Raw genomic sequence first — 57,671 nt, 5'->3', positions numbered from 1 at the left:
TATTGCACTTTTTACGGTTGGTTGTCTAATTGCTCCAACAAGATAACCCTTTTGCTCTAACTGTTTTTGTAAGTCTAGAACTTTTTTATTATCTGCAATTTGTACAGGAATAATTAAACTTTGAGAATCCATATTTAAAATATTGTTTACAGTGTTCAGATTAGTAGAGATTTTCTCTTTTATTTGAACCTTGTTTTTTTGTATATATTTTAAAGATTCGTGGCCTGAAACTATATCAAATAAAGATGGAGCAGTTGTGTAGATTATAGCTTTAGCTCTATTTACAAGAAAGTCAATAATTGTCTTTGATGCTAAAATATAAGCTCCATAACTTCCATATGCCTTTCCTAGTGTACCCATTTTTATATGATTTTCTCTAGGAGTTATTTTATAAAGGTCAAATATTCCAAGCAAATTCTCTCCTAATACACCAGAAGAGTGTGCTTCATCAACTATTAGTAAAGCATTTTTTTCGTCTGCAAAATCAAAAATCTCTTTAGGAGCTAAATCACCTTCCATAGAATAAACACCTTCTATGGCAATAATCTTTCTTCCTTTAACATTTTGATTTTCAAACTTTTCTTTTAGGTCTTGGCAATCATTGTGTTTGAAAATAACAACTTGGTTTTTATTTAAAAGTCTAGTTGCTAACATACCACTTGCATGATAATTCTCATCTATAAATAAAACATCACCTTTTCTAACAAGAGCTTCTATCATAGAAATATTTGCTAGAAAACCACTTCCTACAACAACTGCATCTTCAAAACCGTTGTATTTTTTTAAATCATCTTCAAAATCTTTATGTAGTTGAGAATATCCAGTTACAACAATTGAGGCTTTTGGAGAGGTGAATTTTTCATTGTGAAGTTTTTTGTATGTATTTTCAAAAATTTCTTTTTGTGAGGCAAGACCTAAGTAGTCATTTGAGGCTAAGTCAATTAGATTTGTATCGAAAACCTTTCTAGTACGATATCTATTAGCTTTTTTTATTGAGTTCAACTCTTTTTCGTACAATAACTACTCCTAATAATTTCACAATTATATACAAAAATTTTTTAAAAATTGTTAAATTTTTTCATAATGCTACTGTTTTGCTATAGTGAGTAGTTATAATTTCTTCACCTACTAATTAAACGTCCTTCATAGTAGATAAGAAGAGCAGAGATTTATCTCTCGCTCTTTTTTTATTTACTGAAAAATCAAAAGTTAATTATTAATCTCTAAACTTTTTTGAACGATTAAATTTGCAGTCTCTTGTTGAGCATGAATAAAGTTTCTAATACTTAAGTTTTTAAGATATTTTTTTTCACTAACTGAATCAATTTTTACTATTAAGTTTGCATCTTCATCATATTTTAAAAGGGCTTCACAAATTAAAGCTTTTTTTGAAAGATTACTAAGGGTAATTATAATACTTGAAGCATCTTCAATTTGTAGTGACTCAATTACAGGAAGTTTTTCTAAGTGTCCAAAATATGCTAGGTAGCCTTTTTTTCTAGCCAATAAAACGTGTTTTAGATTATCTGAAATTATTACAAACTCTTTATTCTCTTTTTCTAAATCCCTTGCAATAATTCTTCCTAAAGTTTCATATCCACAAATTACAATATGGTTTTTCTTATTAATTGGTGTAATTTTATCTGACTCATAAAACTCTGTAATAATAAATGAAGATAGTTTATAAATATTATTTACTATAAATGGAGTTAAAATCATAGATAAAACTGTAACTAAAATAAGAAAGTTACTTAAGTTCTCTTCTAATAAACCATTTGATGCAGCAAGTGCAAAAACAGCAAAAGAGAACTCTCCAATTTGACAAAGAGCTAGGGCTGATTTTACAGAATCACTCTTATTTGAGTCTTTTCTTACAATTAAATAGATAACTAAGGCTTTAGTAAACATTACTAAAACTAAAACAATAAGTAGATATAAAATATTCTCTACAAAATATGAGATATCTATTTTAGTACCAACAGAAAAGAAAAAAGTACCAAGTAATAAGTCTTTATAACTTGCAATATCTGACTCTACTTTTATATGATATTTTGTTTCTGCAATAATCATACCTGCAATAAAGGCTCCAAGCGAATAAGTAAAACCTAACTCATGGGCTAAGATTGAAGCTCCTAAAACAATAGATAAAACTGAAGCTAAAAATAGTTCTTCTAGTCTTGTATTTGAAGATAATTGTAGTAAATACCCCATTATTTTTTTACCAACAGTAAACATAAAAAGAATAATCAATAGTGCTGAAACAAAAGTTTTTAATAAAATTGCTTCAATTGAACTTCCACTTGTTGATAAAAAAGTAATCAAAAGTAAAATAGGAATAACAGCTAAATCTTGGAAAACCAAAATAGCCGTTGATTTCTCACCATAAGGTGTATAAATATCCTTTGATTGTTTTAAGTAGCTTAATACAATCGCAGTAGATGAAAGTGAAAATGCTAAGGCAATAATCAAAGATGAGGTAGTATCTAAACCAAAAATATATCTAGTGATTAAAAATATTATAACAGCACTAACAGATACTTGTAAAAAACCATTTGCAAAAAGAAGTTTTTTCATTCTTTTGATTTTTTCTAAAGGCATCTCAAGACCAATAGTGAACATTAGAAAAACAATACCAAACTCTGCTATTAACTCTAGAGTATGTAGAGTACTCTCTTCACCTAAGTTAAATATTGTTGCAACAATAGTTCCTGTTAGAATATATCCAATTATATGGGATATTGATAATTTTTTTAATAGTAAATTTAAAACCGTTGCTAGGGCAAGGGATACAAATAATATAAATAGTGTATTTTCCATGGTTAAATTTTATCTTAAAAAAATAACAAATTTAATTAACAGCTGTATATTAAATATTCAAATTGTATTATTCTTAATCAAAATATGATAATTGTATATATTTTTTAGTGAAAAAAGTACTCTAAGTAGCTATAATATTCTTTTATTGAAAGAAGGAAAGAGATGTTAAAAAAATATTTTTCCCATGGAAAAGATCATGTAATAACAGTTATTTTAAAAGGACTTTTTTGGTTAGCTCCAATTGCAGCTATTACTATAATCGTAATTTGGATTTATGAAAAGATAAATCAGTTAACTGGAAGTATGTTTGAATTATTTGGTTTTGAACCTGAAAAATTTCCTTTTTTATGGACAATTGTTGGTGTGATTTTAATGGCTTCTTTTGCATATATTCTAGGAGTATTTGCAGAAACAAAATTAGTTGAAATTATTCAAAAGATATATTCTAAAATACCAGGTTTCTCAACTATAAAAGAGTTAGTAAATATTTTTAATACTTCAAAATCTGGTGAGAAAAAAGTACTTGTTGTTTTAATCTCTGGTTTCTCTAAAGATGATTATAATATCGGATTAATGTATTCAACAAAAGAGTCTGTACTTAAAGACCATTATACGGTTGTTTTATCAATGACGCCTATTCCAAATGGTGGATATATGTTTGAAGTACATAAAGACAAAATTAGAGTTATAGAAGAAGCAACCTTTGATTCAAATTTACAGTATCTTTTATCAATGGGAGTTAAGTCTTTAGCTGATATAGTAAATATTGAACCTAAAAATATAGAAGAGTTTAAAACGTTATCACAGGTTCTAGAAGAAAACAACCAAAAGGAACAGTAGTTTGGATGCAATAAATATAAGACACTATTTTTTTTATTTAGCTACTTTGGTAGTAATAATTGCAGGTTTAAAAGTTGCCAGTGAAATTGTAGTTATACTATTTTTAGCAATATTCATTTCTTCAATTTTTTCTACACTTTTAAGGTTTTTAGAGAAAAAGCATATACCAAGAGTAATCTCATATGTTTTAGTAATTTGTATTTTTGTATTGATATCTTTACTTTTAGGTTATATTGTTAATAACTCTTTGAAAAACTTTATTGAAAATATACCTCAATATGAAAAGCAGTTGCAAGGCTTAGTTGTAAACACAATTGCTTTAGGTGAGAGTTATGGAATAGCAGTAGATAAAAAAATGATTTTAGATGCACTTAATTTTAGTTCATTTTTTGGTTTTACAACGAATATAATTGGAAGTATTGGAACTTTCCTTTCTAAGTTTTTACTTATAGTTATTGGGGTTGCATTTATTCTTGCAGAATCAAAATCCTTTGAAAAAAAGTTAAAAGTTATTTTCAAACAAAAAAGAGAAGAGTTAGAACACTTTAATCAATTTTCACACAATATTCAAAAGTACTTTTTAGTAAAAAGTACAACAAGTTTTTTAACAGGATTTATAATAGCTGTAGGACTTATAATCTTTGGTGTTGATTATCCAGTACTTTGGGGTGTAATTGCAATGCTATTTAACTTTGTTCCAGTAGTAGGTTCTATTATTGCAGCAATTCCAGCAGTACTTTTATCACTTGTTAGTGTAGATTTAAATACAACAATTGCACTAATTGTATTTTATGTTACTATCAATATTTCAATTAGTAATATTATTGAACCTAAACTTATGGGAAAAGAGTTAGGTTTATCTCCTTTAGTTATCTTCTTCTCACTTATTTTATGGGGATGGGTTTTAGGAATAGTTGGAATGTTCTTAGCGGTTCCTATTACAATGACTTTAAAAATAGCCTTTAGTTCAAATACTAGTACTCAATGGATAGCCGTTTTAATGTCAGATATAACAACTAAAAAAGAGAAAAAAGGTTAAAAATGGCAATAGCAATATTAACTTCTGGTGGAGATTGTGCAGGAATGAATCCTGCAATTAAGCAGTTTGTAGATTATTGTTTTACAAAAGGGATTAAACCTTTTTTAGTATTTGATGGACTAGAAGGTTTGATTGATGGAAATATAAAAGAAGCTACCTTTGATGATGTTGCTGGAATTATGCATGAAGGTGGAACTAAAATAAGGTCTTCAAGGTCAAAAAGATTTTTTGAATTAGAGTATAGAAAACAAGCCTATGAAAACTTACAAAAACATGGAGTTGATAAGCTTATTATTTTAGGTGGAGATGGTTCTTTTAGAGCTTTAAATCAATTCTATAAAGACTTTGGTGTAAAGTTTGTAGGAATCCCTGCAACTATTGATAATGATATTTTTGGAACAGAGTACTGCTTAGGTGTTGATACAGCACTGAATATTATTAGAGAAGCAACGGATGCTATAAGAGATACTTCTGCTTCATTTAAAAGAGCTTGTGTAATTGAGACTATGGGAAGAGATTGTGGATATTTAGCTTTAGTTTCAGCAATTACTTGTGGGGCTGAGGTTTGTATGATTCCTGAGCTTGATTATGATTTAGATGTTATAGGAAAAAGATTAAAAGAAGAGCTTAAAAATGGAAGAAAATATATAGTTTGTGTAGTGGCAGAGGGATGTTCTAAAAATAAATGTACAACTACGAATGAACTTGTTAGATGGCTTGAAGAAGATGTAGGAATTGAAACAAGAGCAACTATTTTAGGTCATATACAAAGGGGTGGAAATCCAACAGTATATGACAGACTTATGGCATCAGAGTTTGTGACTTTTGCAATTGATGAAATCTTTAAAGAAGAGTTTACAAGTAGTGTGATTGTTTATAATAAGGGTGAGTTTGAGTTTGTATCAATTGATTATGTGAACTCTTCAAAGTATGAGATAAAAGAAGAGTTGCTTAACCTAGCAAAGAGATTAGTGAACTAGCCTTATAGGGCTTTAATCAATTACTTGATATTATAAATACTAATTAATTAAAAAATAAAAGAGGCTAAAATTTATGATTGCAGTTTTTAATGCCATTACAAATATTGCAGAAGATATAGAAAAAAACGTATTTGTTGATTGTGAAAAGTTTTTATCAAGTGGACTAAATGACCAACAAATGCATGATAGTGTTCATGATTATTGTTCAAAGATTATTGAAAGAGAGTTCAAAAGAGTAAAATCAGTTCATGGTTTTATTGGAAAAGACAATAAAGAGTACACAACAATAAATGAAAATGGAAAATACAAAATCTCTTATGTTGCTATTGATAATGTAGATTTATTAGATGTTGATTTTTCACTAGGAACTATTTTTGGAATTTATGAACATCAAATGGATGCTTTCCACTTAAAAGCAGCTATGTATATTACTTATGGACCAACTTTCCAATTAGTATTTGCTTCAAAATCTGAAGGTGTAGTTTACTTCTCTTATGAAGATGGTGAGTTTATAGAACAAGACCCTTTAACTTTAGAGAAAAAAGGAAAAATCAATTCTACTGGTGGAGTTGCTAGTGAATGGACAAAAGAACATAAAGAGTTAATAGAAAGCTTTTTTAATGAAGGATATAGACTAAGATATTCTGATTCTTTAGCTTTAGATACTCATCAGATTTTATTTAAAAGAGGTGGTTTATATTCATCTCCTGCAACAAAATCTTTCCCTGATGGAAAACTAGAAGTACTATTTGAAGCCTTCCCTATCTCATATATTATTGAGCAAGCAGGTGGAAGAGCAATTAGTCAAAAAGGTCGTATTTTAGATATGACAAATGTAGAACTACATGATAAAACACCAATTTATTTTGGTTCATCTTCTGAAGTACAAAAAGTAGAAGACTCTTTAAGTAACTAGTATGTAGCTTTTAGGCTACATACAAAAATATAAATAATTAGATTCAATATGTATTAAGGTATATAACGCTACGATTTTGATGCATGAATCTTTTTTTTATGCAACGCGTTGTTTACTATAGTATATAAAGAAAAAAGGAATGCCTTGGAAATTTCATCAAATTTGACCCTAGAACTATTAGATCAACCCTTTTTGTTAGAGAAAAGGATTGATCTTCTTTTTGCAATACAAAAATGTGGTTCAATAAGTAAAGCTGCAAAAGAAGTGCCTATGAGTTATAAAAAGGCATGGGAAGCAGTTGATACAATGAACAATCTATCTTTACAAGCTGTAGTTACTACAGAAAAAGGTGGTAAAGGTGGAGGTGGTACTTCATTAACTCCTTATGGTGAGAATTTATTGAAGACATATCTATTGTTAAAACAAGAACAAAAAAGTTTTTTAAATAGATTAAAACAGATGACTGATATAGATACAGGAACACTTAAAACAATAGGGAGACTAGCTATGCAAATTAGTGCCAGAAATCAAATACAAGGTATTGTTGAGTCAATAATACTTTCAGAAGTTAACGCCCAAGTTCTTATTAAGTTAAAAAGTGGAAATACGCTAGTCTCTAGTATAACTAAAGCTGCTGCTCAAGATTTAGATATAAAAAAAGGTGATGAAGTTACTGCATTTTTTAAATCAAGTAATGTACTTATAAGTACAGATACAAATATTGCTTTAAGTGCTAGAAATAAATTTGATGGAAAAGTTTCGGCTATTACTAAAGATGTAATAAACTCTGAACTAGTAGTTGATATAGGAAATGGAGATTCTGTAGTATCTGTAATTACTACAAACTCCATTAAAACATTAGACTTGAAAGAAGAGATGCCTGTGTGTGCAATCATAAAATCAAGTGATATAATGATAGGAAAATAAGATGAAAAAGTTTTTGTTTTTGTTGTTTGTTTTAACTTCAAGTTTAGTAGCAAACACAATAAATATTGCAGTTGCAGCAAATGTAAGTTATGCAATTGATGATTTAATTAAAGAGTTTAATAAACAAAACCCTAATACTAAAGTATTAGTTACTTTAGGAAGTAGTGGTAAGTTAACAGCTCAAATAAAAAATGGAGCTCCATATCAGCTATTTATGGCTGCAAATATGAAGTATCCAATTACTTTAGATAATGATGGGTTAAGTTTAACTAAGCCATTGATTTATGCTCAAGGAAGTCTTGCACTTTTAAGTTCTAAAAAACAAGATTTTTCAAATGGAATAAATATTGTAAGTGAAGAAAATATTGAAAAAATAGCAATAGCAAACCCTAAAACAGCTCCTTATGGAAAAGCTGCGGTTGAAGCTTTAAAAAATGCAAAACTATATGAAAGTATTGAAAAGAAGTTTGTATATGCTGAGTCAATTTCTCAAACTGTTTCTTATGCAATTACAGGAGCGCAACTTGGATTTATTGCTAAGTCATCTTTATATAGTGATAAGATGGCAAAGTATAAAGAAGGAATTAATTGGACCGATGTTGACCCAAAACTATATACACCAATTAATCAAGGGATTATTATTCTAAAAAATGCTGATAAGAATAAAGAAGTAAAAGCTTTTTATGACTTTATTTTAAGCGAGAAAGCAAAAAAAATATTTAAAGAGTTTGGATATTTAGTACCATGAATAAACTAGAGGCAATAGTTACAAAAATAAAAAGTAAACAGAGTTTAAATCTAGTCTCTTTTTCATTTAATACAAACACTCTTACAATGATTAGTTTGGATTTAGATGAGAAGGTGAAAGAAGATAAAAAAGTTCTATTGAGCATAAAACCTACAAACATAACCTTAGCAAAAAACTTTGAAGGACTTTTAAGTTCTTCAAATAAACTCCTTGGAAAGATATCTAATTTAGAAATAGGTGAATTACTAAGTAGCGTTATATGCGATGTAAATGGAACACTAATTGAAGCAGTTATTACAACAAACTCTTTGGAGAAAATGAACTTGTTTTTAAATGAAGATATAGTTTTATTATTTAAAGCGAGTGATTTAGCAATAATGGAGATAAGTAATGATTGAAGCAATTACAAATCTAGATTTAAACCCTTTGCTAATTTCATTTAAATTAGCCCTTATCACTACTATCATACTTTTTATTTTTTCTTTGCCTCTAGCTTGGTATTTATCTCAAACCAAATCTAGGGCAAAACCCTTTATAGAAGCAGTGACAGCTTTACCAATTGTATTACCTCCTTCTGTAATAGGTTTTTATATTCTTTGGTCTTTATCTATTAATTCTCCTGTGGGAAGCTTCTTTGATGAAGTATTAGGAATAAAACTTGTATTTAATTTTACTGGTGTTGTAATTGCTAGTTGTTTTTACTCTTTGCCTTTTATGGTTCAACCTTTACAAAGTGGTTTTGAAAGTATAAATAAAAATATGCTTGAGGCAAGTTATGTAGCAGGAAAAAGTAAATTTGAAACTTTAATTAAAGTAGCTTTACCAAATATCAAACCAGCACTTATGACAGCAACTATAGTAACTTTTGCTCATACAGTTGGAGAGTTTGGAGTTGTTTTAATGGTTGGTGGAAGTATTCCTGGGGAAACAAAAGTTGCAGCAGTTGCTATTTATGAGTTTGTAGAGATTATTGATTATAGTTCTGCTCATATTTATAGTGCAATTATGTTGATAATTAGTTTTATAGTTTTACTTTGTGTATATATTTTCAATCAAAAATATAATAAAAAATTTACTGGATTACATAGATGATAGAAATAGATATAAAAAAAGAACTTCATGGCTCACAAGGGGCTATGAATCTTGATGTAAATTTAAATATTAATAATAAAGATTTTATAGCCTTAACTGGACTTAGTGGAAGTGGAAAAACAACTCTGCTTAGAAGTTTAGCTGGACTTGAAAAGGCAGAAGGAATTATAAAAGTTGATAATGAAATTTGGCAAGATGAAAAAGAGTTTTTGCCAGTACAAAAAAGAAAAATAGGTTTTGTTTTCCAAGACTATGCACTTTTCCCTAATATGACAGTAATAGAGAATCTATTTTTTGTAAATAAAGATAAAGAGTTAGCAAGTCATCTTTTAAAAATAACAGATTTGGAAGCCTTAGCAAATAGATTACCAAATAGTTTAAGTGGTGGACAAAAACAGCGTGTAAGTCTTTGTAGGGCTATGATGAATAGACCAAAACTTCTTTTAATGGATGAACCTTTATCTGCATTAGACCCAAATATGAGAATTAAACTTCAAGATGAGATATTACAACTACATAAAGAGTTTGAAACAACAACTATTTTAGTAAGTCATGACCCAAGTGAAATTTATAAACTTAGCAATAGAGTAATTGTTTTAAAAGACGGAAATGTTGTAGATGATGGAGATGCGAAAAGTGTGCTACTTAAAACAAGTGGAAGTGCAAAGTTCTCTTTTGAGGGAAAAGTTCTTGATATTGTAAAAGTAGATGTGATTTATATTGCAATTATAGCAATAGGGCAACAACTAGTTGAAGTAACAATAACATCAAATGAAGCAAAAGAGTTAAAAGTAGGGCAAGATATTCGAGTAAGTACAAAAGCTTTTGCTCCTACAATAAAAGGTTAAACAATATGCTTACTTTTAGTGATAGTGAATTACAAGAGTATATAAAAGAGGATTTACCATATTTTGATTTAACCACTCATCTTCAAGAGTGTAAAGATAAAAAAGCAAATCTAAAAGTTTTTACAAGGGAGGATATTATTGTATCTTCTTCAAAGGAAGCTGCAAGAATTGCCGAACTTTTATCTTGTAAAGTAAACTTCTTTGTTTCAAATAGAACTAAACTTACAAAGGGTGAAACAATATTAGAGTTTGAAGGGGACTATAATAATGTTCATCAAGCTTATAAATTAGTGCAAGTACTTTTAGAGTATAGTTGTAAAATAGCTACACAAACAAATAAGATGCTAATGCTTATAAAAGAAGTTAATCCTTCTTGTGAACTTCTTACAACTAGAAAGAGTTTTCCATTTTCTAAAAAGTTTTGTATAAACTCAATTTTAAATGGTGGTGCTATGCCTCATCGTTTAGGTCTAAGTGAAACTATACTTTTTTTTAAACAACATAGAGAAATATATAGTTCAAATAAAGAGTTTTATCAACAAATAAATAAGTATAAAAAAATGGCACCAGAAAAAAAGATTATAGTAGAGTCTTCTTGTTTTGATGATATAAAAGCTTTAATGCAATATGGAGTTGATGTTATTCAAATAGATAAAGCAAGTCTTGAGCTTATAGAAGAGGTAATTGAGTATAAAAATAGATACTGTTATGAGAATATAAATATATTAGCAGCAGGTGGAATAAATATCTCAAATGTTCAAGATTATGCTAAAACAGGAGTAAATGGTATAGTAACTAGTTTTTTATATAATTGTGGAATGGCAGACTTAGGAACAAAACTTACTATCATAGAATAACTCTCAAATAATAAAAATTATAAAAAGATAAATTTATTAATACAGTTTAGAAACTTTTTTTATCCTAAAGTTTAAAACTATAAAATCGTGACAATTAAAAGGATAAAAAATGCAAACAAATATTTTAGGAACAAACTTAAGCGTTTGTTGTACTTCTCCAATGACAGGTTTTTATAGAGATGGAGTTTGTCGAACAAGCCCAGAAGACCATGGAACTCATACAGTGTGTGCAATCATGACAAATGAGTTTTTAGAGTTTTCTAAAAAACAAGGTAATGACTTAACAACACCAGTACCACAGTTTGGATTCCCTGGTTTACAAGAGGGTGATAAATGGTGTTTATGTGCTTTAAGATGGAAAGAAGCATACGAAGCAGGGTGTGCTCCTAAAATAGATGCTGAGGCAACATCAAATGCCACAACTAAATTTATAAAAAAAGAGATACTTTTAGAGTATAAAATCTAAAAAGGAAATCTCTTTTTTGAAAAATCTTAAATTAATAACAAATTCCCAAGATAGTAATTTTTATAATCAGTTTGTATCCTTGTTAGACTCATGTAAGAGTTTTTATTTTAATGTTGCATTTATAAACTATTCAGGACTTCAACTTATACTTCAAAACCTAAAAAAGTGTGAACAAAGAGGAATTAAAGGAAAAGTCTTAAGTTCTACATATCTTAACTTTACAGATGAAAAAGCCTTAGAAAAAATAAAAGAGTTTGAAAATATCGAGCTTAAGATATTTGATAGTGCAAATAATCAAATAGGCTTCCATCCAAAAGCTTATATCTTTGAGTTTGAAGATGAGTATAAACTGTTAATTGGTTCTTCAAACTTAACAGCAAGTGCTTTTAAATCAAATATAGAGTGGAATATTAAAACAGTTTTAAAAAAAGAAGATGTTTTTATAAAAGAGCTTTTTTCTGATTTTAATAAACTTTGGGATAATTCAATATATGTAGATAAAGAGTTTTTAGATGAGTATAAAAGTTTTAAGTTAAAACAAGAGCCAATACAAAGTTTTACACGAAAAGAGTTTAGATTAAATCTTATGCAAAAAGAGGCTTTACAAAGGCTAGACTTTTTAAGAAATAGTGGTGAAAATAAAGCCCTTGCAATTGCATCAACAGGAATAGGAAAAACTTTTTTAAGTGTCTTTGATATAAAACAGTTTGATGCAAAGAAAGTATTATTTATAGTTCATAGAGAAGATATCTTAATTAGTGCTAGAAAGAGTTTTGAAGCTGTAATTAAAGACAAAACTATGGGCTTTTTTACGGGAAATAAAAAAGATACAAAATGTGAGTTTATTTTTGCAACAATTCAAACACTAAGTAAATACTACAAAAAGTTTGAAGCCCAAGAGTTTGACTATATAGTAGTTGATGAGGCTCATCATATAGCAAGTAAAAGTTATGAGTGTGTAAAAAGCTACTTTAAACCAAGGTTTTTATTAGGACTTACAGCAACTGCAAATAGAACTGATGAGGTTTCTATTTTTGATTTTTTTGATGATAATTTAGCCTGTGAAGTAACTTTGAATGAAGCTTTAGAAAAAAGCTTAGTAAGTTCTTTTCACTATTTTGGAATTGAAGATATAAAAGAGCTTGATTATGAGAATATTGATTTAACAAATATAAAAAAGCTTTCAAAGTTTTTGATGATAAATAAAAGAGTTGATTTTATCATTGAGAAGATGAACTTTTATGGGTTTAGTGGAGACAAAAGAAGAGCCTTAGGCTTTTGTGCTTCTAAAGAGCATGCAAATTTTATGAGTGAAGAGTTTAATAAAAGAGGAATTAAAGCAACAGCCTTAACAAGTGAAGACTCTATTATAAAAAGAGAAAACTCTATTAAAAAACTGCAAAGTAGTACGAATGAACTTGAAGTTATTTTCACTGTGGATATATTTAATGAAGGTGTTGATATTCCAAATGTAAATACTGTTTTGATGCTTCGACCTACAAACTCTTCAATTGTATTTGTACAACAGCTAGGAAGAGGATTAAGAAAAAATAGTGATAAAGAGTTTTTAACAGTACTTGATTTTATTGGAAATCATAATAGAGCTTATCTTATTGCTTTATCACTTGTAGGTAAAAAACGTTTTGATAAAGATAGTATAAAATTATCACTAAACAATAATTTCTCAAACTTTCCTAATGCTCATATTATCATGGATGAAATTGCTAAAAGAAGAGTTTTAGAACAAATTGAAAACGAAAACTTTAATAGTTTGAAATATTTAAAAGAGCAGTATTTAGAGTTTAAAACTTCGCAAAATCTAAAGACTATTCCTAGACTTAGTGATTATATTCATTATGATGAATATATAGATATCTTAGACTTTATTTCTTACTCTAAATCCTACGAAGAGTTTATTTGTAAAGTTGAGAAAAATAGCCCTTATAAAAAAGCATGCGAAGATGAAAACTTTGTAAAAGCTCTTAGGTTTATTCAAGGCTTGATGCCAATAAAAAGAGTTTATGAATTTGCAATTTTAAAGTATCTAATATCAAATAAAGAGACTTCTATTTCTTTTGCACTTGAGTATTTAAAAAAGTATTTAAAAGAAGTTAGTGAAGAAACACTTATTCATAGTTTTAGATTTTTAGATGAGCAGTTTTTTGATTCTGCTCAGAAGCAAAGGTTTTTGAAACTTGCTACTTTAAAAAGAGATACTTTATCTAGAACTAAAGAGTTTGATGAATTATTAGCAAGTGATTTTAAAAGAGATTTACTTTTAGATTCTATAAATTATGCTTTAATAAAATATGAAAAAGAGTTTGGTGTAAAGAACTATGGTTTACCATTTTTAAAACTTTATGAAAAATACAATATGTTAAATATCGCCCAATTATGCAATTTTGATAAAATTCATAGCTCTTTTAGAGGAAGTGGTTTTTTAAAGTTTAAAGATGATTTCTTCCTTTTTATAACTATTGAAAAAGATAAGTTTACAAAGGGTGCCAAGTATGAAAATGCTTTTCTTTCAAAAGAACTTTTTACTTATTCAAGTAAGCCTTCTATGAGTTACGATAAAGGTGATGGAAAAAGACTTATTGAAAACAAAAAACACGCAGTTAAACTTCATATCTTTGTAAGAAAATTTTCACATGTTGATAAAAAGGTTCAGCCTTTTATTTATTTAGGATTGGCAAATACCAAATCTTATAAAAATGAAAAGCCAATAGATTTAGAACTAAAACTTGAAACTCCTCTTACAAATAATCTTTATGAAGAGTTTACAAAAGTTGTTGAGTAAGTAGTTTACTATAAGGGAATAGTTATAGTAAACTTTGCTCCTTTTTTAGTATTTTCAACTTCAAGCTGACCAAAAAGGTGCTTCTCTACAATAATCTTACTCATATATAAACCTAAGCCTGTTCCATGAAACTGATGTTTTGTAGTGAAGTATGGGTCAAATATTTTAGGTAATACATCTTTTTCAATGCCTTTAGCATTATCTTCGATAGTTATTTTGAAGTTTTTATTTGTTTTTATTAAAGCAAGTGTAATTGTTCCATCTTCTATTTTTCTTTGAAGAATTACATCTTTGGCATTGTTTAAAATGTTGATTAAAACCTGAGCTAACTCTTCTGCAACAAGCTCAACTTTAATAGGGTTTTCATAGTCGATATTATTTATAAGTTTAATATGACTATTTTCTAAACTTGCTCTTACAATTTTTAGTGTCTCATCTATTCTTTCTTGAATCACAATCTCTTTTGTCTCTTTTTCTTCTTTAATAAAGTCTCTAAAAGTATCAATTGTTTCTGAAAGATATTTTGTATTTGTAACTATTGTATCTGTAAATTCTGGGATATCATCTTTTTCTAACATATCAAATTCATGTTTCATTTTTAGACCACTTGCAGCAGTACTAATAGTAGATAAAGGCTGTCTCCATTGGTGGGCAATGTTTCCTATCATCTCACCCATTTGAGCAAGTTTCATCTGCTCTAATAGCTGTTTGTCTTTTTTGATAATTTTATTTAAACTATTTTTTTCAGCAATACTTCTTGATATTAAAAAATATAGAGCTAATAAAATAGACAGGTATAAAAATATTAAAAGTAGAAGTATAAGTTTATAGGTTTTTTCTAAATTACTAAGTCCATCTTCTTTACTTAATATTGCTAAAAAAGCCTCTTGTTTATTTCTAAGTTTATTCATAATTGGAATAGTTGTAACTATGATATTATCTTTGTTTATAAAAATAGAGTTAGCTTTATTTTCCATTGCTTCTTTATATATTTTAATAGACATACTTTTACTTGGTTTTAAAACTAAAATATCTTTTCTTGAAACGTCTCTTAATTCAGTTAAGATATTTGTATTGTGCAAGAAACCATCAAAATGAGCAGCTTTGTACTCTTTAGTAGTTTTTAAATACTCTTTTGAAAAGTTATCATCTTTAATAATAAAGTTTGTAAGAACATAATATTGCTTCATTAGTGAAGAAGTAATTGCTTGTTCACTAAAAGTAATATTTAAAAACCCAACAACTTCATTTTCTACTTTAATTGAATATAAAAAGTTAAAACCTGTATCTTCATCTTTTACTTCAAAGCTATCCATATCTTCTTTATTATTTTTTACAAAATTAAAAGCTCTTTTATTTTCATTCATAGAAGTTTTTGTTAGGGGTTGTTTCATGTCTAAAAAGATTTCACTATTTGGAAGTATAAAAGTAATATTTGTAAGCTTTTTATCATCTAAAGTATTAAATCTATTTAACACTTTGATATATAGTTCTCTTTTTATCTCTTTTTTTTCTTTTTCTGTTTTATTATTTATATATTTAAATTCATTTTGTACATCTGTAAGTTTTAAAAGACCTGTAAAAACAACATAAGAAAGCTCTTTATATTGGTCATAAATAGTATGATAAGCTCTTTCGTATGTCATTGTTTTTTGGTTTAGGTGATACTCTTTTGTTTTTGTAGAAATGTAGTCAAAAATAACTAAACTAAAAGCAGCTAATAAAACAAAGATTATTGTAAAAAGGCTTCTTAAATTTTTTATTTTTTGTTTAGAACTAATTTGAATGGAGTCTTCCTTTAATAATTTTTGTGATTATACTATTTAAATATTTAATTTTCTAAAATTTTTAGTACATCTTCAAAATCACCTACTACTATTGTTTCAACAGAGCATGCAATCATTAAGTTAACAGGGTAGTCAAAGTCTTCTATAACTCTTCCTTGTAAGTCTATAAAACCATCTTTACTAGACATTTTTTCTTCACTTGTGAACTGTTCTTGGTAGCTATTATGTCTATGTAAATAACCATAGACTTTTTTGCCCTTTGCAGTTGCATAACCACACTCCCAAACAGTTCCACTATCACTCTCTTTTCCTCTAAAAGAATTAAGGTTTGCAATTACTATATCACAAGAGTCAATTAAATTTTTGTTTGCTTTGTATATATCTTTTGCAATTTTCTTTTTCTCTTGGTTAAAGTCTACAACATTGTCTAATGGATATAAACCTTCATACCCATACTCTTTACAAAGATTAGAGTATCTTTTTCCTATGTCTTTTGAGTCTTGTTCAAAAACGTCAGGTCCTGCAATATATATCTTTCTCATTTTTTCTTCCCATAATCAATTTTATTTCCATTTTCATCAAGTAAAGGATATTTTTTTTCATTTTTTTTCATTTTTTCAATAATTGCTTCTTCTAAATCAATATCTAATTTCATACACATTCTTATTAAATAAACAGCAATATCTGCAATCTCTTCTTTTGCATGAGTCTTTTTATCAGAATTTAGATTTTGTGCTTGTTCTAGATCTAACCATTGAAAGATTTCAACTAGTTCAGAGGCTTCTACGCTTAAAGCCATAGCTAGATTCTTTGGATTGTGAAACTTTTCCCAATCTCTTTTTGTGGAAAACTCTTTAATAATTGTTTGAATTTTTTCCATATCCATACATTAAACCTTTTAAACAATAAGATTGTTATATAATACCAAAAATTTAAAAAAGAAAAGTAAATGATAAAAAGAGAATTTATACAAAACCATAAAGCAATAAACTTTAAGTTTTATCAAAATCCAGATGATTTTATTGTAGTAGAAAACCCTATAAAGTTCACAAACAAGGGAAACTTTATTATTGCAAAAATAAAGAAAAAGAGTCTTGGAACTTGGGATTTATTAGAGAGTTTATCAAAGGGCTTAAAAATATATGAAAATGAGTTAGGTTATGCAGGACTAAAAGATAAAAATGCAACAACAACTCAGTATATATCTATTCCAAGAAAATATGCAAAAGATTTAAAAAAATTTAGACATCCAAAAATTGAAATCAAAGAGACTTTTTTACATAGTACTAAACTAAATATTGGTGATTTAGAAGGTAATAGTTTTGAGATAAGACTACATGATGTAAAAGAAGAAGATGTTTTTAAAATAGAGAAATTATTAAAAGAGATTTCAAAAATTGGTATGCCAAACTATTTTGGTTTTCAAAGATTTGGTCATGAGGCTAAAGAGAACCTTGATAAAGCAAGAAGATATATTTATGGGGATTTACTTATAAAAGATAGAAAACTAGCAAAAATGCTTGTTTCTGCATATCAAAGTGATTTTTATAATAAGTGGTTAGTAGAAAGAGTTAATAAAAGTGAAAATGAGTTTGAACCTTTAGATGGTGATGTTTTTAGAGAGTATAAAAATGACAAGTTCTTTACACCTAAGAAGTTAAATGAAACTATCATTCAAGACTTTTTAAATAAAAAAATAGTTCCTACAGGTTTACTTCCAGGAAGGCATGCTTTTAGAAGTATTACAAAAGCTAGAAAAATTGAAGAAAACTATGATGATACATATATTCAAGAAAAAGGATACAGAAGAGATGCTATTGTTTATCCTAAAGATGTAAGCGTAAAATATAATAAACAAACATCAAAATGTACATTGAAATTTACTTTGCCTAAGGGTTCTTATGCAACAGTTTTAATTGAGAATATAGCAAACAGAAATCTAAAAGCTTAGGTTTCTTGTTTATTTCTTTTCAATAATTTCGAACTCTTCTTCTGAAGGTTCACTTTTTGAAATAGCAGTGTTTTGTGGTTGAGAGATTATTTTCTGTACGTTAAGTACTTGATTTCTATCTACAAGGCAAGTCATCTCTTTTTCTGATAAAGAGCCTCTTTCTGAGTCTTTTTCTGAGATTTTGAAAGTAACTTCCATATATTTCATCTTTCTAACAAGATGCATAACAATAAGAGAAAGAAGCACAATAATTAAAATTATTGTTGCTCCTAAAATAAGAGTTAAGTTGATTACATTCTTTTCTCCATCTTCTATACCACCTAAAAAAGCAACACGTACAGAAAGTAGTAGTAATCCAATGATTGCTATAAAGATTGCCAGTAAAGTTCTTGCACTTTTTATATCCCATTGCTTCTCTTTAATAAAATCTACATATTTCCATGTAAAAATCATTGAGATAAGAATATAAGAAATAAAAAGTATAACCGTTGACATCTAAAGCCTTGTTCTCTTTTTAATTTATTTTAGAATGATGAATTCATCATCATAATAAATAGTATCTTCTAATGCAATTACTTTTTTCTCTTCGTCAAAGTCTAATTCATAAATTGCATCTGTTTTAAAGTCTTGTGAAATCTTGATTAAATAACCTTGAGATTCTAAGGCATATAAAGATTCACCATACGCTAAAGAGTAAATTTTTGCAAATTTATATTTTCTTCTATCTACAATATTTAAAGAGATATCAGTTTTAATAATTTGTCCATCAATAGTTGCAATGTAAATATTTTTATCTTTTGTAATAATATCTCTAACATTGTAATCTTTAAGATTTACAGTTCCTTGTCCAACAGAGATTACTTTATTTGCAGTTGCTGCAACAAGTGTATCATCTACAACATCTAGGAAAATGATATTGTTAAATTGTCCATTTGGATCAACAACAATATTTCTAACAATTTTATTGTTAGAATCAGATACAACAATAATCTTTCCATCTAAAGTAGGGAAAAGAATAATATTACTCATAAAGTAAGGGTTTGCAATTCTTGTATCATTTACAAAAGAGTGAGTGTAATACTCTTTTAATAAAGTTTTCTCAGTATTCATATCATATAACATGATTGAATTATCAGAGAATAGTAAAGCAAGTTTATTATTGTTTTTAGAAGCTGCTACAACTACTGCATCAACTTTAATCTCTTTTTCTCCAACTAATACAGTATCTTTATAGTTAGAAGCAATAACAGTATCATCTACAATATTTAAGAATTTGTATCCTTCAGGTATTTTAAATTGAGAAACACCTCTTTTTGTAATAATATCTTGGCTATCTAAAGTCGCCCCATCTTTGTTGAAGTAAGAAATACTTCCATTTAAAGCTTTTGACTCAGATAGTTCGTAGTCTCCTGCAGTATTTTCTGGTTCAAAGTACTCTTTTGAAGAACATCCTGCAAATACAAAAAGTAAACTTGCAAATAAAATTAAGTGTTTCATTTATTTTCCTTATTTTGTAACTAGATAGTGTTTTAATGCTGTAACTAAGTTATTAACTTGTGAATCAGCTGGGATAAGATTTAAAGTTGCTTTTGCATCTTCATACTTTCCTTCTTTTGCTTGAATTAATGCTTTATTGAAGATTGCAAACTCTTTTAATAAAAAGTCTTTTTCCATTGAAACTTCATTTAGTTTATCAATATTTTGTTCTTCTAAAGCTTTTTGATAAGCAACAAGTTGTTTAAAGTATCTAAGTTCAGTTTCGTTGAACTGTCCTTTTTCTAATGATTGTGCATAAAGTGCAACTTCATATAGTTGTTGGCTTTTATCTTTTAATGTACTCTTAGCTTCTGCATCATCTGGATTTTCCATTAGTTTATTAAATGCAATATTCGCGTCTAGTTTATTTGAAGCTTGAATAGTTTTTGTTGCATATAGACCAATAACTAAACCAATTATTACGATTAGTGCTAAGATAATAATTATCTTATATTTTTTGTAAAATCTTTCAACTCTAACGAAACCTTCTAGGAATTTCTCTTCGCTATTTAGTTCTTCTTTTACATAGTCAACATTTTCTTTAAGACTCATTTAAAACCTTCATTTAAATTTAGGTTTAAATAATACAAAAAAAATTATAAAACCTTACTTTTATGAAAATTTTTATATAATCGTGTTCTTATTAAAGAATTAAGGTTGATTTATGAATAGGTTTATATTAATTTCATCGATTGTTTTACTACTATCTCAATCAATTTTCGCGAATGAACAAACGGAAGAAGAGAATAACCAAAGTAGGTTTGAGTCTCTTTCAAAACTAACACAAGTTATTGGTACTGTTGAAAAGTATTATGTTGATGATATCAAACTTCAAGAGATTGTTGATAAGGCACTTAAAGGTCTTATGCAAGAACTAGATGCACACTCTACATATTTAGATAAAAAGTCATCAAAAGAGATGAGTATTCAAACTCAAGGTGAGTTTGGGGGTCTTGGTATTACTGTTGGTATGAGAGATGGAGCATTAACTGTTATTTCTCCAATTGATGATACACCAGCTTATAAAGCAGGGGTAAAAGCAGGGGATATTATTTTAAAGATTGATGATAATTCAACTTTAAATATGACACTAGATGAAGCTGTTTCTCTTATGAGAGGAAAAGCTAAAACTCCTATTGTTTTAACAGTTGTTAGAGAAGGTGAAAATAAACCAATTAAGATTGATATTATAAGAGATATTATTAAAATTCAATCAGTATTTTCTAAAACTATTGAAAATGAAGATTTATTATATGTAAGAGTTTCAAGTTTTGATAGAAAAGTTACTACAAACTTAAAAAAAGCTATTAAAAATAACCCAAAAACAAAAGGTATTATTTTAGATTTAAGAAACAACCCAGGTGGATTATTAACACAAGCAATTGGCGTTGTTGATTTATTTGTTGATGAGGGAGTAATTGTTTCTCAAAAGGGAAGAAATAGCGCAGAAGAAGAGAAGTTTAATGCAACAATTGCAGAGACTATGACAGATGTTCCAGTTGTAGTTTTAGTTAATGGTGGTTCAGCATCAGCTTCAGAGATTGTAAGTGGTGCTTTACAAGACCATAAAAGAGCTGTTGTAATTGGTGAAGAGACTTTTGGAAAAGGTTCTGTTCAAGCTATTTTACCAATCACACAAGATAGAAGTGAAAATATTAAAATTACTATTGCAAAATACTATTTACCAAGTGGAAGAACAATTCAAGCTAAGGGAATTACTCCTGATGTAATTTCACATGAGGGTGAAGTTGTTAGTGAAAAAAATGCAGAGTTTAAATTAAAAGAAGCAGATTTAAAGAAACATTTAGAAGTTGAGCTTAATAAAGAGAATGGCGTAAAAAAAGATAAAGAAGAAAAAGAGAATAAGAAAACTTTAACTGAAGAGGATATCACAAAAGATAACCAATTAAATACAGCTATTGGTATTTTAAAAAGTTTAATAATAATGAAATAAAAGGAACAACACAGATGAATAAAACTGAGCTTTTATATGAAGGTAAAGCGAAAAGAATTTGGAAAACAGAAGATGAGAATCTTTTAATTTCTGAATTTAAAGATGATTTAACAGCGTTTAATGGTGAAATGAAGTCTGAAGAGGCTGGTAAGGGTGCATTAAACAATAAAATCTCTACAGAATTATTTAAATTATTAAATGCAAATGGAATTCAAACACACTTTGAAAAAATGCTTGATGACAATAATATGCTTCATAAAAAATGTAAAGTTATTGCAATAGAAGTTATTATTAGAAATATTGCAACTGGTTCTTTAACAAGAACTTTAGGTATTGAAGATGGAACAGTTTTACCATTTACTTTAGTTGAATTTGACTATAAAAATGATGCTTTAGGTGATCCAAAGATTAATGACCAACATGCATTACTTTTAGGACTTGTAAATCATCAAGATGAGTTAGACAAACTAAGAAGAGTAGCTAGAGAAATAAACGATATTTTAAGACCTTATTTCTTTGAAAAGGGATTAAAGTTAGTTGATTTTAAATTAGAGTTTGGTTATGACGCTAATGGAAATATCATTTTAATTGATGAGTTATCTCCTGATAACTGTAGATTTTGGGATGTAGAGTCAGGTGAATCTATGGATAAAGATAGATTTAGAAAAGGTAAGGGTGGACTAAAAGTTGCCTATGAAAACGTATTAAATAGAATTTTAAATAAATAAGAAGGAAAGAGATTAAATGAAAGCAATCGTAAATGTAGCATTAAAACAAGGTGTACTTGATGATCAAGGTAAAGCGACTCATCACGCTTTAGATACTCTTGGGTTTAAAGAAGTAGTAAAAGACGTAAGAATTGGTAAACAAATTATTATGGAATTAAACTCTTCAAATGAAGAAGATGCTAGAAAAGAAGTTACAGAAATGTGTGAAAAGCTTCTTGCTAATACTGTAATTGAAGATTATCAAATCGAAATAATAGGTTAATATTATGAATGTATCTGTATTACAATTTCCTGGTACTAATTGTGAATATGACACAAAATATGCTTTTGAAAAACTAGGTTGTGAAGTTACTATTATTTGGCATAAGGATAAAGAGATTCCAGCTAATACTGATTTATTAGTTATTCCTGGTGGATTCTCTTATGGAGATTACTTAAGGTCTGGTGCAATTGCTAGATTTGCAAATATTATGGAATCAGTTCAAGACTATGCTGCAAATGGTGGTAAAGTTTTAGGTATTTGTAATGGTTTCCAAATTCTTTTAGAAGCTGGATTATTACCTGGTGCTATGAAAAGAAATGATTCTTTACATTTTATTTCAAAATACAACAACTTAAAAGTTATCAATAATGATAATACTTTTTTATCTCTACTTAAAAAAGATGAAGTTGTAAATATTCCAGTTGCTCACCATGATGGTAACTATTTTATTGATGAAGCAGGATTAAAAGAGCTTGAATCAAATAATCAAATTCTTTTAAAGTATTGTGATGAAAATGGTGAAGTTATGAACTTAAATGGTTCTGTAGCTAATATTGCAGGTATCTGTAATAAAGATAAAAATGTATTTGGTCTTATGCCTCACCCAGAAAGAGCAATGGAAGAATTACTAGGTTGTGATGATGGTGTTGCAATGTTAAAAGGGTTCTTAAAATAGTGAAAAAAATAGTAGTATTAGTTTTTGTTTTATTTAGTGTAGTTTTTTCAAATGACTTTGTCAAAGAAGAGAGTTCTGTATTTAATGGTACAAACGATAGAAACATAAATACTATAAATAGATTCACACAAGAAGAAGGCTCTATAACTGAAGGTGCTCAAACAGCACCTTTAGTTGTAAGTAAAAACTTATATCTATCATATAAAAACTATCCAAAACATATCTATAAAAATCAAAGATTTGAAGTTGATGTTAAAGCATTAATTACAAGAAATAATTATGATAGAATTGAGACACACTTTATAGATGGTGTAAATATGCTACCTTTAAATGCTCAAAGTCAATGGCAACTTGAAGGTAACACAAAAAATGTATATGAAAATAAATACTATTTTAAAGCTTATGATTCTAACTTTTTATTACCAACAATAGAAGTTAAACTTTTCGATAATAATGTTTTAGTAGAGAGTAGAAAGCTACTTCCTCCTAAGATAACTTTCTCAGAAGTAGCAAAAGCAGATACAATATTTTCTAATGTAATTGCAAAAGAGTTAACAATTTTAAATACAAAAGCAAAGCAGTATACAAATAAACAAGCTTTAGCAATTATAGATTTAGAAGCTACTTTTTCAAACTTTGAAGATTTTTATATCAAAGGTTTTGAAGAACAAGGTGTAACTTTAATAGAAGACAACTATCCAAATCAACATATGATTTATTATGTTGTTATTCCTATTCATCAAAAAACAATTGCCTTTAACTATTATAATACAGATTTAAAAAGATTAGAGAAAATAACTATACCTATTAAATTTGAAGAAGAGTTAGTTAGTACTCAAACAGATTTAAACCCAAATAACTCTAGTTTTGAGTTTTACAAAAAAGTAGCAATAGGTGCAATCGCTGTAATTTTCCTAATATTATTTGTTTGGAAAAGGTCATATATTTATTTAGTTTTATTCTTAGTGTTTGCAATTGCATTTATGCTATTTGCAATGCCAAATAAAAGTATAAAATTAAAAGAGAATAGTGTAATTTATATTTTACCTACAAAGAACTCTACTATTTTCCAAAAGATGTCAAATCAAGTTTCTGTTGAAGAGATGAAAAGAAAAAATGGCTTTGTAAAAATCATGTTTAAAAGAGGCGAAGATAAATTTATTGGATGGGTAAAGGAAGACGATGTTATCAAGAATTAGAGGAATAATTGTTCTTATTCAATTTTCTATAACAGTTGCAATTGTTGTTGTTGCAATGTATCTGTTTAGAAGTAAAACCCATGAAATAATCAAAATTTGGATGAAGATTCAAATTTATTTATTAGGAATAAAACTTGAAATCGAAGGTGAGATAGATGAATCATGTGATATGGTTGTAATGAATCACCAAAGTCTTTTAGATATTATTATTATGGAACATATTCATGCGAGAAACTTAGCATGGGTTGCTAAAAAAGAGATTTCTGACCTTTTCTTTTTTGGTCATATCATTAAAGCTCCAAGAATGATCTCTATTGATAGAGAGAATAAAGCAGGTATTATTCATCTTTTAAAAGAAGCAAAAGATAGACTTTCAAAAGGACGTCCAATTGCTATGTTCCCTGAAGGAACTAGAAGTGATGGAAAGCAGATGCTTAAGTTTAAAGCAGGGGCTCAAATGCTTGCAAATAAACTAAAACTAAAAGTACAACCTGCAATTATTCTAAATACAAGAGATATCTTAGATTCTCAGTCATTAAAACAAAAACCAGGGGTAGTAAAAGTTAAATTCTTAAAACCTGTTCAGGCTGAAAAAGGAACTACTTGGTTTGAAGATTTAGAAAAAGAGATGAACCAAGTATTCGAGCAAGAGACAAAGTAAAATGACTCTTAGCTGGCATACTCTTTTAGCTGTAGGATTAGGTGGTTTTTTAGGAGCAATTGCGCGTTCTTATGTTGTGCATATGACTAACAAACACTTTCCTATTGATTTGCCAGTTGGAATACTTATTGTAAATATTGTAGGAAGTTTTATTATAGGTTGCCTTTTTGCAATTATTGCTCATAATATGATGTCTGATATTACAAAATCCTTTTTAGTTACTGGTTTTTTAGGTGCACTTACAACTTATTCAACTTTTGCTATTGAGAGTTTTTTCTTACTTCAAAGCTCTTTTTTACTTGGAATTACAAATATGTTTCTAAATCTTTTTGGAACAATTTTAGCTGCTGGAAGTGGCTATAAGCTATTACACTTTCTTATAAAATAAACAACCCAGACTCATTTTTTTTAAGCTTCAAAAAGATATAATATCTCAAAATTATACATTAAGGATTTGTCATGGGTATGCCAGGTGGTATGGAGTGGGTATTAATCGCTCTAGTAGTACTTTTACTTTTTGGTGGAAAGAAAATTCCAGAGCTTGCTAAAGGTTTAGGAAGTGGTATTAAGAACTTCAAAAAAGCTGTTAAAGATGATGAAGAAGTAGCTTCAACTGATAAAAAAGATGAGATTGAAAAAAAAGATGAAGAAGCTAACGTTGAGTCAAAAAAAGACGAAACTAAAACAGTTTAGTGTGAGTGTGTATTGCAAAATATAGTTAAGAATCATATTGAAAATATATTAGAAAAAGAGATTGTTCTAGAGAAACCTAAGGATATGTCTTTAGGTCACTTTGCAACGCCAGTAGCTTTCTCTTTAGCAAAAGAGTATAGAAAATCTCCAATGATTATTGCAGAAGAGCTAGCTGCTAAATTTGCTGAGTCTAGTTTATTTGAAAAGGTAGAGTCTGTAAAAGGATTTATTAACTTTACACTTTCTAAAAGCTTTTTAGAAGAAGAATCAAATAAAGTATTAGCTTCTAAAGAAGAGTTTGCTAAAGGTGAACCTCAAAATGAGAAAATTCTTTTAGAATATGTAAGTGCAAATCCAACTGGTCCTCTTCATATTGGTCATGCAAGAGGTGCAATTGCAGGTGATGCATTAGCAAGGATTGGAAAACACCTTGGATATGATATTACTACTGAGTATTATGTAAATGATGCAGGTGCTCAAATGGATCTACTTGGACTTTCATTAGCTTTAGCTGGTCAAGAGACTATTTTAAAGCAAGAAGTTGAATATCCAGAGAAGTATTATAGAGGTGATTACCTTTTTGATATTGCTAAAGAAGTAGAGCAAGAATTAGGAACTGAAATCTTTAATGATGAATCAAGACAAATGGAATTAGCACTATTTGCTAAAGAAAGAGTTCTTGAATTAATCAAAAAAGATATGGCTGATTTAGGTATTGTATTTGATAACTATGTAAGTGAAAAATCTCTTTATAGCTCTTGGGATAGTACAAGAGATGTACTACAAAATAATGGTTCGCTTTATGAAAAAGACGACAAACTATGGATTAAATCTTCTGAATTAGGAGATGATGTTGATAGAGTTGTTGTAAGAGATAATGGTATTCCAACATATTTAGCTGGTGATATTATTTATCACAAAAACAAGTATGATAGAAATTTTGATAGGTATATTAATATTTGGGGTGCAGACCACCATGGATATATTGCAAGGGTAAAAGCTGCAATTGAATTCTTAGGAAACGACTCTAAAAAACTAGAAGTATTACTTGCTCAAATGGTTCAGTTACTTAAAGGTGGAGAACCATATAAGATGAGTAAGAGAGCAGGAAATGTTATTTTAATGTCTGATATCGTTGAAGAGATTGGTCCAGATGCATTAAGATTTGTTTTCTTAACTAAGAAAAGTGATACTCATTTAGATTTTGATATTGATAAATTAAAAAATCAAGATAGTTCAAATCCTATATTCTATATTAATTATGCGTATGCAAGAATTAACCAAGTTTTCAAAAAAGCTGAAAAAACTTTTGATGATATTTCAAGTATCTCTTATGAAAACTTAAATGATGATGCATTAAACTTAGTTTATGAATCATTATTATTACCAAGTGTATTAAATGAAGCCTTTGCAAAAAGAGATATGCAAAAAGTAACTGATTACTTATACTCTTTAGCTTCATCAATTCATAGATTTTATAACGATAATAAAATTGTTGGTAATGAAAGAGAAGATGAATTCTTAAAAGTATTAAGTCTTTGTTCTCTTACAATTAAAACAACACTGAATTTATTAGGAATAAGGCCTAAGGAGACGATGTAACATGAAATGGTTTATTATTATATTTGTCATAGCAATAGGTATTGCAATCTTAACTGACAATATGGGTGGTGCACGAGATGCAACCTCTAATTATAATAAGCTTTTAACAGGTAGGGGATAAATTAAAGAAGGAAGGGAAACCTTCCTTTTTATTATTTGCTAGTTTTAATTTCTTCTAAGAACTCTTCTAGTGAGTATTTTTCTCTTGCTGCTTCACTCATTAGGTTGATAAACATATCACCTAAATCACAAATTGTCCAATCATCATTTTCATCAACTCTTATAAAATCTTCACCTAATGGTTTTAATTCTGTTTTTAAGTGATTTAATAAAGCAAATGCATGCTTAGCGTTAAGTGTTGTAGCAATTACAACAAAATCAACAATATAGTCTTTTCCTGTAAGATCTATAACTTCTACATTTTCTGCTTTTTTGTCAACTAGTACGTTCTTGATTACATCAATTCTTTTGTTCAAACTTTACCTCTTTTTTTCCAAATTTTTTTTACTTCTTCTCTTATTCTTTTAGGAATATATGAGACTTTAAAAGTATTTCTAAGCTCAGTAGAACTTATTTTAATATTTACTTTTAACCTTTTTACTTCATCATTAATTTCATATTTATAGCCATCTCTTGTCACTACAACTAATGTTACAAGCTCTTTAATCTCTTTGTAACTATCCCAAAGGTGAAATGTTTTATAGTTGTCTGCGCCAATAATCAAATATATTTTTGAAGGATTATACTTCTTTTTTATATATTTAATAGTTTCTATTGAATAAACCGCTCTTTCTTGTTTGATTTCATATTTTGAAACTTTTACATTATCAAATTTTGAAAATAACTTTTTTAAAAGTTTAAATCTTGTTTTTGCATCTAAAAATGATTTTACTTTAAGAGGATTTAAAAAAGCAGGCACAACAATTAAAAGGTCAATGTCAAGTTTTTTAATCGCCTTTTTTACAATGCTTTGGTGGCCTATATGAGGTGGGTCAAAACTACCCCCAAAAATAGCAATTTGCACCTATTTTTTTCCTTTGATTTATGATTAAATATTATTATAGCAACTTTTGGATAAAATATCTACCAAATTAATATTTACAAAAGGGTAACTATGGCTATTAAAGTTGCAATTAATGGATTAGGTAGAATAGGAAGATGTGTAGCTAAAATTGTAGCAGATAGAGATGATGTTGAATTAGTAGCAGTAAACGCAAGTGGATCTGACGAGATGATTCAATATAACTTAAAGTATGATACAGTACATGGAAATAGATCTGATATTGAAGTAAAAGATGGGTTTATAAAAATTGGAAATGATAAAGCAAAATTATTAGCAGAAAGAGACCCTGCTAAGTTAAACTTTGCAGACTTTGGTGCTGATGTTGTATTAGAGTGTACAGGTGCATTTTTAACAAGTGAAGCATGTCAAGCTTATGTTGATAATGGAGTTAAAAAAGTAGTTATGTCTGCTCCTGCAAAAGATGATACACCAACTTTTGTAATGGGTGCAAATGAGAAAACTTATGCAGGTCAAGCTATTGTTTCAAATGCTTCTTGTACAACTAATGGTTTAGCACCAGTAGCAAAAGTATTAGATGATGCATTTGGAATTGAAAAAGGTTTAATGACTACAATTCACTCTTATACTGCTTCTCAACCAATCTTAGACTCTAAACACAAAAGTGATCCAAGAAAAGGTAGAGCAGGGGCAACTAACTTAACTCCAGCAAGTACAGGTGCTGCAAAAGCTATTGGAAAAGTAATGCCACACTTAAATGGAAAATTAAATGGTCAAGCAATTAGAGTTCCAACTCCAAATGTTTCTTTAGTTGATTTAACAGTTACACTTAAAAAAGAGGCTTCATTAGAAGATATTTGTGCTCAATTTAAAACTGCAAGTGAAGGAAGCTTAAAAGGTATTTTAGGTGTTGATGAAGAGTATAGAGTAAGCTCTGATTTCATTGGAGAAGCATTATCTACAGTTGTACCTCTTGATACTATTCAAGTAATTGAGGGTAATATGGTAAAAGTATTATCTTGGTATGACAATGAGTGGGGATATTCAACAAGATTAGTGGACATGGGTGTTCACGTAGCAACAAACTAATTAAGAGGATTTAAAAGCGTATGAAACTACAAGAGATTAGAAATATTGATATAGATGGTAAAAAAGTATTTATTAGATGTGATTTTAATGTTCCAATGGATGAATATAATAACATCACAGATGATAGAAGAATTAGATCTGCTTTAAATACTATTAGATACTGTATTGATAGAGATTGTTCAATTATATTAGCATCACATTTTGGTAGACCAGCTGATGAAAATGATGAAAAATATTCATTAAAGCCAGTAGCAAAAAGACTACATACTCTTTTAAAACAAGAGATTAAAATGGCTAAAAATGTAGTTGAAGATGATACTCTTGAGTTAGCAAAAAATCTAGAAGCTGGTGAAATCTTATTATTAGAAAATTTAAGATATCACCCAGGTGAAAAGAAAAACGATGAAGAGTTTGCTAAAAGACTTGCTTCTATGGCAGATGTTTATGTAAATGATGCTTTTGGTGTATCTCATAGAGCTCATGCTTCAGTTGAAGCTATTACTAAATATTTTGAAATGAATCAAAAAGCAGCAGGATTTTTATTAGCAAAAGAGATTAAATTCTTCCATCACATTGTAAATAATCCAAAGAGACCTTTTGTTTCTGTAGTTGGTGGTTCTAAAGTTTCTGGAAAGTTAGAAGCTTTAAATAACTTAGTTCCAAAAGTAGATAAAATCTTAATTGGTGGAGGAATGGCATTTACATTCCTAAAAGCTTTAGGGCATGAAATTGGTAACTCTTTAGTTGAAGAAGATTTAATTCCAGAAGCACTTGCAATTATGGAAAAAGCTAAAAAACTAGGTGTAAAACTATATCTTCCTGTTGATATTGTTGCGGCAGAAGCTTTTGATTCAGAAGCTATTGCAAAACATGTAACAATTCAAGAGATTCCTAAAAACTGGATGGGACTAGATATTGGACCTGCAACTGCACAAATGTTTAAATTAGCATTATCTGATGCAAATACTATTTTATGGAATGGACCAATGGGTGTTTATGAAATGGAAAAATTTGCTAAAGGAAGTACTAGATTATCTCACACTATTGCACAGTCATTTGCAACAACTGTAGTTGGTGGTGGAGATACAGCAGACTTAGTAAGAGTTACTGGTGATGAAGATGATATGACATTTATCTCAACTGGTGGAGGAGCTTCTTTAGAGTTAATAGAAGGAAAAATTTTACCAGGTGTTAAAGCACTTGTAATCGAAGAGTAAACAAGTACAACTCGTTGTACTCTTTAGAATTTTCCTACTTTTAAAAGGATTTTATATCCTTTGTGAAAAAGTAGACATAAAGATAAGGAATAAACTTGATAATTGCATCAAACTTTAAAACAAACCATACAAGAAAATCAACAGCTACTTTTATTGATGAAGTTAACTCTTTTTTAGAAAAAGAAAATATTTCTAATGATGTTTATGTTTTTCCAACAGCAACATCATTAGATGAGTTCAATACAGTTTCAAATTTAACTGTTGGAGCTCAAAATGCATATGCAACAGCTAAGGGTTCATTTACAGGTGAAATAGGAACTGAACAGCTTGATGAGTTTGGTATTAAAACAATCTTAATTGGTCATAGTGAAAGAAGACATATTTTAGGTGAATCTCAAGAAGAGATTACTAAAAAATTTAACTTTTATAAAGAGTTAGGATATACAATAGTTTATTGTATTGGAGAGCCTTTAGAAGTTAAAGAACAAGGAATTGAGCAAACTTTAGAATACATTTATGAGCAGTTTGTTGGAATTGATACAAATTATGAAAATCTTATTTTAGCGTATGAACCTGTTTGGGCTATTGGGACAGGTGTAACAGCTACAAATGATGATATTAAAGCAGTTCATTCTGCAATTAAACAAAAAATCTCAAAACCATTATTATATGGTGGAAGTGTAAAAGTAGCAAATGTAAGAGAAATTTGTTCTATTGATGGTGTTGATGGAGCACTGATTGGAACAGCTTCTTGGATTGTGGAAGATTTTAAACAAATTATAGAAAATACAAAGGATTTATAATGGTAATGAAGGGGAAGAAAGGTGTAATTTTAGGAGTTGCAAACAATAAGTCTATTGCTTATGGTATTGCTAAAGCTTGTGCAGAACAAGGTGCTGAAATTGCATTTACATATTTAAATGACTCTTTAAAGAAAAGAGTTGAGCCAATTGCAGCAGAGTTTGGAAGCGCTGATTATGTATATCCATGTGATGTATCAAAGCCTGAAGAAATCAAAGCTTTAAAAGAATCAATTGAAAAAGATATGGGTCAAATTGACTTTATTGTTCACTCAATTGCATTTGCTCCAAAAGAGGGACTTTCTGGAAGATTTATGGATGTATCTAAAGAAGCTTTTGATATTGCTATGGATATTTCAGTTTACTCTTTAATTGAAGTTACAAGAGAATTAAAACCTTTATTATCAGATAAATCATCAGTATTAACATTAAGTTATTATGGTGGAGTAAAATATATTCCTAACTATAACTTAATGGGTGTAGCAAAAGCTGCATTAGAAATGACTACAAAATATTTAGCTGAAGATTTAGGAAAAGATGGAATTAGAGTAAATGCTATTTCTGCTGGACCTATTAAAACTTTAGCAGCAGCTGGAATTGGTGATTTTAGATTTATGCTTAAATGGAATGAAGCTCACTCTCCACTTAAAAAGAATGTAACTACTGATGAAGTAGGAAACTCTGGAATGTATCTATTATCTGATTTATCAAGTGCAGTTACAGGTGAAATTCACTATGTTGATTGTGGTTATAATGTAATGGGTATGCCAGCAGTTGAGTTTGATGAGAATGGGAAGCCATCAATTGCATGGAATGGAACTGATAAATAATTCTTCATCTTTTTGAAGAACTCTGCGTTGAAAGAAAAAATTTAGACAGTCACTTACAGCAGTAAGCTCCTGCCTAAATTTTATCTTCCGCCTTGTTTTCTCCTAAAAATATGAAGCTTATTTATCTGTTGTTTGTGGTATAAAAAAGTTTAAAAAGTTTTGTGAACAACCTCTGCAACTTTATGGTCAAAATTTTTAATTTTGGGGACCCAAAGTGAAGCCGTTTGAACAAAGTTTTTTAAAATTTTTAAAAAGTAAATTATTTAGAGTATAGGAAGATTATGAATATAGATTTTAAACAATTAGCAAATAAATATCAAACACCTTATTATGTATATGATTTTGATTATATTACAGGTCAATACAATGAATTAAAAACTGCATTTAAAGCAAGAAAATCTTTACTTGCATATGCAGTAAAAGCAAACTCAAACTTAAGTGTTATTAAACATTTAGCAAGTCTTGGTGCTGGAGCAGACTGTGTTTCTATTGGGGAAGTAAAAAGAGCTTTAAAAGTAGGAATTCAACCTTATAAAATCATTTTTTCAGGTGTTGGAAAAATTGATTCTGAAATCAAAGAGGCTTTAGAACTAGGTATTTTAATGATAAATGTGGAAAGTTCAGCAGAGCTTGATAGAGTTGAAGTTATTGCAAAAGAGTTAGGAAAAATTGCAAGAATTTCTATTAGAGTTAATCCAAATATTGACCCTCAAACTCATCCATATATTTCAACTGGATTACATGAAAACAAATTTGGAGTTGATATTGATACTGCAAAAAGAATGTATATTCAATGTAAAAACTCAGAAAACCTTGACCCAACAGGAATTCATTTACATATTGGTTCTCAGTTAACTCAACTTGAGCCAATTAAAGAGTCTGTAAAAATAGTTGCAGATTTAGTAAGAAACCTTGAAGCGCTAAAAATTGATTTATCATTCTTTGATGTTGGTGGTGGACTTGGAATTGTTTATGATGATGAAAAATTAATTGATACAAATGAGTATGCACAATCTATTTTAGAGTGTTTATTTGGTTTAGATATTACAATAGTATGTGAACCAGGAAGATTCCTAGTTGGAAACTCAGGAGTTTTTGTATCTAAAGTATTATATGAAAAAGTAAATGGTGAAAAAAGATTTGTAATTGTAGATGGAGCTATGAATGACTTAATTAGACCATCTTTATACAACGCATATCATAAAATCGAAGTACTAAATGATAATAAAGAGTTTAGTGATTGTAACTTAGTTGGTCCTGTTTGTGAAAGTGGAGACTTCTTTGCTAAAAATATTGAATTACCAAAAACAGAACATAATGATTTAGTTGCAATCTATTCTGCTGGTGCATACTGCTTTACAATGGCTAGTAACTATAATACAAGAGGAAAAGTTGCTGAAATTGCAGTAGAAAATGGACAAGATAGATTAATTAGAAAAAGAGAGACTTTTGAAGATTTAATTGCTTTAGAAGAGGAATACGTAAAATAAAGGCATAATAATGAGTGAAGCTGGTTTACAAGAACTTAGAGATAAGTTAGATTCTATTGATAATAAACTTTTAGAATTAGTAAATGAAAGAATGGATATTGTTCATCAAGTTGGTCTTTTAAAGGCCCAAAGTGGTGGAGCAATTTACAGACCTGAAAGAGAAAAGGCTATTATAGATAGACTTGAATCTTTAAACAAAGGAAAACTAAATAGAGCTGCAATTGAAGCACTTTTTTTAGAAATTTTTGCAATTTCAAGAAATCTTGAACTTCCTGAAAATGTAGCATATTTAGGACCTGAGGGAAGCTTTACTCATCAAGCTGCAGAAGGAAGATTTGGTGCAATGAGTTCATATGTATCAATCTCTTCTATTAAAGGTATTTTTAGAGAAGTTGATACTGGAAAAGCTAAATTTGGTGTAGTTCCAATTGAGAACTCATCAAATGGAATAGTAACTGATACAATCAACTGTTTAAAACAATATGATTTAAAGATTGTTGCAGAAGTTGTACTTGATATTCATCATACTTTAGCTTCAACATGTGATAAGATTGAAAATATTAAAAGAATTTATTCAAAAGATATTGCCTTTGAACAGTGTAGAAAATTTTTAACAAACTTTGGACTTGATGAAGTAGAATTAATTCCAATTGAATCAACAACAAAAGCAGCAAAACTAGCTGCAAAGGAACCAAATAGTGCAGCTATTTGTCCTCATGTTGGTGCAAAGTTACATAACTTACCAATTTTGTTTGAAAATATTGAAGATAAAGACAATAATAAGACAAGATTTTTTATCATAAGTAACTTTGAAAATGCTCAAAGTGGAAATGACAAAACTTCTATACTTGGTGAACTTCCTGATAGACAAGGTTCTCTTGTAGAGTTTTTAACTGATTTTAATAATTCAGATATTAATTTAACTAAAATTAAATCTCATATTGTTGAGGGTAATTCAATCTTCTTTATAGATTTTGATGGACATCAGCTTGATGATAATGTTAAAAATGTATTAGAAAAACATAAAGATACAATAAAAATACTTGGATCTTATGTTAAAGAAATAAAAGATATTTAATTATAAAATAAAGCCCTAAAAAGGGACTATTTGAGGAATATATAATGAATTTTAATAAACTATTAGATAATTGCAAAATTTATGAAGCTGGAAAACCTATTGAGTTAGTTGTAAGAGATTATGGGGTTGACACAAAAGATATTATCAAACTTGCTTCTAATGAAAACCCATATGGAACATCACCAAAGGTAGTTGAAAAAATTGCCTCTTTATCAAAAAATATGTTTATGTATCCAGATGATTCTATGTATGAACTAAAAGAAGCATTAGCAAATAAGTTTAAAGTACAAAGTGAGAATATTATCATTGGTGCAGGAAGTGATCAAGTTATTGACTTCTTAATCAAAGCAAAGTGTAGTGAAAACTCTAAAATGTTAATGTCTAAAACTACATTTGCAATGTATGAAATCTATGGAAGACAAATTGGTGCACAAATCATTAGAACTGAAGATGATGAACATAACTTAGTCCAATTTGAAGAACTATACAAAAAAGAAGGTGCAGATATTATCTTCTTATGTTTACCAAATAATCCATTAGGTGAGTGCATTGATACACAAGAGGTTTACTCTTTTCTTTCAAAAGTAGATAAAGATACTTTAGTAATAGTAGATGGAGCTTATCAAGAGTATGCTTCTTTCAAAGATAAAAATAAAACTATTAATCCTTCTGAACTAATAGAAAAGTTTCCAAATGTAGTATATCTTGGAACTTTCTCTAAAGCTTATGCTTTAGGTGGTATGAGAGTAGGGTATGGAATCGGTCAAACAAATATCATTAAAACTATGTATAAATTAAGGCCTCCATTTAATATCACTACTTTATCTCTTGCTGCAGCAATTGAAGCTTTAAAAGATGAAGCCTTTGTTAATGAATGTATTGCTTTAAACTTTGAAGAGATGAAAAGATATGAAGAGTATGTAAAAGAAAAAGGTTTTGACTATATTGATAGTTACACAAACTTTATTACAATCAAATTTGATAGTGATTATTTATCTTCTGAAGTTGCACAAAAGCTTCTTGAAAGAGGTATCATTATTAGAGACTTGACAGGATACGGTTTAAATGCTATAAGAATTACAATAGGTAGCAAAGAACAAAATACAAAAGTATTTAAAGTACTTGATGAAGTATTAGAAGATTTAAAAAAAGTAGAGAACTTATAAAATATTATGGAATTAGAAGATAAAAGTTTAGAACAATTAGAACAAGTATGTTCTGATATTAGAGAGCGAATCATCGATGTTGTATCAAGAAAGGGTGGACACTTTTCATCAACTTTAGGTGCAGTAGAGTTAACTGTAGCTATGCATAAGGTTTTTGATGTAAAGAAAGACCCTTTTATTTATGATGTATCACATCAGTGTTATGCTCATAAACTTTTAAATGGAAGATGGGAAGAGTTTGAAACTATTAGGCAATATAACGGTCTAAGTGGTTTTACAAAACCCAAAGAGAATGATGCTGACTATTTTGTAGCAGGACATAGTTCTACTTCTATTTCACTTGCAGTAGGTGCAGCTAAATCTATAAAATTAAAAAATGAAGATAGAACACCAGTTGTTATGATTGGGGATGGTTCTATGACAGCAGGAATGGTTTATGAAGCCTTAAATGAATTAGGCGATTTAAAGCTTCCTGTAGTAATTGTTTTAAATGACAATGAAATGTCAATTGCAAAACCAATTGGGGCTATTTCAAAATATCTTTCAAAAATTCTTGCAGGTAAATATTATCAAAACTTTAAAGGTAAAGTAGATTCATTTATTAGAAATAATATGCCAGAAGGTACAACTTATATTGCTAAAAGAATGGAAGAAGCAATGAAATTAATTACTCCTGGAATTTTATTTGAAGAGATGGGACTAGATTATATTGGACCTATTGATGGTCATAATCTTGAAGAGATAATTGATACTTTAGAAATAGCAAGGGATATGAAAAAACCTGTTATTGTTCATGCAAGAACAGTAAAAGGAAAAGGTTATAAAATTGCAGAAGGTCAGCTTGAACATTGGCATGGAGTAGGTCCATTCAATGTTGAAGATGGAGAGTTTACTAAAAAGTCTTCTGCCAAATCTGCAACTGCAGTTTTTGCTGATGCTTTAGTTGATTTAGCTTCTAAAAATGAAAATGTTGTAGGTGTAACTGCTGCAATGCCAAGTGGAACAGGAATAGATAAGCTTATTGAAAAATTTCCTGATAGATTTTGGGATGTTGCAATTGCAGAACAACATGCAGTAACTTCTATGGCAGCTATGGCAAAGGAAGGATTTAAACCTTTTATCACTATTTATTCAACATTTTTACAAAGAGGATTTGATCAAATCATCCATGATGTATCATTGATGAACCTTCCTGTTGTATTTGCAATAGATAGAGCTGGAATAGTTGGAAATGATGGAGAAACTCATCAAGGTGCATTTGATATCTCATATTTAAGATTTATTCCAAATATGATTCTTTGTGCTCCAAGAGACAATAAGACATTAAATTACTCTTTAGGGTTTGCCTATGAAGCTACATCTCCTTGTGCTATTAGATATCCAAGGGGAGCCTTTGGTGAAGTTGATTTCCCTTCAAGTAAGTTTGAATTAGGAAAGGCTGAATTACTTAAAGAAGGGACTTCTAAAAAACTATTTATTGGTTATGGAGCAGGGGTTTCAAGAGCCTGTCAAACTGAAAAACTACATGAAGAAGATATCGCAATCTTAGATTTAAGATTTGTAAAACCTTTAGATGAAACTTTATTAAAAGAATTATCATCAAAATATGATGACTGGTATGTATTCTCTGACTCTCAAAAACAAGGTGGAGTTGCAAGTGCAATTTTAGAATTCACAAATAAAGAAAAACTTTGTGTAAATATCACTTCATTTGAGTACGAAGATGAATTTATTCAACATGGAGATACAAAACTAGTAGAAGAAGGCTTAGGTCTTCACCCTCATCAATTAGTAGAAAAGATTAAATAGTTTTTCTTTTTTAGACAAGAGGATCTTCTCCTCTTTCCCAAGAACCTAGATACTTTTCAATTAAATGAAAATCTTCTCCTTTGTGTTCTGTAAAAGTTATATATTGATTTTCATTTTCTACATTGAAACTTCTATTTACAATATCCATAAACCTAAGAGCTAACTCTCTTCTTTGTTCTATGGTTCTACCTTCTCTTATATCAAGGTTCATCAAACATATATTATCATCTGGATTTGCACGTCCAATAGTTAAATTATACTTTTCATACTCTCTTATAGATATAGCTATATGCTCTGTTCCTGTATCCATGACTTCACTAAAACAAGTTCTTATTTCTTCTACAAAACTCTTCTTAATATCCTTTGATACTTTTTGATTTATTTCAAATTGTAAATGTGGCATGATAAATCCTTTTTAATCTAGTTTAATCCATAAATTGTAATAGTTTCTCAGCACATAATCCCATAGCTGTACTTTCATATCCCTTTACACTTTTGATATATGGTTTGCAAAAGCCTTCAACCATGATAGCTCCTGCTTTTCCAAAACACTCACCAGAGTTTATATACTCTTGCATATGTTTTTCATCAAACTTTTCAAACTCATATGTTGTAATAGAGATATCAATACACTCTTTGTTTTTTGATTTGTATATCATACATGTTATAACAGATGTTTCACTTCCACTTTGAAGTTCTAACATTCTTTTTGCATCTGCTTCATCTTTTGCTTTTCTAAGTAGCTCACCATTTGAAGTTACAACTGAGTCTGATACAAGTAAAGGCATATCTTCTACTCCGTACTTCTTATATAGTTCATTAAACTTACCCTTTGTAGCTTCATAGCAAAATGACTTAGGATTTGTAGTTAGTATTGTATCTTCATCAAAATCTCCACCGTTTTGGATAAAATCAATTTTGAAGTTTTTTAAAATAAGTGCTCTTGTTGGTGAGTTTGAACCAAGTCTAATCAAAACAGTATTCCTTTTTTAATATGTTTTTATTTGAATTATACTCAATTAGTATATAATACTTGTTTTAAAATAAAATGTAATATTGGGGAAAAGTAATGAATATTGTTGTTATAGGTGCAGGTGGAATAGGAGCTTTTTATGGAATGATTCTACATAATATTGGCTGTAATGTTAGATTTGTAGCAAGAGGTGAGAACTTAGAATATTTAAAAAATAATAAAATCAAATTAACTCATCCTAACTATGTTATTGAAGATAAAATAGAGACTCTTAGTATCGAAGAATTATTAAATGAAAATCCTGAAAACATAGATGCTATTTTTATTGCTACAAAATCAATGAGTACTGAAACTATTTCAAAATCTTTAGCTTCTTGGATTAGTGAAGCTAAAAAGGTACCTTATTATATCTCTTTGCAAAATGGTGTAGAAAATGAAGATATCATGGCTAAGTATTATCCTAAAGAGTATGTAATAGGTGGTCTTACAAGGCTTATTGCAGCTCACACAATATCATTAGGTCATATTGATTCAACAGGTGAAGTTCAAACTTTACTTGGTGCTGTATCTTCTAATAATCAAAATCAAGAGTTTTTAGAAAAGCTAAAAGTGTTATTAGATAAAACAGCAACTCAAACTATACTTTGTGAAGATATCAAATTAGAACTTTGGAATAAACTTATCATAAACAATGGTGTAAATGCAATTTGTGCTTTACTTCAAGAGTATTCAGGTGTTTTAATTAGAGATGAAAAAGTATCAAAGATTATTCATGGACTTATGAGTGAAGCTGCTCTTGCTTCAAATGCAATTGGTGTTAATCTAACTCAAATAGATGCTGATAAAATGTTTGAATTAATGACAAACTTTGAGTCAATCAAACCTTCAATGTGGGTTGATACAGAACACAATAGAGATTTAGAGTTGGATGAGATTTGTGGAGTTGTTATTAGAAACTGCGAAAAACAAGCTTTAGATGCTCCATATACAAGAAGTGTATCAACTATCTTAGAAGTTTTATACAATAAAAAAAGAAGTGAAAAGTAGTGATAACAAAAAGCTCTGGATACTTAATATTTCTCTCTTTTCTTCTTACAATAATTGCATATTTTTTTGATGAGAAGTTAGTATTTATAGCAGGTTTTATAGCTTGGCTAGCATTAATTAGTTTGTTTAAAAGTGTAAATGGAAAATCACTTTTATATAAACTACTTGCGCTAAGTGTAATTGCCTTTGCTTACTCTTTTTATAATAGTTTTGATATAGATTTTATAAAAGCTATTAGTGTAAATCAATACCTTTTAACACTTTTAATAGGTGTTGGTTTTTTAAGGCTTATTGCTACTCCTAAAGTAAAGGCTATAAAGTCTTTACCAAAGGGGGAAAAAAGCTTTTTTAAAACCTATTTAGGGGTTCATCTTTTTGGTTCGGTTATAAACCTTTCTTCTTTGATTATTGTTGCAGATAAGCTATATAAAAAAGCAAAATTAACAAAGCTTCAAATAATAACTCTTACAAGAGCTTTTTCTTCTGATGCTTATTGGTCTCCATTTTTTGTTGCCTTTGCTGCAGCTATTACTTATGCTCCCAATCTTTCTTCATCTGTTATTTTAAGTTTGGGACTGGTCTTAGCTTTTTTAACTTTCTTAGTAACTTTTTTTGAAGTTAAAAATGAACCATTACTTGATGAGTTTAGAGGTTACCCAATGGAGTTTGAAACTCTGTATTTACCTTTTTCTTTAGCATTTTTAGTATTAGTAACTCATCATTTTTTCCCTGAGTTAAAAGTTATTTTGCTGATATCTATTTTTTCACTGCTTCTTGCAATCTTTATTTTACCTCTAAAGTTTGGACTTAAAAACAGTAGTGAAAAGCTAAAAGCTCATATAAGTTGTGAGCTTCCTAAAATGAAAAATGAGATAGCTTTGTTTTTAATAGCAGGAATGTTTGGAGTTAGTATTAGTTCTGTTTTATTAGGTATGAATTTATCTTTGCCCTTTGAGCAATTAAATGGCTTTTATGCATCTCTTATTTTACTTATATTTATTCTTTTATCTTTTGTTGGAATTCATCCTATTATTTCAATAGCTGTTTTAGGAAACTGGGTTGACCAACTAAACCATACTTTATTAGCTGTGTCTTTTTTGATGTCATGGGCAATTGCTGTATCAACATCACCTTTTAGTGGATTAAATCTTACAATGCAAGCAAGGTATGAATTAGAGGCAAAAGAGATTTTTAGAACAAATTTACCTTATGCTATTAAGATGTATTTCATTTGTGTTATAATGCTTTTCCTTTTATCAAACTACTTAGGACTTGAATGAATATATTTTTTATAATCTTAGGAAAAATCGCACCTTTATATTTAAATATTGGAATAGGGTATATATTAGCTAGATATTTTAGAATAAAAAGAGAACAAATTGCCTTTTTATTGGTATATATTTTAGGACCAATTGTTATATTTTTTGCTGTTTTATCTATTGAAATTAATATGCAGTTAGTATTTCTACCCTTATTTATTTTTATCTTTGGAAGTGTTATTGCTTTTTATATTTTGAAAAAGTATAAAAATGAATGGAATGATGCAAGTGTAAATACACTAGCTTTTACTTGTGGTACAGGAAACACTGGGTATTTTGGGATTCCTTTAGCTATGATTTTATTAGAACCAAGTGTTGCAAATATCTTTATTTTTGGTACTTTAGCTTCACTTTTATATGAAAATACAACTGGTTTTTATGTTACTGCAAAGGGAAGTTTCACTGCACGTCAATCTATTATAAAAGTTTTAAAACTACCACTTCTTTATGCTTTCATAGCTGGTCTTTCATTTAACCTTGTTGGTTTTAGAACACCAGAAGTTATTGTTCCATATTTTGAAAACCTAAAATGGGCATACGGAATCTTAGGAATGATGATGCTTGGTATGGGAATGAAAGGCTTTAATCTACATGAAGATTTTGATAAAAAGTATATTAGAATTTCTTACTTCTTTAAATTTATTTTCTGGCCAGCAGTTGTATTAGCAATAATTTTTGTAGATAAAACATTTATTAACTTTTTAAATGAAGAGATTTATAAAGTAATGTTTTTATTCTCAATTGTACCACTTGCAGGGAATACTGTTACACTAGCTGTCTTATTAAAAGCAAAACCAGAGAAAGCATCATTTACGGTACTTTTATCAACAATAGTTTCTGTTATTTATATTCCAGTTATGTTAGCTATTTATGGAGGATTTTAAGAAAGGATTAGTTAAAGATTCTTTGGATTTTCCAAAGCTGTTTTATATAGTAAGGATTATCCAAACTAGAGATTGTGACACCTTTTTTAGTAGAAGCGTGCATAAAGTCTCCTCCTCCAAGGTATATTCCCACATGTCTTGTTTTATAGCCTGTTTTAAAGAAGATTAAATCACCAATTTGTAAATCAGCCATTCCAATTTCTTGTCCAACTTGAGATTGAAGTTTTGTAGTACGTGGAATTCTTATTTTAAAAGCATTTCTATAGGCATTTTGAACAAAAGCAGAGCAATCAACTCCTCTTTTTGTTGTTCCTCCGTATTTATATCTTACACCTTTCCATTGTTTATAGTGTGTAAGTAGTTGATTATAAAGTTTTTGATTGGCTTCATAATCTCTAAATTCTAAATTTGGATTTGGTTTTGGGTTTAGTGTTACAGAGCTGTTTGAAAAACAGCCTGTAAATAAAAAAATAAAAACTATTGAAGTAAGTAATAGCTTTATTGTTTTCATTTTAGAATCCTCTAAGTGTTACACCTAAATAAATAGCGATAAGTCCTAAAACTATATTTAAAGGTATTAGAAAACTAGCAATTGGTTCTAGCTTTTGTTTTGCAAGTGGAAACTCACCTTTATCAAAAGCTTTTTGTGCTTGATTTCTTTTTACATAAATAATAGTAAAAACTACAGTCATTATAATCCATATAGCTTCTTTTGCTATTACTGTTGAATAAAGCTCTGTGCCCTTAAAGCCTAAAGCAATAATCATAATAATAGCAGTTGCTAGTAAAATTATGATTGAAGGAATAACCATAGAGAAAAATCTTTTTAGACTCTCTAAAGTTCTTCCTAATTTGATTTTAGGTTCATCTACTTTTTGCATTGAGTAGTGAACTGCAAATCTCATTACAATCATTCCTCCTAGCCATACTACGGCAGAAAGAACATGTAAAAAAACTATAAGTGAAGAAAAATTGTTAAACAATGATTCCATATTATAAGTTTTCCTTTACAAAATTTATTGCAGCTTCTTTTGCTTCATTTACTTTAGAAACATCTTTTCCACCTGCTTGTGCGAAGTCTGGTCTTCCACCACCTCCACCACCTACAATTGGTGCAACTGCTTTAATCCAGTCACCTGCTTTTACATTAGTGTTTTTGCTTCCTGCAACTAGCATTACTTTTTCACCCTTTGGTTGAATAAGTAAGATAGCTACTTTTTCATTTCCATTTTTATAATCATCAACTAGTTTTTTGATATCACCATTTTCAACAATATCAACTACAACTTTAGTATCACCAATTGTCTCTTCAGAAATAGGAGTTTGAATTGAGTTTTGTGCATCTTCAAGCTCTTTTTTAAGATCTTTAACTTGGTCTTTTAACTTTTTAATTCCAGCAATTGCATCGTTGTTTTTAACTTCAGCTTTAACTTGAGTCATTTCATTGATAATTGCTTTAGTATAGTTAATTGCTGCTAATCCACAAACAGCTTCAATTCTTCTAACACCTGCACTAACACCAGACTCTTTAGTAATATAGAAAGATCCAATATCTAAAGCATTTCTTACGTGTGTTCCTCCACAGAACTCAACTGAAACATCTCCAAAGCTAACTACTCTTACAGTATCACCATATTTTTCACCAAACATAGCAATAGCACCTTTTTTCTTAGCTTCTTCTATAGGTAACTCTTCAACTTCACCTTTTAGTCCTCTAGCTATCATAGAGTTAACTAAATCTTCAACTTCATCAATTTGTTCAGTTGTCATAGCTTTTGGATATGTAAAGTCAAATCTTAATCTTGAAGCATCATTTAAAGAACCAGCTTGTGATACAGTATCACCTAATACCATTTTTAGAGCACTTTGTAAAAGGTGTGTTGCTGAGTGATGTTTCGCAACTTCACCTCTATTTGCAACAATAGCATTAACTTCTTCACCTGCTGAAATATTAGAGTGTTCAACTTTTACTTTAGAAAGATTAATTCCATGGAATTTTTCAGTTGCTTCAATAATAGCAACATGCTCTTCATCTTCTAATGCTCCAATATCACCAGTTTGACCACCAGATGTTGCATAGAATGGAGTTTTGTCAAGCATAACCCAACCAATTGAACCTTTTTCTAAAGAGTTAACTTCTTTAAAGTTTTCATCTAAGATTGCTAAGATTTTGCTTTTTGTAGTAATACTTGTATATCCTACAAACTCATTTTCACCATATTTTTCAATAAGTGATTTAAAGTCTCCATCAGTTGCAGCGTCTCCACTTCCTTTCCAAGAAGCTTTTGCTTTAGCTTTTTGAGCTGCCATTAGTTCATCAAATTTTTCAACATCAACATCAAGGTTTTTATCTCTTAACATGTCTTGTGTTAAATCTAAAGGGAAACCTTTTTCATCATATAGTTTAAATGCAATATCACCAGAAAACTTCTCTTTAGTATTTGCTAACTCTTCATTAAACAGAGTCATACCAGATTCAATAGTTTTAAAGAATCTCTCTTCTTCTAAAGTTAATTGCTCTTTTACATAATCTTTTTGCTCAACTAGTTCTGTGTAATGAGAACCTAAAATATCACATAAAGTGTCATATAGTTTTGACATAAATGGTTTTCTAAATCCTAGTAAATAACCATGTCTTACAGCTCTTCTCATAATTCTTCTATTTACATAAGGTCTTCCTTCATTTCCAAAAAGAATTCCTTGTGAAAGCATAAATGAGTTTGCTCTTAAATGGTCAGCAATAACTCTATATGAACCAATTGTTGATTCATCAATTTTCTTCTCTGCTAAGCTTTCTAGTTTTTTGATAATTGGTTGGAAGTTTGAAGAGTCAAAGTTGTTATAAACACCTTCTTTAATAGCGATAACTCTTTCAAGTCCCATTCCTGTATCAATAGATGGTTTAGGAAGTTCACTTCTTGTAATAGTTCCATCTGCATTTTTAGTTTGCTCATATTGCATAAATACTAAGTTCCAGATTTCTAGGAATCTATCACCTTCTCCACCTAAATAATCTTCTTCTGTATTGAAGTGCTCAGACCCTTGATCATAGAAGATTTCAGAACATGGTCCACAAGGTCCTGTATCTCCCATTGACCAGAAGTTATCTTTGTCACCAAATCTTTTGATTCTTGATGCATCAATATGTTTTTGCCATATTTCAAAAGCTTCATCATCACTATCGTGAATAGTTACCCATAGCTTATCAACTGGCATTGCAAGGTTTTTTGTTACAAATTCCCATGCATAAGCAATAGCATCTTCTTTGAAGTAATCACCAAATGAGAAGTTCCCTAACATCTCAAATAGCGTATGGTGTCTTGCTGTATATCCAACATTTTCTAAGTCATTATGTTTTCCCCCAGCCCTTACACAAAGCTGACAAGACGTTGCTGTTGGGTTACTTGGCTTTGGAACTGCTCCTGTAAAAATGTCTTTAAACTGTACCATTCCTGCATTGGTAAACATTAATGTGGGATCATCAGGTACTAAAGGCATTGAAGAAATTACTTCATGTCCTTTGCTTTTAAAAAACTCTAAATACTCTTTTCTAATATCCATATAATTCATCCATAATAAATTTAGCTTTTATTCTAACGTAAAGTTTATTTAGCCAAGTTTATTTAAAGTTTTTGACTGTATAATTTAGTAATTTTAAGACTAAAAAAGGAATTAAAAATGGGTAAGTATATAGATTTAACTCCAGAGAATTTTGAGTCAACTGTTAACTCAGGTGTTTCATTAGTAGATTTTTGGGCTCCATGGTGTGGACCTTGTAGAATGATTGCTCCTGTAATCGAAGAATTAGCTGAAGAGTTTGAAGGTAAAGCAAATATTTGTAAAGTAAATACTGACGAACAACAAGATTTAGCTGTAAAATATGGAATTAGATCTATTCCAACAATTATTTTCATGAAAGATGGAGAAGTTGTTGATCAAATGGTTGGTGCTACTTCTAAGCAAGCATTAGCAGAAAAAATCAATTCTTTAGCATAAAAAATATTAATATAAATAGAAGGGAAGAGGCAAAAGCCTTTTCCCTTTTTTTATGCTCTTTCTTTAAAGTATCTGTTTGTCTCTTCTGAAACAATTTTAGATAATAGAAGTAGGGCAATTAAGTTTGGAATAGCCATAAGACCATTTGCTAAGTCTGAGAAATTCCATACAAGTTTTAGCTCTATCATTGCTCCAACAACAATAAAACTTACAAAAACTATTCTGTAAAGCTTGATTGATTTATCCCCAAAGATATATTCAAATGCTCTTTCTCCATAATAAGACCATCCAAGAATTGTTGAATAACCAAATAAAACAGTTGCAAGAACAATAACAATTGCTCCAAAATCACCTAAGAAATATTCAAAACTCCTTAATGTAAGTTCTCCTGCGCTTCCACCTGTTTGCCATATAGGAGCCATAAGAATAATAAGTGCTGTCATAGTACAAACAACTAAAGTATCAATAAATGTTTGAGTCATTGATACAAGTGCTTGTTTTGCTGGGTCATTTGTTTTTGCTGCTGCTGCTGCAATTGGAGCAGAACCAAGTCCTGATTCGTTTGAGAAAACACCTCTTGCTATACCATATCTAATAGCTGCTGCAACTGCTGCTCCTGCAAAACCACCACCAGCTGCAATTGGATTAAATGCATAATAGAAAATCATTCCAAAAGCATCGCCAACTTTATCAAAGTTTGTAACGATAATTGCCAAAGAAGTTCCTAAATAAATTACAATCATAAAAGGAATTAATATTGATGTTGTTTTACCAATAGATTTAATTCCTCCAATTACAACAAAAGAAGTAATAGTTAAAAGAACAATTCCCGTAACCCAAGATGGTGTTTCAAACTGTGCAAAAAGTGCATTTGAGATTGCATTTGATTGAGTCATATTTCCAATACCAAATGAGGCAAGGATTGTAAAAAGAGCAAAAAGGAAAGCCAGTTTTGGCATATTTAATCCCTTTGATAGGTAGTACATTGGACCACCTTTGTATCCATTCTCACCTTTTTCTCTATATTTTACAGCTAAGATTGCTTCTGAGTATTTTGTTGCCATACCTACAAGTCCAGTAACCCACATCCAAAAAACTGCACCTGGACCACCAAAAGTAATTGCAGTAGCAACCCCAACTATATTTCCAATTCCTACAGTTGCAGCTAAAGCTGTCATTAAAGCTTGAAAGTGTGAAATATCACCATCTGCATTTTTCTCTTTAGTAAAAATAAGTTTTATTGCATGACCTAAAGCCCAAAACTGCATACCTTTTAATCTGATTGTTAAAAATAAACCTGTACCAACTAATAAAACTAGCATAGGTACACCCCATACAAAATCTGAGGCAGTTGATATAATATTGTCTAAAAATTCCATTTTATACCCCTTAAATTTGAAAGTTTGTATAATACCTTAGAAATAGTTAAATTTTTTTGAATAGTTATTCATTAAAGCAGTTGTTTAGAAAGATTATAGTTAAATACGATAAATTTTACTAAAGGATAAAAATTATCATTTAAGATTTATTAAACTCTTACTTATAATTTTGTATCATTTATTTTCAAAATAGATATAAATGATAATTAACTTAGTATAAAATAACAAATATTTAAAAGGATCATGAATGTTAGATTTAGCAATTATTGGTGGAGGACCAGCTGGTTTAACTGCTGGTTTATATGCAACTAGAGGTGGACTTAATAACGTAACAATGTTTGAAATGGGTATGCCAGGTGGACAAATTACTGGAAGTAGTGAAATTGAAAACTATCCAGGACAAGAAAAAGTTGTAACTGGTATGGAGTTAATGCAAACTTGGCCAGACCAAGCTATGAAATTTGGTCTTAAACATGAGATGCAACAAGTAATGAAAGTAAGAAAAGCTGGAGATAACTTTGAAGTTGAGTTAGGTGATGGTTCTAAACAAGAAGCAAAATCTGTACTTTTAGCAACTGGTTCTGTTCCTAAAAAAGGTGGTTTCAAAGGTGAAGATGAGTTCTTTGGAAGAGGAATTTCAACTTGTGCAACTTGTGATGGATTCTTTTATAAAAATAAAGAAGTAGCTGTTATTGGTGGTGGAGATACTGCTTTAGAGGAAGCTTATTACCTTTCTAAAATTTGTTCTAAAGTTTATTTAGTACATAGAAGAGATTCATATAGAGCTGCTCCAAGTACAATTGAACACATGAAAAAAGCTGAAAATATTGAAGAAGTTACAAATGTTACTGTAGAAGAAGTAATCGGTGACAACATGGGAGTAACTGGACTTATTGTTAAATCAAAAGAGAGTGGTGAAACTAGACAACTAGATGTACCTGGTGTATTTGTATTTGTTGGAAGAAATGTATTAAGTGATGCTTTAAAGCAAGATGATGGTTCATATCTTTGTGATGTAAATGAACAAACAGAAGTTATTGTTGACCTTAAAATGAGAACTAATGTACCAGGATTATATGCAGCTGGTGATGTTAGAATTGAAGCAGCAAAACAAGTTGTATGTGCCGCAGCAGATGGTGCTACAGCAGCTGTAGATATTATTGAATACTTAGGATAAAATCCACACTTGATTAAAAGAAGAAAGAATTGCTCTTTCTTCTTTTTAATTAACCTTACACTTAGTACTTTTTAAGTACTATACCACCTTCATTAAACTTTTTAAAAAAGTAGCTTGTATAATTACAGTTACTAATTAATATTATTATATATAACAAAAGGAAAATCTTATGATAAATGTAGGTATTGTAGGAAGTACAGGGAGAGTTGGTTCTCTTTTAATCGATGATTTACAAGTTGACAACGAAGCAAAACTTTCAGCTTGTCATGTATTTGATAAGTTAACAAAAACTGTGCCAGAAGATACAGTAATTACAAATGAAATGAAAGTATTATTAGATTCAAGTGATGTTATTATTGACTTTAGTGCACCTGTTGCAACTCAAAGCCTACTTGAAGAAATCGTTGAAAACGGTGGTACTAAACCATTAGTTATTGCAACAACTGGTTTTAATAAACATCAACAAAACCTATTAATTGAAGCTAGTAAAAAAGTACCAGTACTTTATGCTACAAATATGAGTTTAGGTGTTGCAGTTTTAAATAAACTTGTTTCACTTGCAAGTAAAGCATTAAAAGATTTTGATTGTGAAATTGTTGAACAACATCACAGATATAAAGTTGATTCTCCATCGGGAACTGCTTTAACACTAGCAGAGCATGCTGCAAAAGCTAGAGATTTAGATTTAGATGCAGTTAGAGTATCTGGTAGAGATGGTGAAATTGGTGCAAGAACAAAAGATGAAATTGGTGTTATGAGTTTAAGAGGTGGTGATATTGTAGGAAGACATACTGTTGGACTATATAATGATGGAGAATTTATTGAATTACATCACACTGCAACTGCTAGAAATACTTTTTCAAAAGGTGCAATTAAAGCTGCAAAATGGCTTGTTGAACAAGAGCCTGGGCTTTACTCAATCAATGACTGTTTAGGTCTATAAAATAAAAAATAAATAAATATTAAAAGTGAAAAGAAATTTCAGCACTCAAGTTCACTTTTCATTTTTTTTTAAAGGTTAAATAAATGTGTGCAATAGTTGGAATCTATGGTAATGAAAATGCCGCTAGACTTGCTTCTTTAGCTCTATTCTCTATGCAACATAGAGGGCAAGAAGCAACAGGAATCTCATCATCTTGTGATGGAAAAATTTATACTAAAAAAGATAGTGGATTAGTTTCTGAAGTATTTACTGATGAAGCATTAAACTATCTAAAAGGTAATATGGCAATTGGTCATAATAGATACTCTACAGCAGGTGGAGACTCTATTTTTGATGCTCAACCAGTTTCTGCAAAGTATAAATTAGGTGAAATGTCTATTGTTCACAATGGAAACCTTATTAATAAAAATGAGGTTAGACAAGAACTAATAGAAGAAGGTGCAATTTTTCAAACAGAAATGGATACTGAAAACTTAATCCATCTGATTGCAAAAAGTAGCCATGAAAGATTAAGAGATAGAATTAAAGAGGGACTTAATAAAACAATAGGTGCATATTGTTTTATTATCCAATCTAGATCTAAACAGTTTGTTATTAGAGATAGATATGGTATTAGACCATTATCTTTAGGAAGAATAAAAACTGGTGGATACATTGTTGCAAGTGAAACTTGTGCTTTTGATTTAGTAGATGCTGAATTTATTAGAGATGTAAAACCAGGGGAAATGTTAATTTTTGCTGATGGTTATGATGAGCCTGAGTCAATCCAGTTATTTGAGCCAGAGTTTAGACCTTGTGCTTTTGAATATGTATATTTTGCAAGACCTGATTCTGTAATAGATGGTAAAAATGTATATAGAACTAGAGAGAACATGGGTAAAGCTTTAGCTAAAAATGATGAAGGAAACTCAATCAAAGTAGATATGGTTGTTCCTGTTCCTGATTCAGGAGTTCCTGCTGCACTTGGATATGCTGCACAAAGTAAAGTTCCATTTGAGTATGGAATTATTAGAAACCACTATGTGGGAAGAACATTTATTGAGCCAACTCAAGAAATGAGAAATATGAAAGTTAAAATGAAACTTTCTCCAATGAGATCTTTAATCGAAGGTAAATCTTTATTGGTAATTGATGATTCTATTGTTAGAGGGACTACTTCTAAAAGAATTGTTAAGATGTTAAAAGAAGCGGGAGCAAAAGAAGTTCACTTTAGAGTGGCATCTCCTGAGATTAAATTCCCTTGTTATTATGGGATTGATACTCCAAACCAAGAGGAGTTAATCTCTCACAGAATGACAAAAGAGGAAATTTGTGAATTTATTGAGGCAGATACATTAGAGTATTTATCAATTGAAGATTTAAAAGAGTCAATTGGTGAAGGTACTAATTATGCCCTAGAAAGCTTTGATGGTGACTATTTCGTTACAAAATAAAAAAAATAAAATTAAATATCAAAATAGAGAAGTATTAACTATTGGAAGATACTTCAAGAAAAAATTTGGACATAAGGTTTATAAAGTACCTATCTCTATAGGTGGTTTTACTTGTCCAAATATTGATGGTACAGTAGCAAAGGGTGGTTGCACCTTTTGTGAAAATGACTCTTTCTCTCCAAATCTTACTGAGAGAAAACCAAAGTTCAAACTAAATCCTAATGTAAAAGAAAACCCTTTTTTAGAAAATCAACTAAAACAGCTTGAATTACAATTTAATGCGACTAGAGATAGGCTAAAAAATAAGTTTGGTGTTAAGAAGTATATTGTTTATTTCCAATCTTTTACTAATACTTATGCTCCACTAGAGACTTTAAAAGCTCTTTATACAAAAGCTTTATCTTTTGATAATGTAATAGGTCTTTCTATTGGTACAAGAACAGATTGTATGACTGATGAAATCCTTGATTTTTTAAAAGAATTAAGTGCTGACAAAGAGATTTGGGTAGAGTATGGTATACAATCTTTTTATGATGAAACTTTAGAGAAAATAAATAGAGGTGATGATGCTTCAAATATGAGGTATTGGATTAATAGAACTAAAGAGAAAGGTCTTAAAGTTTGTGGTCATTTAATTTATGGTTTACCAGATGAAGATAAAAAAATGATGCTAAAAACTTTAGATGAGACTATTGTTTTAGATGTTGATTCTATTAAATTTCACCCTTTGTATGTGGTTAAAAATACTCTTTTAACAAAAGATTTTAAAAGAGGTGACTTTACTCCTATCTCTGAAGAACTATATATAGAAACAGTGGTTGAGTCAATAAAAAGAATGCCTGAAAATATCTCTATTCAAAGAGTAACTGCTGGAATAGATGATAGCAGTTTATTAGCTCCCATGTGGTGCAAAAACAAACATCAACAAATAAGTAAAATAAGAAAAGCTTTAATCAAAGAAGGATTGAAGTATTAGGGAAGGAAAAATACCTAAGATATAAATCTTAGTATTTATCCTTTGATTTTAAGTAAATAGTCAACAACATTTTCTATAAATGCATCATGTTTTCTATCTTTTCTATAAGCAATATATAACTTCCTAGACATTTTATGATTTCCAATTCTTGACTCATATAAAGCACCTGCTTTAAGTAGAGACTCAATTGCATTTCTTGATACAATAGAAACAGTTGGAGTTTCATTTTTATCTGAGTGTAAAACAGTTTGTACAATAGTTGTAGCACTTGTAACTTCACTTGTTACATCAAATGTATCACAGTCTGGATAGTTTGCTTTTTCTAACGACTCTTTGAAAATTAATCTAGTATGAGAATCAGGGTTTCTACATACCCATTTATATGATAATAAATCACTAGCTTTTGCTTTTGCAGGAAGTTTTTGGTTTGAGAAAATTACAATTTCATCATCCATCCACTCTCTATAAATAATATCATCATCTGGAATATAGTTTTCAACTAATGCCATATCAATTTTTTTATCTAATAAGTCTTCAATTGCTTTGTGAGAAACAGAAACATTGATAGAAACATCATTGTTAATATTTTCTTTCAGGTTATTTAAAAATCTTGGAAGAATATAGTTTCCAATAATAAATGAAGCACCGAATAAAAAAGTTACATCTTTATTCATAATCTTTAATAACTCTTTTTCTCCATTGTTTACACATCTCTCGATTTTTTGTGCAATAGAATAAAGCATTTGACCCTCTTTTGTAAGTCTAATACCGTTCTTTTTTCTATCAACTACTTGCACATCAAGATAGTCTTCAATGAACTTCATTTGTTGAGTAACTGCTGGTTGAGAAATACCTAACTTGGCAGATGCCTTTGAAAAAGACTTTTCTCTAACAACTGTTAAAAAAGTTTCGAGTTTCGCAAAATCCGTTAACATTCTTGTTGCCTTTAAAAAATTTAATGATTATAATAACATTTATTTATAAATAAAAATATTAAGAACTGTAATTAATTTAAACAAATTATGCTATAATCTAATATATTACCTTATTAAATTAATAATCAATATTTAAAAACATACTATTTTTTTTAGGTAAATGGAGTAAAAATGTTAGAAAATTCTTTATCATCGTTAAATGAGTCTCAAAGGGAAGCTGCACAGCATATTGACGGTTCTTTATTAATCCTTGCAGGTGCTGGTTCTGGTAAAACAAAAACAATTACAACAAGACTTGCCTACCTTATTTCAATTGGAATTGACCCAAGTTCAATTTTGACTCTAACATTTACAAATAAAGCTGCAACTGAGATGAGAGAAAGAGCTTACTCTATGATAGATACTTCAATTGTAAATACTCCACCTTTACTTTGTACTTTTCACAAATTTGGACTTCTTTTCTTGAAATTTCATATGAGTGAACTAGGAAGAAAAAACAATTTTATAATTATAGATACAGATGATAAAAAAAGAATACTAAAATCAATAGATAAAGAGATAACAACCTCTTTACTTGTAAGTGAAATTTCAAAATATAAAAATACTTTAATAACTCCAACTGAAGCAAAAGCTGCAGCTCAACTGAAAATTTATCAACAAATTGCAGATATATATGAAAAATATGAAGCTTATTTATTAAAAAATAACCTTGTTGACTTTGATGATTTATTATTACTTCCTTATAAGATTTTAAAACAAAATGAAGAACTAGCTAAAGAGACTAGTCAGAAGTATCAATATGTAATGGTAGATGAGTATCAAGATACAAATGAACTACAATATAAACTTCTAAGAAAATTGTGTTCTACCCATGATAATATTTGTGTTGTTGGTGATGATGACCAATCTATTTATGGATGGAGAGGTGCAACTATTAAAAACATCCTTAATTTCCATGAGCATTTTGAAGGTACAAAGATTGTAAAACTTGAGGATAACTATAGGTCAACAAATACAATCCTAAATCATGCAAACCAACTTATTGAACACAATAGAGACAGACTTGGTAAAAAGCTAATTGGAACAAGAAAAGAGGGTGATAGTGTAAAAGTATATGAATCTTCTGATGAAAATGAAGAGACAAGAAAAATCACTGATGACATCAAAAAACTTGTTGCAAGTGGAGAAAGCGCTAGAGATATTGCTATTTTATTTAGAGTAAATGCACTTTCAAGGTCTTTAGAAGAAGGTTTCAATAAAGCAGGACTTAGCTATAGACTTATTGGTGGAATGAAGTTCTATGAAAGAGCAGAGATTAAAGATTTAATTGCTTATTTTAGAGTTCTAACAAATACAACAGACAACTTCTCTTTTAAAAGAATTGTAAATAAACCAAAAAGAGGAATTGGTAAAACTACCATTGATAAGCTTGATGCAAAATCAATAGAACTTAAAAGACCTATTTTTAATATTATTGAAGATTTTGAGCCAGATGAACTTGCAGCTGTTGTGGGTAAAAAGAATTCAAGAACTTTAAAAGTATTTATGGCTTCAATTATGGACTTAAGAGATACTTTAGAAGAGTCTAAAATGAAATTTTTAGATGCCTTTGAAGATACTTTTGATTATAGAGCGTCATATGATAATGTTCCAGATGGTTTTGATAGACAAGCAAATATAGATGAGTTTTATGGATATATTAGAGATTACTTTATTCAAAATCCACATCAGAACTTAGATGACTTTTTAAATGAAATTGCTTTAGAATCAGAACAAAGTGAATTAACAGAGCAGTCTGTTTCTATGATGAGTATTCACTCTTCAAAAGGTTTAGAATATAAGCATTTATTTATCATCGGTATGGAAGAAGGTTTCTTCCCTATTATTGGAGATGGAAGTGATATTGAAGAGGAAAGAAGATTAGGTTATGTTGCTATTACAAGAGCAATGGATACATTAACTATGTCTTTTGTTCATTCTAGATTTTATAAAGGGAAAAGAGCTTCTTTACTTAAAAGTAGATTTTTAAGTGAATCTGGACTTATCAAAGGAAGTTTAACTATTGAAAAAACTTCTTCATATAAAAAAGGTGATTTAGTACAACACAAGATTTTTGGAATGGGAAGAGTTCAAAAAGCAAATAAAGCTGGAAAAGATTATAAACTTACAATTAATTTTGGTGGTACAAGAAGAGATATTTTATCTTCATTTGTAGAAAAGATTTAATATAAATAATGCAAAAAAAACTATACGATAAAGAACCATTAAATAAGTTAGTTGTTGTAAACAAACCTATGTTTAGAACATCAAACTCATACTTAAATGAGATAAAAAGAAAATACAGAAATAAAAAAGCAGGTTTCTCTGGAACCCTTGACCCTTTTGCTTGTGGATGTCTGATTGTAGCTTTTGGTCAATATTCAAAGCTTTTTAACTATCTTAAAAAAACTCCTAAAACTTATCGAGCTGTGATTTGGCTTGGAACTACATCTGAGTCTTTAGATATAGAAAATGTTATCAGTATAAATGATGAAAAAAGACTAGATGTAAATGATATAAAAAGAGAGATTAAAAATCTAGTTGGAATACATGAATATTATCCTCCTAAATTTTCTGCTAAAAAAATAGATGGTAAAAGAGCTTATGATTTAGCCAGAGAAGGAAAAGATGTGAAGATGAAGAAGTCTTCAATGCAGATTTTTGATACGAAATTTATCTCATACAATCATCCTTTTATAACTTTTGAATCTACAGTTAGTGAAGGTTCATATATTAGAAGTTTAGCTCAAATCCTACTTGAAAGTTTAGATGTAAAAGGAACACTTTCATATTTAAATAGATTAAATGAAGGTATGTTCTTTTATGAAAATGAAAAAGATTTAAATCCATTGGATTATCTTGATATTGAACATAATATTTATACAGGTGAAAAAAGCTTTTTTGAAAATGGTAAAAAGATATCTTTAGAGTTTTTAGAAAATAAAGAAGAGGGTACTTATATAGTTAAGTTTGAAGAGTTTTTCAGTATAATCCAAATTATTGATAATGAAGTAAAATATCTTCTAAATAAGGTGAACCTTTGACAGTTACAAAAAAGTCATATGCAAAAGTAAATATCTTTTTAAAGATAGTTGGAAAAAGAGATAACTATCATGAACTAGCTTCTAGATTTGTAAGGGTACACTCACTATATGACATAGTATCTTTTGAAGATGAAGCTTGTGAAGAGTTTACACTGGAAGGTAACTTTGGCTGTGAGCTAAAAAAGAATACTATCTATAAGGCTTATTTACTTTTAAAAGATGTATCTTTTAAAGTTGAAGAATATTTTAAAAATAAAAAAGTTAAAGTTGAAAAGAATATCCCTGAATTTGCAGGTCTTGGTGGTGGAAGTTCAAATGCTGCTACTTTTATGATTATGGTAAATGAAGAGTGTAAACTAGGACTTTCAAAAGACGATTTGTGTGCTCTTGCAGTTCAAATTGGAGCTGATGTTCCATTTTTTGTTTATGAATATGATAGTGCAAATGTCTCTGGTATTGGTGAAAAAATAGAAAAATTTGATGAAGAGATTTTAGATATAAAAGTAGTAACCCCTAAAGTAGAATGTGATACAGCAATGATTTTTAGGGAGTTTAGAGCCAACTTTTATAATGAAGAAAAAAAAGAGAATGTACTTAAGCTTTTTAGTCAAAAATCAACACAAATACTAGAAGATAGTAGCATAAGCACAGCAAATGATTTATATAAGCCTGCTAAATCAATCTATAATGAACTAGAAGAATTTGAGAAAAAAGATTGGTTTTTTAGTGGAAGTGGAAGCTCATTTTTTAAGGTGAACAATGGCAAAAATTAAAGAAAAAAACTTAACATTTAAAAATAAAAAAGCATATCATGATTATGAAATATTAGATACTTTAGAAGCAGGTATTGCTTTAGAAGGAAGTGAAGTTAAGTCTATACGAGATGGTAGAGTAAACTTAAAAGATTCTCATATTAGAATTATTAAGAATGAAGTATATGTTTTAAATATGCATATTACTCACCTAAGTACTGCACACTCGACTTTTAGACCAGACGAAAGAAGAAGTAGAAAGTTACTTTTACATAGAAAAGAGATTGATAAACTACATGCAAAAGTTACTAAAGATGGTGTAACATTAGTACCTACAAGACTCTATTTTAATTCTAAAAATATGGTGAAAATTCAAGTAGCAGTTGCTAGAGGTAAGAAGCTACATGACAAAAGAGAAGATCTAAAACAAAAGACTCTAAAAAAAGAAGCTTTACAAGCATTAAAAAACAGCTTCTAAAACTACACTTATAATCAGTATCATTATGGTACTGATTATTTCAAAAAATTAAACAAAACTTAAAAAAAAAACTAAAATATTAAGCTTAATTTTATAGCCCTTTGGCTAATATTTGATGATAAGTGACAAAATAGTGACTTGTATAAAAAATTAGTAGGAGGAGATTGATGCAAAACGGTGCACAAATCGAGTATGATTACTCAATTGCAAAAGCCTTTACATTTGCAACAATTCTGTTTGGTATCATAGGTATGACTATTGGTGTTATACTAGCGTTTCAACTTGCATTTCCAGGTTTAAATAACCTAGCAGGTGAATATGGTACTTTCAGTAGATTAAGACCTTTACACACAAATGGTGTTGCGTTTGGTTTTACTCTTAGTGGTATCTTTGCGTGTTGGTATTATATCGGGCAAA

Annotated in this window: 60 protein-coding genes (1 of these 60 running past the window's edge); 43 read left to right on the top strand and 17 right to left on the bottom strand. The window is 29.3% G+C overall.

Annotation, left to right across the window (positions count from 1 at the left end):
* Together CRV03_RS09515 and CRV03_RS09510 are read right to left on the bottom strand one after the other, a co-directional pair.
* Positions 1-1,017 carry the 5' portion of a pyridoxal phosphate-dependent aminotransferase family protein gene (locus CRV03_RS09515; protein WP_129084906.1) on the bottom strand. 78 nt of this gene lie to the left of the window's left edge, so only the first 1,017 of its 1,095 coding nucleotides appear in the window; it begins with the start codon at positions 1,015-1,017; its stop codon lies off the left edge, out of view.
* A 192-nt stretch (positions 1,018-1,209) separates the two neighbouring features.
* Positions 1,210-2,817, bottom strand: a complete 1,608-nt coding sequence (locus tag CRV03_RS09510; RefSeq protein ID WP_129084905.1) for a cation:proton antiporter — start codon at positions 2,815-2,817, stop codon at positions 1,210-1,212.
* Between the two features lie 162 nt (positions 2,818-2,979).
* On the opposite strand from CRV03_RS09510, the gene CRV03_RS09505 reads away from it, so the two are divergent.
* The 12 genes from CRV03_RS09505 to CRV03_RS09450 all read left to right on the top strand — a co-directional run bounded on the left by CRV03_RS09505 (position 2,980) and on the right by CRV03_RS09450 (position 14,330).
* Positions 2,980-3,657 carry a DUF502 domain-containing protein gene (locus tag CRV03_RS09505; RefSeq protein WP_129084904.1) on the top strand — a complete coding sequence of 226 codons (678 nt, stop codon included), beginning with the start codon at positions 2,980-2,982 and terminating at the stop codon, positions 3,655-3,657.
* Position 3,658: 1 nt separating this feature from the next.
* Positions 3,659-4,696, top strand: coding sequence for an AI-2E family transporter (locus CRV03_RS09500; RefSeq protein ID WP_129084903.1), 1,038 nt, complete (start codon positions 3,659-3,661; stop codon positions 4,694-4,696).
* Between the two features lie 2 nt (positions 4,697-4,698).
* Positions 4,699-5,676, top strand: coding sequence for a 6-phosphofructokinase (locus CRV03_RS09495; RefSeq protein WP_129084902.1), 978 nt, complete (start codon positions 4,699-4,701; stop codon positions 5,674-5,676).
* A 73-nt stretch (positions 5,677-5,749) separates the two neighbouring features.
* Positions 5,750-6,592 carry a class 1 fructose-bisphosphatase gene (locus CRV03_RS09490; RefSeq protein ID WP_129084901.1) on the top strand — a complete coding sequence of 281 codons (843 nt, stop codon included), beginning with the start codon at positions 5,750-5,752 and terminating at the stop codon, positions 6,590-6,592.
* A gap of 144 nt (positions 6,593-6,736) precedes the next feature.
* On the top strand, positions 6,737-7,519 hold the full coding sequence (locus CRV03_RS09485) for a TOBE domain-containing protein (protein WP_129084900.1): 783 nt from the start codon (positions 6,737-6,739) through the stop codon (positions 7,517-7,519).
* 1 nt (position 7,520) lies between these two features.
* Positions 7,521-8,267: a molybdate ABC transporter substrate-binding protein gene (gene modA / locus CRV03_RS09480; RefSeq protein WP_129084899.1), complete on the top strand. Its 747-nt coding sequence runs from the start codon at positions 7,521-7,523 to the stop codon at positions 8,265-8,267.
* Entirely contained in the window at positions 8,264-8,665 is a 402-nt protein-coding gene (locus tag CRV03_RS09475) for a molybdopterin-binding protein (RefSeq protein WP_129084898.1), read from the top strand. The genes modA and CRV03_RS09475 overlap by 4 nt, the downstream gene beginning before the upstream one ends.
* A complete protein-coding gene (modB, locus tag CRV03_RS09470) occupies positions 8,658-9,359 on the top strand; it encodes a molybdate ABC transporter permease subunit (protein WP_129084897.1) in 702 nt (233 codons plus the stop codon). The genes CRV03_RS09475 and modB overlap by 8 nt, the downstream gene beginning before the upstream one ends.
* Positions 9,356-10,207, top strand: coding sequence for an ABC transporter ATP-binding protein (locus CRV03_RS09465; protein ID WP_129084896.1), 852 nt, complete (start codon positions 9,356-9,358; stop codon positions 10,205-10,207). Before modB ends, CRV03_RS09465 begins: the two co-directional genes overlap by 4 nt.
* Positions 10,208-10,212: 5 nt before the next feature.
* Positions 10,213-11,064, top strand: coding sequence for a ModD protein (modD, locus tag CRV03_RS09460; RefSeq protein WP_129084895.1), 852 nt, complete (start codon positions 10,213-10,215; stop codon positions 11,062-11,064).
* A 109-nt stretch (positions 11,065-11,173) separates the two neighbouring features.
* Entirely contained in the window at positions 11,174-11,530 is a 357-nt protein-coding gene (locus CRV03_RS09455) for a DUF2237 family protein (RefSeq protein ID WP_129084894.1), read from the top strand.
* 16 nt (positions 11,531-11,546) lie between these two features.
* Entirely contained in the window at positions 11,547-14,330 is a 2,784-nt protein-coding gene (locus CRV03_RS09450) for a DEAD/DEAH box helicase (RefSeq protein WP_129084893.1), read from the top strand.
* Positions 14,331-14,338: 8 nt separating this feature from the next.
* On the opposite strand, the gene CRV03_RS09445 is transcribed toward CRV03_RS09450, so the two are convergent.
* The 3 genes from CRV03_RS09445 to CRV03_RS09435 all read right to left on the bottom strand — a co-directional run bounded on the left by CRV03_RS09445 (position 14,339) and on the right by CRV03_RS09435 (position 17,003).
* Positions 14,339-15,976 carry a sensor histidine kinase gene (locus tag CRV03_RS09445; RefSeq protein WP_129084892.1) on the bottom strand — a complete coding sequence of 546 codons (1,638 nt, stop codon included), beginning with the start codon at positions 15,974-15,976 and terminating at the stop codon, positions 14,339-14,341.
* A 185-nt stretch (positions 15,977-16,161) separates the two neighbouring features.
* Positions 16,162-16,659, bottom strand: coding sequence for a nucleoside 2-deoxyribosyltransferase (locus tag CRV03_RS09440; protein WP_129084891.1), 498 nt, complete (start codon positions 16,657-16,659; stop codon positions 16,162-16,164).
* On the bottom strand, positions 16,656-17,003 hold the full coding sequence (locus CRV03_RS09435) for a nucleotide pyrophosphohydrolase (protein WP_129084890.1): 348 nt from the start codon (positions 17,001-17,003) through the stop codon (positions 16,656-16,658). Before CRV03_RS09435 ends, CRV03_RS09440 begins: the two co-directional genes overlap by 4 nt.
* 63 nt (positions 17,004-17,066) lie before the next feature.
* Here CRV03_RS09435 and CRV03_RS09430 point away from each other — a divergent pair, with 63 nt between their 5' ends.
* Complete coding sequence (locus CRV03_RS09430) at positions 17,067-18,068, top strand: tRNA pseudouridine(13) synthase TruD (RefSeq protein ID WP_129084889.1); 1,002 nt, start codon at positions 17,067-17,069, stop codon at positions 18,066-18,068.
* 9 nt (positions 18,069-18,077) lie between these two features.
* On the opposite strand, the gene CRV03_RS09425 is transcribed toward CRV03_RS09430, so the two are convergent.
* From CRV03_RS09425 to CRV03_RS09415, 3 genes are read right to left on the bottom strand one after another with little or no spacing between them, the layout of a single operon-like run.
* On the bottom strand, positions 18,078-18,563 hold the full coding sequence (locus CRV03_RS09425; RefSeq protein ID WP_129084888.1) for a hypothetical protein: 486 nt from the start codon (positions 18,561-18,563) through the stop codon (positions 18,078-18,080).
* A 24-nt stretch (positions 18,564-18,587) separates the two neighbouring features.
* A complete protein-coding gene (locus tag CRV03_RS09420; RefSeq protein WP_129084887.1) occupies positions 18,588-19,565 on the bottom strand; it encodes a hypothetical protein in 978 nt (325 codons plus the stop codon).
* A gap of 9 nt (positions 19,566-19,574) precedes the next feature.
* Complete coding sequence (locus CRV03_RS09415; protein ID WP_129084886.1) at positions 19,575-20,156, bottom strand: tetratricopeptide repeat protein; 582 nt, start codon at positions 20,154-20,156, stop codon at positions 19,575-19,577.
* 112 nt (positions 20,157-20,268) lie between these two features.
* Here CRV03_RS09415 and CRV03_RS09410 point away from each other — a divergent pair, with 112 nt between their 5' ends.
* From CRV03_RS09410 to argS, 9 genes are all read left to right on the top strand, one after another.
* The gene (locus tag CRV03_RS09410; protein WP_129084885.1) at positions 20,269-21,558 is read left to right on the top strand and encodes a S41 family peptidase; all 1,290 of its coding nucleotides are present in this window, start codon (positions 20,269-20,271) and stop codon (positions 21,556-21,558) included.
* Between the two features lie 14 nt (positions 21,559-21,572).
* Positions 21,573-22,286 (top strand): phosphoribosylaminoimidazolesuccinocarboxamide synthase, encoded by a 714-nt coding sequence (gene purC, locus CRV03_RS09405; RefSeq protein ID WP_129084884.1) that lies wholly within the window; start codon positions 21,573-21,575, stop codon positions 22,284-22,286.
* Between the two features lie 16 nt (positions 22,287-22,302).
* Positions 22,303-22,548 (top strand): phosphoribosylformylglycinamidine synthase subunit PurS, encoded by a 246-nt coding sequence (gene purS / locus CRV03_RS09400; protein ID WP_129006712.1) that lies wholly within the window; start codon positions 22,303-22,305, stop codon positions 22,546-22,548.
* Between the two features lie 4 nt (positions 22,549-22,552).
* Positions 22,553-23,224, top strand: a complete 672-nt coding sequence (gene purQ / locus CRV03_RS09395; RefSeq protein ID WP_129084883.1) for a phosphoribosylformylglycinamidine synthase I — start codon at positions 22,553-22,555, stop codon at positions 23,222-23,224.
* Complete coding sequence (locus CRV03_RS09390) at positions 23,224-24,423, top strand: hypothetical protein (protein ID WP_129084882.1); 1,200 nt, start codon at positions 23,224-23,226, stop codon at positions 24,421-24,423. Before purQ ends, CRV03_RS09390 begins: the two co-directional genes overlap by 1 nt.
* Positions 24,407-25,084 (top strand): 1-acyl-sn-glycerol-3-phosphate acyltransferase, encoded by a 678-nt coding sequence (locus CRV03_RS09385; protein ID WP_129084881.1) that lies wholly within the window; start codon positions 24,407-24,409, stop codon positions 25,082-25,084. The genes CRV03_RS09390 and CRV03_RS09385 overlap by 17 nt, the downstream gene beginning before the upstream one ends.
* A 1-nt stretch (position 25,085) precedes the next feature.
* A complete protein-coding gene (gene crcB / locus CRV03_RS09380; protein ID WP_129084880.1) occupies positions 25,086-25,472 on the top strand; it encodes a fluoride efflux transporter CrcB in 387 nt (128 codons plus the stop codon).
* 71 nt (positions 25,473-25,543) lie between these two features.
* Complete coding sequence (gene tatA, locus CRV03_RS09375; RefSeq protein ID WP_129084879.1) at positions 25,544-25,777, top strand: twin-arginine translocase TatA/TatE family subunit; 234 nt, start codon at positions 25,544-25,546, stop codon at positions 25,775-25,777.
* Positions 25,778-25,789: 12 nt separating this feature from the next.
* Positions 25,790-27,379: an arginine--tRNA ligase gene (gene argS / locus CRV03_RS09370; RefSeq protein WP_129084878.1), complete on the top strand. Its 1,590-nt coding sequence runs from the start codon at positions 25,790-25,792 to the stop codon at positions 27,377-27,379.
* A 152-nt stretch (positions 27,380-27,531) separates the two neighbouring features.
* Here the strand turns inward: argS and rsfS are convergent, their stop codons facing one another.
* Both rsfS and nadD read right to left on the bottom strand, forming a co-directional pair.
* Positions 27,532-27,855, bottom strand: a complete 324-nt coding sequence (rsfS, locus tag CRV03_RS09365; protein ID WP_129084877.1) for a ribosome silencing factor — start codon at positions 27,853-27,855, stop codon at positions 27,532-27,534.
* On the bottom strand, positions 27,852-28,403 hold the full coding sequence (nadD, locus tag CRV03_RS09360; protein ID WP_129084876.1) for a nicotinate (nicotinamide) nucleotide adenylyltransferase: 552 nt from the start codon (positions 28,401-28,403) through the stop codon (positions 27,852-27,854). The genes rsfS and nadD overlap by 4 nt, the downstream gene beginning before the upstream one ends.
* A gap of 90 nt (positions 28,404-28,493) precedes the next feature.
* Here nadD and gap point away from each other — a divergent pair, with 90 nt between their 5' ends.
* The 8 genes from gap to dxs all read left to right on the top strand — a co-directional run bounded on the left by gap (position 28,494) and on the right by dxs (position 37,879).
* On the top strand, positions 28,494-29,489 hold the full coding sequence (gene gap / locus CRV03_RS09355) for a type I glyceraldehyde-3-phosphate dehydrogenase (protein WP_129084875.1): 996 nt from the start codon (positions 28,494-28,496) through the stop codon (positions 29,487-29,489).
* A gap of 20 nt (positions 29,490-29,509) precedes the next feature.
* Positions 29,510-30,706, top strand: coding sequence for a phosphoglycerate kinase (locus CRV03_RS09350; protein WP_129084874.1), 1,197 nt, complete (start codon positions 29,510-29,512; stop codon positions 30,704-30,706).
* Positions 30,707-30,801: 95 nt separating this feature from the next.
* Positions 30,802-31,509, top strand: coding sequence for a triose-phosphate isomerase (locus CRV03_RS09345; protein WP_129084873.1), 708 nt, complete (start codon positions 30,802-30,804; stop codon positions 31,507-31,509).
* Positions 31,509-32,336: an enoyl-ACP reductase FabI gene (gene fabI / locus CRV03_RS09340; protein WP_129084872.1), complete on the top strand. Its 828-nt coding sequence runs from the start codon at positions 31,509-31,511 to the stop codon at positions 32,334-32,336. Before CRV03_RS09345 ends, fabI begins: the two co-directional genes overlap by 1 nt.
* A gap of 281 nt (positions 32,337-32,617) precedes the next feature.
* Positions 32,618-33,826: a diaminopimelate decarboxylase gene (gene lysA / locus CRV03_RS09335; RefSeq protein ID WP_129084871.1), complete on the top strand. Its 1,209-nt coding sequence runs from the start codon at positions 32,618-32,620 to the stop codon at positions 33,824-33,826.
* 10 nt (positions 33,827-33,836) lie between these two features.
* Entirely contained in the window at positions 33,837-34,904 is a 1,068-nt protein-coding gene (gene pheA / locus CRV03_RS09330; protein WP_258239056.1) for a chorismate mutase, read from the top strand.
* Positions 34,905-34,948: 44 nt separating this feature from the next.
* On the top strand, positions 34,949-36,070 hold the full coding sequence (gene hisC / locus CRV03_RS09325) for a histidinol-phosphate transaminase (protein ID WP_129084869.1): 1,122 nt from the start codon (positions 34,949-34,951) through the stop codon (positions 36,068-36,070).
* A 6-nt stretch (positions 36,071-36,076) separates the two neighbouring features.
* Positions 36,077-37,879, top strand: a complete 1,803-nt coding sequence (dxs, locus tag CRV03_RS09320) for a 1-deoxy-D-xylulose-5-phosphate synthase (RefSeq protein ID WP_129084868.1) — start codon at positions 36,077-36,079, stop codon at positions 37,877-37,879.
* A 10-nt stretch (positions 37,880-37,889) separates the two neighbouring features.
* Here the strand turns inward: dxs and CRV03_RS09315 are convergent, their stop codons facing one another.
* Both CRV03_RS09315 and maf read right to left on the bottom strand, forming a co-directional pair.
* Positions 37,890-38,282: a tautomerase gene (locus CRV03_RS09315; protein ID WP_129084867.1), complete on the bottom strand. Its 393-nt coding sequence runs from the start codon at positions 38,280-38,282 to the stop codon at positions 37,890-37,892.
* A gap of 22 nt (positions 38,283-38,304) precedes the next feature.
* A complete protein-coding gene (gene maf / locus CRV03_RS09310; protein WP_129084866.1) occupies positions 38,305-38,853 on the bottom strand; it encodes a septum formation inhibitor Maf in 549 nt (182 codons plus the stop codon).
* Positions 38,854-38,948: 95 nt separating this feature from the next.
* Between maf and CRV03_RS09305 the strand changes: the two genes are divergently transcribed.
* The 3 genes from CRV03_RS09305 to CRV03_RS09295 are packed head-to-tail and all read left to right on the top strand — an operon-like array spanning position 38,949 to position 42,102.
* Positions 38,949-39,899, top strand: coding sequence for a ketopantoate reductase family protein (locus CRV03_RS09305; protein WP_129084865.1), 951 nt, complete (start codon positions 38,949-38,951; stop codon positions 39,897-39,899).
* Entirely contained in the window at positions 39,899-41,179 is a 1,281-nt protein-coding gene (locus CRV03_RS09300) for a tellurium resistance protein TerC (protein WP_129084864.1), read from the top strand. The genes CRV03_RS09305 and CRV03_RS09300 overlap by 1 nt, the downstream gene beginning before the upstream one ends.
* Entirely contained in the window at positions 41,176-42,102 is a 927-nt protein-coding gene (locus CRV03_RS09295; RefSeq protein ID WP_129084863.1) for an AEC family transporter, read from the top strand. Before CRV03_RS09300 ends, CRV03_RS09295 begins: the two co-directional genes overlap by 4 nt.
* 7 nt (positions 42,103-42,109) lie before the next feature.
* Here the strand turns inward: CRV03_RS09295 and CRV03_RS09290 are convergent, their stop codons facing one another.
* Genes CRV03_RS09290 through alaS form a run of 3 tightly spaced genes read right to left on the bottom strand, consistent with a single transcriptional unit; the run spans position 42,110 to position 45,663 of the window.
* Positions 42,110-42,613 carry a C40 family peptidase gene (locus CRV03_RS09290; RefSeq protein WP_129084862.1) on the bottom strand — a complete coding sequence of 168 codons (504 nt, stop codon included), beginning with the start codon at positions 42,611-42,613 and terminating at the stop codon, positions 42,110-42,112.
* A gap of 1 nt (position 42,614) precedes the next feature.
* Complete coding sequence (locus CRV03_RS09285) at positions 42,615-43,094, bottom strand: hypothetical protein (RefSeq protein ID WP_129084861.1); 480 nt, start codon at positions 43,092-43,094, stop codon at positions 42,615-42,617.
* A gap of 1 nt (position 43,095) precedes the next feature.
* Positions 43,096-45,663 (bottom strand): alanine--tRNA ligase, encoded by a 2,568-nt coding sequence (gene alaS, locus CRV03_RS09280; protein ID WP_129084860.1) that lies wholly within the window; start codon positions 45,661-45,663, stop codon positions 43,096-43,098.
* Positions 45,664-45,780: 117 nt separating this feature from the next.
* On the opposite strand from alaS, the gene trxA reads away from it, so the two are divergent.
* Entirely contained in the window at positions 45,781-46,098 is a 318-nt protein-coding gene (gene trxA / locus CRV03_RS09275) for a thioredoxin (RefSeq protein WP_129084859.1), read from the top strand.
* Between the two features lie 50 nt (positions 46,099-46,148).
* On the opposite strand, the gene CRV03_RS09270 is transcribed toward trxA, so the two are convergent.
* Positions 46,149-47,477: a sodium:alanine symporter family protein gene (locus CRV03_RS09270; protein WP_129084858.1), complete on the bottom strand. Its 1,329-nt coding sequence runs from the start codon at positions 47,475-47,477 to the stop codon at positions 46,149-46,151.
* A gap of 247 nt (positions 47,478-47,724) precedes the next feature.
* Between CRV03_RS09270 and trxB the strand changes: the two genes are divergently transcribed.
* The 4 genes from trxB (at position 47,725) to CRV03_RS09250 (ending at position 52,006) form a co-directional block, all read left to right on the top strand.
* On the top strand, positions 47,725-48,654 hold the full coding sequence (trxB, locus tag CRV03_RS09265) for a thioredoxin-disulfide reductase (protein ID WP_129084857.1): 930 nt from the start codon (positions 47,725-47,727) through the stop codon (positions 48,652-48,654).
* 169 nt (positions 48,655-48,823) lie between these two features.
* Complete coding sequence (gene dapB, locus CRV03_RS09260) at positions 48,824-49,597, top strand: 4-hydroxy-tetrahydrodipicolinate reductase (protein WP_129084856.1); 774 nt, start codon at positions 48,824-48,826, stop codon at positions 49,595-49,597.
* Between the two features lie 83 nt (positions 49,598-49,680).
* Positions 49,681-51,030, top strand: coding sequence for an amidophosphoribosyltransferase (purF, locus tag CRV03_RS09255; RefSeq protein WP_129084855.1), 1,350 nt, complete (start codon positions 49,681-49,683; stop codon positions 51,028-51,030).
* Entirely contained in the window at positions 51,005-52,006 is a 1,002-nt protein-coding gene (locus tag CRV03_RS09250; RefSeq protein ID WP_129084854.1) for a TIGR01212 family radical SAM protein, read from the top strand. The genes purF and CRV03_RS09250 overlap by 26 nt, the downstream gene beginning before the upstream one ends.
* Before the next feature lie 35 nt (positions 52,007-52,041).
* On the opposite strand, the gene CRV03_RS09245 is transcribed toward CRV03_RS09250, so the two are convergent.
* On the bottom strand, positions 52,042-52,941 hold the full coding sequence (locus CRV03_RS09245) for a LysR family transcriptional regulator (protein ID WP_129084853.1): 900 nt from the start codon (positions 52,939-52,941) through the stop codon (positions 52,042-52,044).
* A gap of 171 nt (positions 52,942-53,112) precedes the next feature.
* Here CRV03_RS09245 and CRV03_RS09240 point away from each other — a divergent pair, with 171 nt between their 5' ends.
* The 5 genes from CRV03_RS09240 to CRV03_RS09220 all read left to right on the top strand — a co-directional run.
* A complete protein-coding gene (locus CRV03_RS09240; protein WP_129084852.1) occupies positions 53,113-55,167 on the top strand; it encodes an ATP-dependent helicase in 2,055 nt (684 codons plus the stop codon).
* A gap of 8 nt (positions 55,168-55,175) precedes the next feature.
* Complete coding sequence (gene truB, locus CRV03_RS09235) at positions 55,176-56,024, top strand: tRNA pseudouridine(55) synthase TruB (RefSeq protein ID WP_129084851.1); 849 nt, start codon at positions 55,176-55,178, stop codon at positions 56,022-56,024.
* On the top strand, positions 56,021-56,797 hold the full coding sequence (locus CRV03_RS09230; protein ID WP_129084850.1) for a 4-(cytidine 5'-diphospho)-2-C-methyl-D-erythritol kinase: 777 nt from the start codon (positions 56,021-56,023) through the stop codon (positions 56,795-56,797). Before truB ends, CRV03_RS09230 begins: the two co-directional genes overlap by 4 nt.
* Positions 56,784-57,254: an SsrA-binding protein gene (smpB, locus tag CRV03_RS09225; RefSeq protein ID WP_129084849.1), complete on the top strand. Its 471-nt coding sequence runs from the start codon at positions 56,784-56,786 to the stop codon at positions 57,252-57,254. The genes CRV03_RS09230 and smpB overlap by 14 nt, the downstream gene beginning before the upstream one ends.
* Before the next feature lie 167 nt (positions 57,255-57,421).
* On the top strand, positions 57,422-57,671 hold a 250-nt coding region (locus CRV03_RS09220; protein WP_258239055.1), incomplete at its 3' end, for a cbb3-type cytochrome c oxidase subunit I.

The sequence above is a fragment of the Arcobacter sp. F155 genome (assembly GCF_004116455.1).
Taxonomy (GTDB): Bacteria; Campylobacterota; Campylobacteria; order Campylobacterales; family Arcobacteraceae; genus Halarcobacter.
This window is presented reverse-complemented; position numbering and strand designations above follow the sequence as displayed.

Excerpts from the sequence above, each read along its gene's own strand:
- CRV03_RS09510 (WP_129084905.1), bottom strand. The coding sequence starts at position 2,817 with ATGGAAAATACACTATTTATATTATTTGTATCCCTTGCCCTAGCAACG.
- CRV03_RS09505 (WP_129084904.1), top strand. The coding sequence starts at position 2,980 with ATGTTAAAAAAATATTTTTCCCATGGAAAAGATCATGTAATAACAGTT.
- CRV03_RS09495 (WP_129084902.1), top strand. The coding sequence starts at position 4,699 with ATGGCAATAGCAATATTAACTTCTGGTGGAGATTGTGCAGGAATGAAT.
- CRV03_RS09490 (WP_129084901.1), top strand. The coding sequence starts at position 5,750 with ATGATTGCAGTTTTTAATGCCATTACAAATATTGCAGAAGATATAGAA.
- modA (WP_129084899.1), top strand. The coding sequence starts at position 7,521 with ATGAAAAAGTTTTTGTTTTTGTTGTTTGTTTTAACTTCAAGTTTAGTA.
- CRV03_RS09475 (WP_129084898.1), top strand. The coding sequence starts at position 8,264 with ATGAATAAACTAGAGGCAATAGTTACAAAAATAAAAAGTAAACAGAGT.
- modB (WP_129084897.1), top strand. The coding sequence starts at position 8,658 with ATGATTGAAGCAATTACAAATCTAGATTTAAACCCTTTGCTAATTTCA.
- CRV03_RS09465 (WP_129084896.1), top strand. The coding sequence starts at position 9,356 with ATGATAGAAATAGATATAAAAAAAGAACTTCATGGCTCACAAGGGGCT.
- modD (WP_129084895.1), top strand. The coding sequence starts at position 10,213 with ATGCTTACTTTTAGTGATAGTGAATTACAAGAGTATATAAAAGAGGAT.
- CRV03_RS09455 (WP_129084894.1), top strand. The coding sequence starts at position 11,174 with ATGCAAACAAATATTTTAGGAACAAACTTAAGCGTTTGTTGTACTTCT.
- CRV03_RS09445 (WP_129084892.1), bottom strand. The coding sequence starts at position 15,976 with ATGACATACGAAAGAGCTTATCATACTATTTATGACCAATATAAAGAG.
- CRV03_RS09440 (WP_129084891.1), bottom strand. The coding sequence starts at position 16,659 with ATGAGAAAGATATATATTGCAGGACCTGACGTTTTTGAACAAGACTCA.
- CRV03_RS09435 (WP_129084890.1), bottom strand. The coding sequence starts at position 17,003 with ATGGATATGGAAAAAATTCAAACAATTATTAAAGAGTTTTCCACAAAA.
- CRV03_RS09430 (WP_129084889.1), top strand. The coding sequence starts at position 17,067 with ATGATAAAAAGAGAATTTATACAAAACCATAAAGCAATAAACTTTAAG.
- CRV03_RS09425 (WP_129084888.1), bottom strand. The coding sequence starts at position 18,563 with ATGTCAACGGTTATACTTTTTATTTCTTATATTCTTATCTCAATGATT.
- CRV03_RS09420 (WP_129084887.1), bottom strand. The coding sequence starts at position 19,565 with ATGAAACACTTAATTTTATTTGCAAGTTTACTTTTTGTATTTGCAGGA.
- CRV03_RS09415 (WP_129084886.1), bottom strand. The coding sequence starts at position 20,156 with ATGAGTCTTAAAGAAAATGTTGACTATGTAAAAGAAGAACTAAATAGC.
- CRV03_RS09410 (WP_129084885.1), top strand. The coding sequence starts at position 20,269 with ATGAATAGGTTTATATTAATTTCATCGATTGTTTTACTACTATCTCAA.
- purC (WP_129084884.1), top strand. The coding sequence starts at position 21,573 with ATGAATAAAACTGAGCTTTTATATGAAGGTAAAGCGAAAAGAATTTGG.
- purS (WP_129006712.1), top strand. The coding sequence starts at position 22,303 with ATGAAAGCAATCGTAAATGTAGCATTAAAACAAGGTGTACTTGATGAT.
- purQ (WP_129084883.1), top strand. The coding sequence starts at position 22,553 with ATGAATGTATCTGTATTACAATTTCCTGGTACTAATTGTGAATATGAC.
- CRV03_RS09385 (WP_129084881.1), top strand. The coding sequence starts at position 24,407 with ATGTTATCAAGAATTAGAGGAATAATTGTTCTTATTCAATTTTCTATA.
- crcB (WP_129084880.1), top strand. The coding sequence starts at position 25,086 with ATGACTCTTAGCTGGCATACTCTTTTAGCTGTAGGATTAGGTGGTTTT.
- tatA (WP_129084879.1), top strand. The coding sequence starts at position 25,544 with ATGGGTATGCCAGGTGGTATGGAGTGGGTATTAATCGCTCTAGTAGTA.
- gap (WP_129084875.1), top strand. The coding sequence starts at position 28,494 with ATGGCTATTAAAGTTGCAATTAATGGATTAGGTAGAATAGGAAGATGT.
- CRV03_RS09350 (WP_129084874.1), top strand. The coding sequence starts at position 29,510 with ATGAAACTACAAGAGATTAGAAATATTGATATAGATGGTAAAAAAGTA.
- fabI (WP_129084872.1), top strand. The coding sequence starts at position 31,509 with ATGGTAATGAAGGGGAAGAAAGGTGTAATTTTAGGAGTTGCAAACAAT.
- lysA (WP_129084871.1), top strand. The coding sequence starts at position 32,618 with ATGAATATAGATTTTAAACAATTAGCAAATAAATATCAAACACCTTAT.
- pheA (WP_258239056.1), top strand. The coding sequence starts at position 33,837 with ATGAGTGAAGCTGGTTTACAAGAACTTAGAGATAAGTTAGATTCTATT.
- hisC (WP_129084869.1), top strand. The coding sequence starts at position 34,949 with ATGAATTTTAATAAACTATTAGATAATTGCAAAATTTATGAAGCTGGA.
- dxs (WP_129084868.1), top strand. The coding sequence starts at position 36,077 with ATGGAATTAGAAGATAAAAGTTTAGAACAATTAGAACAAGTATGTTCT.
- CRV03_RS09315 (WP_129084867.1), bottom strand. The coding sequence starts at position 38,282 with ATGCCACATTTACAATTTGAAATAAATCAAAAAGTATCAAAGGATATT.
- CRV03_RS09305 (WP_129084865.1), top strand. The coding sequence starts at position 38,949 with ATGAATATTGTTGTTATAGGTGCAGGTGGAATAGGAGCTTTTTATGGA.
- CRV03_RS09295 (WP_129084863.1), top strand. The coding sequence starts at position 41,176 with ATGAATATATTTTTTATAATCTTAGGAAAAATCGCACCTTTATATTTA.
- CRV03_RS09290 (WP_129084862.1), bottom strand. The coding sequence starts at position 42,613 with ATGAAAACAATAAAGCTATTACTTACTTCAATAGTTTTTATTTTTTTA.
- CRV03_RS09285 (WP_129084861.1), bottom strand. The coding sequence starts at position 43,094 with ATGGAATCATTGTTTAACAATTTTTCTTCACTTATAGTTTTTTTACAT.
- alaS (WP_129084860.1), bottom strand. The coding sequence starts at position 45,663 with ATGGATATTAGAAAAGAGTATTTAGAGTTTTTTAAAAGCAAAGGACAT.
- trxA (WP_129084859.1), top strand. The coding sequence starts at position 45,781 with ATGGGTAAGTATATAGATTTAACTCCAGAGAATTTTGAGTCAACTGTT.
- CRV03_RS09270 (WP_129084858.1), bottom strand. The coding sequence starts at position 47,477 with ATGGAATTTTTAGACAATATTATATCAACTGCCTCAGATTTTGTATGG.
- trxB (WP_129084857.1), top strand. The coding sequence starts at position 47,725 with ATGTTAGATTTAGCAATTATTGGTGGAGGACCAGCTGGTTTAACTGCT.
- dapB (WP_129084856.1), top strand. The coding sequence starts at position 48,824 with ATGATAAATGTAGGTATTGTAGGAAGTACAGGGAGAGTTGGTTCTCTT.
- purF (WP_129084855.1), top strand. The coding sequence starts at position 49,681 with ATGTGTGCAATAGTTGGAATCTATGGTAATGAAAATGCCGCTAGACTT.
- CRV03_RS09250 (WP_129084854.1), top strand. The coding sequence starts at position 51,005 with ATGGTGACTATTTCGTTACAAAATAAAAAAAATAAAATTAAATATCAA.
- CRV03_RS09245 (WP_129084853.1), bottom strand. The coding sequence starts at position 52,941 with ATGTTAACGGATTTTGCGAAACTCGAAACTTTTTTAACAGTTGTTAGA.
- CRV03_RS09240 (WP_129084852.1), top strand. The coding sequence starts at position 53,113 with ATGTTAGAAAATTCTTTATCATCGTTAAATGAGTCTCAAAGGGAAGCT.
- truB (WP_129084851.1), top strand. The coding sequence starts at position 55,176 with ATGCAAAAAAAACTATACGATAAAGAACCATTAAATAAGTTAGTTGTT.
- smpB (WP_129084849.1), top strand. The coding sequence starts at position 56,784 with ATGGCAAAAATTAAAGAAAAAAACTTAACATTTAAAAATAAAAAAGCA.